Origin of the sequence: Streptomyces sp. NPDC057854, assembly GCF_042797055.1 — a bacterium.
Lineage (GTDB): Bacteria > Actinomycetota > Actinomycetes > Streptomycetales > Streptomycetaceae > Streptomyces.
Genome location: NZ_JBHVMF010000015.1, coordinates 111,876 through 165,961 on the forward strand (window position 1 = coordinate 111,876; position 54,086 = coordinate 165,961).

55 protein-coding genes, 1 tRNA gene and 1 pseudogene (2 of these 57 cut by a window edge) are annotated in these 54,086 nt (G+C 73.6%); 24 read left to right on the forward strand and 33 right to left on the reverse strand.

The window, feature by feature from the left end:
- On the forward strand, nucleotides 1–83 hold the 3' portion of the coding sequence (locus tag ACFVQZ_RS22055) for a DEAD/DEAH box helicase (RefSeq protein ID WP_383625109.1). Its footprint begins 2,467 nt before the window's first position; 83 of the gene's 2,550 nt are visible here — the last part of the coding sequence; its start codon lies beyond the left edge, outside the window; the stop codon is at nucleotides 81–83.
- A 40-nt stretch (nucleotides 84–123) separates the two neighbouring features.
- On the opposite strand, the pseudogene ACFVQZ_RS22060 reads toward ACFVQZ_RS22055, so the two are convergent.
- From ACFVQZ_RS22060 to ssd, 7 genes and pseudogenes are all read right to left on the reverse strand, one after another.
- Nucleotides 124–561: pseudogene (locus tag ACFVQZ_RS22060) on the reverse strand (Rv3654c family TadE-like protein); the annotation flags it as partial.
- Nucleotides 447–839, reverse strand: coding sequence for a TadE family type IV pilus minor pilin (locus ACFVQZ_RS22065; RefSeq protein WP_383625112.1), 393 nt, complete (start codon nucleotides 837–839; stop codon nucleotides 447–449). The gene ACFVQZ_RS22065 and the pseudogene ACFVQZ_RS22060, both read right to left, overlap by 115 nt.
- Complete coding sequence (locus ACFVQZ_RS22070) at nucleotides 826–1,050, reverse strand: DUF4244 domain-containing protein (RefSeq protein WP_030495821.1); 225 nt, start codon at nucleotides 1,048–1,050, stop codon at nucleotides 826–828. The genes ACFVQZ_RS22065 and ACFVQZ_RS22070 overlap by 14 nt, the downstream gene beginning before the upstream one ends.
- 54 nt (nucleotides 1,051–1,104) lie before the next feature.
- Nucleotides 1,105–1,923 carry a type II secretion system F family protein gene (locus ACFVQZ_RS22075; RefSeq protein WP_383625117.1) on the reverse strand — a complete coding sequence of 273 codons (819 nt, stop codon included), beginning with the start codon at nucleotides 1,921–1,923 and terminating at the stop codon, nucleotides 1,105–1,107.
- A complete protein-coding gene (locus ACFVQZ_RS22080; RefSeq protein ID WP_383625120.1) occupies nucleotides 1,913–2,782 on the reverse strand; it encodes a type II secretion system F family protein in 870 nt (289 codons plus the stop codon). The genes ACFVQZ_RS22075 and ACFVQZ_RS22080 overlap by 11 nt, the downstream gene beginning before the upstream one ends.
- Nucleotides 2,779–3,999 (reverse strand): TadA family conjugal transfer-associated ATPase, encoded by a 1,221-nt coding sequence (locus tag ACFVQZ_RS22085; RefSeq protein ID WP_321192982.1) that lies wholly within the window; start codon nucleotides 3,997–3,999, stop codon nucleotides 2,779–2,781. The genes ACFVQZ_RS22080 and ACFVQZ_RS22085 overlap by 4 nt, the downstream gene beginning before the upstream one ends.
- A complete protein-coding gene (ssd, locus tag ACFVQZ_RS22090) occupies nucleotides 3,996–5,129 on the reverse strand; it encodes a septum site-determining protein Ssd (RefSeq protein ID WP_051788007.1) in 1,134 nt (377 codons plus the stop codon). Before ssd ends, ACFVQZ_RS22085 begins: the two co-directional genes overlap by 4 nt.
- Nucleotides 5,130–5,591: 462 nt before the next feature.
- Here ssd and ACFVQZ_RS22095 point away from each other — a divergent pair, with 462 nt between their 5' ends.
- Nucleotides 5,592–6,449 (forward strand): HAD-IB family hydrolase, encoded by an 858-nt coding sequence (locus ACFVQZ_RS22095; protein WP_030495816.1) that lies wholly within the window; start codon nucleotides 5,592–5,594, stop codon nucleotides 6,447–6,449.
- A 333-nt stretch (nucleotides 6,450–6,782) separates the two neighbouring features.
- Here the strand turns inward: ACFVQZ_RS22095 and ACFVQZ_RS22100 are convergent, their stop codons facing one another.
- Nucleotides 6,783–7,601: a Fic family protein gene (locus ACFVQZ_RS22100; protein ID WP_030495815.1), complete on the reverse strand. Its 819-nt coding sequence runs from the start codon at nucleotides 7,599–7,601 to the stop codon at nucleotides 6,783–6,785.
- Between the two features lie 102 nt (nucleotides 7,602–7,703).
- Here ACFVQZ_RS22100 and ACFVQZ_RS22105 point away from each other — a divergent pair, with 102 nt between their 5' ends.
- Nucleotides 7,704–8,687, forward strand: a complete 984-nt coding sequence (locus tag ACFVQZ_RS22105; RefSeq protein ID WP_030495814.1) for an ATP-binding protein — start codon at nucleotides 7,704–7,706, stop codon at nucleotides 8,685–8,687.
- Nucleotides 8,688–8,803: 116 nt separating this feature from the next.
- On the opposite strand, the gene ACFVQZ_RS22110 is transcribed toward ACFVQZ_RS22105, so the two are convergent.
- A complete protein-coding gene (locus ACFVQZ_RS22110) occupies nucleotides 8,804–10,123 on the reverse strand; it encodes a lipoprotein (RefSeq protein ID WP_036415371.1) in 1,320 nt (439 codons plus the stop codon).
- A gap of 250 nt (nucleotides 10,124–10,373) precedes the next feature.
- Here ACFVQZ_RS22110 and ACFVQZ_RS22115 point away from each other — a divergent pair, with 250 nt between their 5' ends.
- The 6 genes from ACFVQZ_RS22115 to ACFVQZ_RS22140 all read left to right on the forward strand — a co-directional run bounded on the left by ACFVQZ_RS22115 (nucleotide 10,374) and on the right by ACFVQZ_RS22140 (nucleotide 18,496).
- Nucleotides 10,374–12,902 (forward strand): SulP family inorganic anion transporter, encoded by a 2,529-nt coding sequence (locus ACFVQZ_RS22115; RefSeq protein ID WP_383625128.1) that lies wholly within the window; start codon nucleotides 10,374–10,376, stop codon nucleotides 12,900–12,902.
- A gap of 136 nt (nucleotides 12,903–13,038) precedes the next feature.
- Nucleotides 13,039–15,051, forward strand: coding sequence for an acetate--CoA ligase (gene acs, locus ACFVQZ_RS22120; protein ID WP_383625131.1), 2,013 nt, complete (start codon nucleotides 13,039–13,041; stop codon nucleotides 15,049–15,051).
- 245 nt (nucleotides 15,052–15,296) lie between these two features.
- A complete protein-coding gene (nhaA, locus tag ACFVQZ_RS22125) occupies nucleotides 15,297–16,679 on the forward strand; it encodes a Na+/H+ antiporter NhaA (protein ID WP_383625134.1) in 1,383 nt (460 codons plus the stop codon).
- A gap of 54 nt (nucleotides 16,680–16,733) precedes the next feature.
- Nucleotides 16,734–17,231 (forward strand): phage holin family protein, encoded by a 498-nt coding sequence (locus tag ACFVQZ_RS22130; RefSeq protein ID WP_030495809.1) that lies wholly within the window; start codon nucleotides 16,734–16,736, stop codon nucleotides 17,229–17,231.
- Nucleotides 17,228–18,163 carry an alpha/beta fold hydrolase gene (locus ACFVQZ_RS22135; protein WP_030495808.1) on the forward strand — a complete coding sequence of 312 codons (936 nt, stop codon included), beginning with the start codon at nucleotides 17,228–17,230 and terminating at the stop codon, nucleotides 18,161–18,163. The genes ACFVQZ_RS22130 and ACFVQZ_RS22135 overlap by 4 nt, the downstream gene beginning before the upstream one ends.
- 141 nt (nucleotides 18,164–18,304) lie before the next feature.
- The gene (locus ACFVQZ_RS22140; protein ID WP_030495807.1) at nucleotides 18,305–18,496 is read left to right on the forward strand and encodes a hypothetical protein; all 192 of its coding nucleotides are present in this window, start codon (nucleotides 18,305–18,307) and stop codon (nucleotides 18,494–18,496) included.
- Nucleotides 18,497–18,526: 30 nt separating this feature from the next.
- Here the strand turns inward: ACFVQZ_RS22140 and ACFVQZ_RS22145 are convergent, their stop codons facing one another.
- The 3 genes from ACFVQZ_RS22145 to nth form a co-directional block, all read right to left on the reverse strand.
- Nucleotides 18,527–19,726 carry a MarP family serine protease gene (locus ACFVQZ_RS22145; RefSeq protein ID WP_383625138.1) on the reverse strand — a complete coding sequence of 400 codons (1,200 nt, stop codon included), beginning with the start codon at nucleotides 19,724–19,726 and terminating at the stop codon, nucleotides 18,527–18,529.
- A gap of 67 nt (nucleotides 19,727–19,793) precedes the next feature.
- The gene (locus ACFVQZ_RS22150; protein WP_383625141.1) at nucleotides 19,794–20,498 is read right to left on the reverse strand and encodes an NUDIX hydrolase; all 705 of its coding nucleotides are present in this window, start codon (nucleotides 20,496–20,498) and stop codon (nucleotides 19,794–19,796) included.
- 73 nt (nucleotides 20,499–20,571) lie between these two features.
- Entirely contained in the window at nucleotides 20,572–21,711 is a 1,140-nt protein-coding gene (gene nth, locus ACFVQZ_RS22155) for an endonuclease III (protein ID WP_383625144.1), read from the reverse strand.
- 186 nt (nucleotides 21,712–21,897) lie between these two features.
- Here nth and ACFVQZ_RS22160 point away from each other — a divergent pair, with 186 nt between their 5' ends.
- Nucleotides 21,898–22,572, forward strand: coding sequence for a Crp/Fnr family transcriptional regulator (locus tag ACFVQZ_RS22160; protein ID WP_030495802.1), 675 nt, complete (start codon nucleotides 21,898–21,900; stop codon nucleotides 22,570–22,572).
- 98 nt (nucleotides 22,573–22,670) lie between these two features.
- Here the strand turns inward: ACFVQZ_RS22160 and ACFVQZ_RS22165 are convergent, their stop codons facing one another.
- The 5 genes from ACFVQZ_RS22165 to ACFVQZ_RS22185 all read right to left on the reverse strand — a co-directional run bounded on the left by ACFVQZ_RS22165 (nucleotide 22,671) and on the right by ACFVQZ_RS22185 (nucleotide 26,082).
- The gene (locus ACFVQZ_RS22165) at nucleotides 22,671–23,558 is read right to left on the reverse strand and encodes a prohibitin family protein (protein WP_030495801.1); all 888 of its coding nucleotides are present in this window, start codon (nucleotides 23,556–23,558) and stop codon (nucleotides 22,671–22,673) included.
- Between the two features lie 83 nt (nucleotides 23,559–23,641).
- On the reverse strand, nucleotides 23,642–24,472 hold the full coding sequence (locus tag ACFVQZ_RS22170) for an MBL fold metallo-hydrolase (RefSeq protein ID WP_030495800.1): 831 nt from the start codon (nucleotides 24,470–24,472) through the stop codon (nucleotides 23,642–23,644).
- Nucleotides 24,469–25,332 (reverse strand): NUDIX domain-containing protein, encoded by an 864-nt coding sequence (locus ACFVQZ_RS22175; RefSeq protein WP_030495799.1) that lies wholly within the window; start codon nucleotides 25,330–25,332, stop codon nucleotides 24,469–24,471. Before ACFVQZ_RS22175 ends, ACFVQZ_RS22170 begins: the two co-directional genes overlap by 4 nt.
- 127 nt (nucleotides 25,333–25,459) lie before the next feature.
- Nucleotides 25,460–25,930: a RidA family protein gene (locus ACFVQZ_RS22180; protein ID WP_030495798.1), complete on the reverse strand. Its 471-nt coding sequence runs from the start codon at nucleotides 25,928–25,930 to the stop codon at nucleotides 25,460–25,462.
- The gene (locus ACFVQZ_RS22185; RefSeq protein ID WP_321192973.1) at nucleotides 25,927–26,082 is read right to left on the reverse strand and encodes a DUF4177 domain-containing protein; all 156 of its coding nucleotides are present in this window, start codon (nucleotides 26,080–26,082) and stop codon (nucleotides 25,927–25,929) included. The genes ACFVQZ_RS22180 and ACFVQZ_RS22185 overlap by 4 nt, the downstream gene beginning before the upstream one ends.
- Nucleotides 26,083–26,205: 123 nt before the next feature.
- On the opposite strand from ACFVQZ_RS22185, the gene ACFVQZ_RS22190 reads away from it, so the two are divergent.
- A complete protein-coding gene (locus ACFVQZ_RS22190) occupies nucleotides 26,206–27,171 on the forward strand; it encodes an ArsA family ATPase (RefSeq protein WP_030495797.1) in 966 nt (321 codons plus the stop codon).
- Nucleotides 27,168–28,529, forward strand: a complete 1,362-nt coding sequence (locus tag ACFVQZ_RS22195) for an ArsA family ATPase (RefSeq protein ID WP_383625152.1) — start codon at nucleotides 27,168–27,170, stop codon at nucleotides 28,527–28,529. The genes ACFVQZ_RS22190 and ACFVQZ_RS22195 overlap by 4 nt, the downstream gene beginning before the upstream one ends.
- A gap of 24 nt (nucleotides 28,530–28,553) precedes the next feature.
- Here ACFVQZ_RS22195 and ACFVQZ_RS22200 read toward each other — a convergent pair whose 3' ends face one another.
- Nucleotides 28,554–28,898, reverse strand: a complete 345-nt coding sequence (locus ACFVQZ_RS22200) for a WhiB family transcriptional regulator (protein ID WP_030495795.1) — start codon at nucleotides 28,896–28,898, stop codon at nucleotides 28,554–28,556.
- 385 nt (nucleotides 28,899–29,283) lie between these two features.
- Between ACFVQZ_RS22200 and ACFVQZ_RS22205 the strand changes: the two genes are divergently transcribed.
- Entirely contained in the window at nucleotides 29,284–31,521 is a 2,238-nt protein-coding gene (locus tag ACFVQZ_RS22205) for a transglycosylase domain-containing protein (RefSeq protein WP_030495794.1), read from the forward strand.
- A gap of 106 nt (nucleotides 31,522–31,627) precedes the next feature.
- Here ACFVQZ_RS22205 and ACFVQZ_RS22210 read toward each other — a convergent pair whose 3' ends face one another.
- Nucleotides 31,628–32,092: a GatB/YqeY domain-containing protein gene (locus tag ACFVQZ_RS22210; protein ID WP_030495793.1), complete on the reverse strand. Its 465-nt coding sequence runs from the start codon at nucleotides 32,090–32,092 to the stop codon at nucleotides 31,628–31,630.
- Between the two features lie 74 nt (nucleotides 32,093–32,166).
- On the opposite strand from ACFVQZ_RS22210, the gene ACFVQZ_RS22215 reads away from it, so the two are divergent.
- From ACFVQZ_RS22215 to ACFVQZ_RS22235, 5 genes are all read left to right on the forward strand, one after another.
- Entirely contained in the window at nucleotides 32,167–33,105 is a 939-nt protein-coding gene (locus ACFVQZ_RS22215; RefSeq protein WP_030495792.1) for a metallophosphoesterase, read from the forward strand.
- Between the two features lie 40 nt (nucleotides 33,106–33,145).
- A complete protein-coding gene (locus tag ACFVQZ_RS22220) occupies nucleotides 33,146–33,829 on the forward strand; it encodes a Pr6Pr family membrane protein (protein WP_383625158.1) in 684 nt (227 codons plus the stop codon).
- A 38-nt stretch (nucleotides 33,830–33,867) separates the two neighbouring features.
- A tRNA-Pro gene (locus ACFVQZ_RS22225) sits at nucleotides 33,868–33,941 on the forward strand.
- A 105-nt stretch (nucleotides 33,942–34,046) separates the two neighbouring features.
- Nucleotides 34,047–34,253, forward strand: a complete 207-nt coding sequence (locus ACFVQZ_RS22230; protein WP_383625161.1) for a hypothetical protein — start codon at nucleotides 34,047–34,049, stop codon at nucleotides 34,251–34,253.
- Nucleotides 34,254–34,387: 134 nt separating this feature from the next.
- Entirely contained in the window at nucleotides 34,388–35,086 is a 699-nt protein-coding gene (locus tag ACFVQZ_RS22235) for an alpha/beta fold hydrolase (RefSeq protein ID WP_383625274.1), read from the forward strand.
- On the opposite strand, the gene ACFVQZ_RS22240 is transcribed toward ACFVQZ_RS22235, so the two are convergent.
- Nucleotides 35,079–35,957, reverse strand: a complete 879-nt coding sequence (locus ACFVQZ_RS22240) for a glycosyltransferase family 2 protein (protein WP_383625164.1) — start codon at nucleotides 35,955–35,957, stop codon at nucleotides 35,079–35,081. The genes ACFVQZ_RS22235 and ACFVQZ_RS22240 overlap by 8 nt on opposite strands.
- A 577-nt stretch (nucleotides 35,958–36,534) precedes the next feature.
- Here ACFVQZ_RS22240 and ACFVQZ_RS22245 point away from each other — a divergent pair.
- Nucleotides 36,535–37,767, forward strand: coding sequence for a serine/threonine-protein kinase (locus ACFVQZ_RS22245; protein WP_383625167.1), 1,233 nt, complete (start codon nucleotides 36,535–36,537; stop codon nucleotides 37,765–37,767).
- A gap of 23 nt (nucleotides 37,768–37,790) precedes the next feature.
- On the opposite strand, the gene ACFVQZ_RS22250 is transcribed toward ACFVQZ_RS22245, so the two are convergent.
- The 3 genes from ACFVQZ_RS22250 to ACFVQZ_RS22260 form a co-directional block, all read right to left on the reverse strand.
- A complete protein-coding gene (locus ACFVQZ_RS22250) occupies nucleotides 37,791–38,072 on the reverse strand; it encodes a hypothetical protein (protein ID WP_383625170.1) in 282 nt (93 codons plus the stop codon).
- A gap of 113 nt (nucleotides 38,073–38,185) precedes the next feature.
- Nucleotides 38,186–39,199 carry a YdcF family protein gene (locus ACFVQZ_RS22255; protein WP_383625173.1) on the reverse strand — a complete coding sequence of 338 codons (1,014 nt, stop codon included), beginning with the start codon at nucleotides 39,197–39,199 and terminating at the stop codon, nucleotides 38,186–38,188.
- 123 nt (nucleotides 39,200–39,322) lie between these two features.
- Nucleotides 39,323–40,708 (reverse strand): tetratricopeptide repeat protein, encoded by a 1,386-nt coding sequence (locus ACFVQZ_RS22260; protein ID WP_383625176.1) that lies wholly within the window; start codon nucleotides 40,706–40,708, stop codon nucleotides 39,323–39,325.
- A 199-nt stretch (nucleotides 40,709–40,907) separates the two neighbouring features.
- Here ACFVQZ_RS22260 and ACFVQZ_RS22265 point away from each other — a divergent pair, with 199 nt between their 5' ends.
- Entirely contained in the window at nucleotides 40,908–41,936 is a 1,029-nt protein-coding gene (locus ACFVQZ_RS22265; RefSeq protein ID WP_030497304.1) for an AsnC family transcriptional regulator, read from the forward strand.
- 119 nt (nucleotides 41,937–42,055) lie between these two features.
- Entirely contained in the window at nucleotides 42,056–42,355 is a 300-nt protein-coding gene (locus ACFVQZ_RS22270; protein ID WP_030497305.1) for a DUF6191 domain-containing protein, read from the forward strand.
- Here the strand turns inward: ACFVQZ_RS22270 and ACFVQZ_RS22275 are convergent.
- On the reverse strand, nucleotides 42,333–43,163 hold the full coding sequence (locus ACFVQZ_RS22275) for a class I SAM-dependent methyltransferase (RefSeq protein WP_030497306.1): 831 nt from the start codon (nucleotides 43,161–43,163) through the stop codon (nucleotides 42,333–42,335). The two genes, ACFVQZ_RS22270 and ACFVQZ_RS22275, sit on opposite strands and share 23 nt — an antisense overlap.
- Nucleotides 43,164–43,255: 92 nt before the next feature.
- Between ACFVQZ_RS22275 and ACFVQZ_RS22280 the strand changes: the two genes are divergently transcribed.
- A complete protein-coding gene (locus ACFVQZ_RS22280) occupies nucleotides 43,256–44,005 on the forward strand; it encodes an SURF1 family protein (RefSeq protein WP_030497307.1) in 750 nt (249 codons plus the stop codon).
- Nucleotides 44,006–44,111: 106 nt separating this feature from the next.
- On the opposite strand, the gene ACFVQZ_RS22285 is transcribed toward ACFVQZ_RS22280, so the two are convergent.
- The 6 genes from ACFVQZ_RS22285 to ACFVQZ_RS22310 all read right to left on the reverse strand — a co-directional run bounded on the left by ACFVQZ_RS22285 (nucleotide 44,112) and on the right by ACFVQZ_RS22310 (nucleotide 49,543).
- The gene (locus tag ACFVQZ_RS22285) at nucleotides 44,112–45,365 is read right to left on the reverse strand and encodes a hypothetical protein (RefSeq protein WP_383625181.1); all 1,254 of its coding nucleotides are present in this window, start codon (nucleotides 45,363–45,365) and stop codon (nucleotides 44,112–44,114) included.
- The gene (locus ACFVQZ_RS22290) at nucleotides 45,362–46,090 is read right to left on the reverse strand and encodes a SigE family RNA polymerase sigma factor (RefSeq protein WP_081959551.1); all 729 of its coding nucleotides are present in this window, start codon (nucleotides 46,088–46,090) and stop codon (nucleotides 45,362–45,364) included. Before ACFVQZ_RS22290 ends, ACFVQZ_RS22285 begins: the two co-directional genes overlap by 4 nt.
- Before the next feature lie 347 nt (nucleotides 46,091–46,437).
- A complete protein-coding gene (locus ACFVQZ_RS22295; RefSeq protein ID WP_030497310.1) occupies nucleotides 46,438–47,706 on the reverse strand; it encodes an aspartate kinase in 1,269 nt (422 codons plus the stop codon).
- A gap of 127 nt (nucleotides 47,707–47,833) precedes the next feature.
- Nucleotides 47,834–48,490: a DUF5063 domain-containing protein gene (locus ACFVQZ_RS22300; protein WP_030497311.1), complete on the reverse strand. Its 657-nt coding sequence runs from the start codon at nucleotides 48,488–48,490 to the stop codon at nucleotides 47,834–47,836.
- A gap of 56 nt (nucleotides 48,491–48,546) precedes the next feature.
- On the reverse strand, nucleotides 48,547–49,146 hold the full coding sequence (gene recR, locus ACFVQZ_RS22305; RefSeq protein WP_030497312.1) for a recombination mediator RecR: 600 nt from the start codon (nucleotides 49,144–49,146) through the stop codon (nucleotides 48,547–48,549).
- A 61-nt stretch (nucleotides 49,147–49,207) separates the two neighbouring features.
- Complete coding sequence (locus ACFVQZ_RS22310) at nucleotides 49,208–49,543, reverse strand: YbaB/EbfC family nucleoid-associated protein (protein ID WP_030497313.1); 336 nt, start codon at nucleotides 49,541–49,543, stop codon at nucleotides 49,208–49,210.
- Between the two features lie 289 nt (nucleotides 49,544–49,832).
- Between ACFVQZ_RS22310 and ACFVQZ_RS22315 the strand changes: the two genes are divergently transcribed.
- The gene (locus ACFVQZ_RS22315) at nucleotides 49,833–50,537 is read left to right on the forward strand and encodes an SLATT domain-containing protein (protein ID WP_383625277.1); all 705 of its coding nucleotides are present in this window, start codon (nucleotides 49,833–49,835) and stop codon (nucleotides 50,535–50,537) included.
- A 26-nt stretch (nucleotides 50,538–50,563) separates the two neighbouring features.
- Here ACFVQZ_RS22315 and ACFVQZ_RS22320 read toward each other — a convergent pair whose 3' ends face one another.
- The 3 genes from ACFVQZ_RS22320 to ACFVQZ_RS22330 form a co-directional block, all read right to left on the reverse strand.
- Nucleotides 50,564–51,214, reverse strand: coding sequence for a hypothetical protein (locus tag ACFVQZ_RS22320; RefSeq protein ID WP_030497315.1), 651 nt, complete (start codon nucleotides 51,212–51,214; stop codon nucleotides 50,564–50,566).
- Nucleotides 51,215–51,326: 112 nt separating this feature from the next.
- Entirely contained in the window at nucleotides 51,327–52,040 is a 714-nt protein-coding gene (locus tag ACFVQZ_RS22325; protein ID WP_383625187.1) for a GntR family transcriptional regulator, read from the reverse strand.
- An 83-nt stretch (nucleotides 52,041–52,123) separates the two neighbouring features.
- On the reverse strand, nucleotides 52,124–53,485 hold the full coding sequence (locus ACFVQZ_RS22330) for an aspartate aminotransferase family protein (RefSeq protein WP_030497317.1): 1,362 nt from the start codon (nucleotides 53,483–53,485) through the stop codon (nucleotides 52,124–52,126).
- A gap of 146 nt (nucleotides 53,486–53,631) precedes the next feature.
- Between ACFVQZ_RS22330 and ACFVQZ_RS22335 the strand changes: the two genes are divergently transcribed.
- On the forward strand, nucleotides 53,632–54,086 hold the 5' portion of the coding sequence (locus ACFVQZ_RS22335; protein ID WP_030497318.1) for a DJ-1/PfpI family protein. The gene runs 139 nt beyond the window's last position; the window shows 455 of its 594 coding nt (coding positions 1–455); it begins with the start codon at nucleotides 53,632–53,634; its stop codon lies beyond the right edge, outside the window.

Here is a 54,086-nt window from a genome sequence, read left to right on the forward strand (position 1 = left end):
CTGAGGCGTCGGCGGATGTGCCTCCGGGGGCTGTGGCGCCGGAGGGTGCGGCGCCGGCGCGGCGGGACCCGCACGGGCCCTGACCGCGGGGGCCCAGAGGCCCCGGACGACCCGCGTCGTCACCTCCGCCTCCGCGCCGGCCAGCCCGCACTCGACCAGCTCGGCCCCCTGCGCGGCGGCGACCCGTCCGGCCGCCGCGCACGCCACCTGCTCGCCCCACAGCACCCGGTCGGCGGCGGCGAGGGCGGCGAGATCGGCGGCGCCGCCCGCCCGGTGCCGGACGGCCACCGCCTGCCCGAGCGCCAGCACGGCCCCGAAGACCACGCACAGCGCGCAGACGGCGAAGGCCGTCCAGACGGTCGCGGCCCCCCGGTCCCCGTCCCGGCGCCTCCCGCCGGCCGCCGCGCCCCGCACCCCCTCTCCGCGTCCCCCTCCGCGTCCCCGGCTCACGCCGCTCCACCTCCTCCCACCGTGTCCTCGGCGAGCGCCGCCGCCCCGGCCCGCAGGGTCATGCCCAGACCACCGGGACCGGGCGCCGCCGCCTCCACCGTCACCCGCCACAGATCCCCCTCACGCGCCACCGCCACCCGGGCACCTTCCGGCGCGGCGGCCCGGGCGGCGGCGGTCACAGCCGCCACCGGCTCCGAACGGGCCGCCGCCCGCGCCCCGGCCCTCGCCGCGTCCACGCACCGGATCTGCGCGGCGGACGCGGCCAGCGCCCACAGCAGCGCCATCGCGAAGAGCGCGAGCGCCGGCAGCACGATCGCCGCCTCCACGGTCACCGACCCCCGGTCCCGGGCCCGCCGCGCCCCGGCCCCGGACCGGTCAGAACGGCGCATCGAGCGCCTTCGTGACCATCGACTCCAGGGCGCCCGCGACACTGCCGCCGGTCATGACCTTGTAGAACATCACCGCCACACCGGCGGCCGTGAGCAGCCCCAGCGCGTACTCGACGGTGCTCATCCCGCTGTCGGTCCGCAGTGCCGCCCGCCGGGTGGCCCAGAACGCCCCCAGCGCCTTCCGCGCCCGCTCGTACGTCGTCTTTCCCATGACATCGCTCCCCTTCATTCCGCTCGTTCCGTTGGTTCGTTCGTGTGTCGTCCGTCAGCCGCCGAGCAGGCCCGAGGCCAGGCCGATCACCACGGGGGCCACCCCGACCGCGAGGAACGCGGGCAGGAAGCACAGCCCCACGGGTGCGCTGATCAGCACCTGGGCCCTGCGGGCCCGCGCGGCGGCGGTGCGGGCGCTCGCCGCCCGCAGCCCGGCCGCGTGCCGGGCGACCGCGTCCGCGGCGGGCGCCCCGGAGGCGCCGGCCCGCTCCATGCAGCGGGCGAGGCCCTCGGCGCCCGGTATCGCGCCGAACCTCCCCCACACCTCGGCCGGATCGCCGCCGAGCCGCAGTTCGGCGGCGGTCCGCAGCAGCCGTTCACCGAGCGGCCCGCCCATCGACCGGCCCACGGCCTCCGCCGCCTCCGCCGGACCGGCACCGGCCGAGGCGCAGGCGGCCAGCAGGTCCGCCGCCTCGGGCAGCCGCCGTACCGCCTCCCGTTCCCCGGGCGGCACCCGGGAGGCCGCGGTCCGCCGCATCCACCACCGGGCACCGAGCACTCCGCCCGCGCCCGCCGCGAGCGCCGCCGGCCATCCGAGAAACAGCCCCGAGCCGAGCACGCCTCCGGTGACCGCGGCCCGCACCGGCCCCGGCACCTCCCGCACCGCGCCCGCCAGGCGCGCCCAGGCCCGGGTCACCCGCCGCGCGGCGGACGCTCTCCCGAACCGCCCGTCCCGCCCGGCCGGCGTCAGGCCGTCGAGCCGCCGCCGGGTGCCCCGCGCCCGCCGTACCCGCTCCAGCCGGAACCACAGCCGGACGGCCAGCCAGCAACCGAGCAGCAACAGCGGTGCGAGGTCCGTCAGTTCACTCCTCATCGCCGCCCCCTCCCCGTACGATCCGGCCGGCCCACCACAGACCTGCGGCCTCCAGTGCGCAGCCCAGGAGGAGGCAGATCGCCCCGGCGGGGGTGTGGAGCAGGATCCGCAGCGGTTCGGCGCCGAGGGCCGCTCCCATGCCGAGACCGGCCAGCGGGAGGGCGGCGAGCACGGCCACCGTCGCCCAGGCTCCGGCCAGTTCGGCCCGCAGCCCTTCGCGCCGCTCGTGCCGTTCGCGGAGGGCCGCCTCCAGCCGGTCGAGCCCGGCGGCGAGGCCGGCCCCGCTGTCGACGGCCACCTGCCAGCAGGCCGCCAGACCCGCGAGCCCCTCGGCCCCCTCCCTGCGAGCCGCCGCCCGCAGGGCCTCCGGCACGTCGCCGCCGAAGCCGACCGCGGCCAGCACCCGTGCCTCCTCCGGGCCGAGGGCGCCGGAGCGGCGGGCCGCGTAGGCGAGGGCGGGCCCCGGCTGCCGGCCGGCCCTCAGCTCGCCGCCGGCGGCCTCGCACAGCGCCACCACCCGTCCGGCCAGCGCCTCCCTCTCCTCGCGCCGGCGGGCGGCCCGCAGCCTGCGCCGCACCAGCGGAACGGCCACCGCCCCCGCCGCCAGCGGCAGCGGCGACTCCCCCAGCAGCGCGACGAGACCCGCCGCCGGCAGGCACAGCCATTCGGGCCGTCCCCGGGCCGCCGCCCACCACCGCGCCACCGCCCGCCGCGCCCTCCCCCGGCCCGCGTACGCCCCGCCTGGCCCGAGGAGCAGGGCCCCGGCCCGCCGCACGCCCCGCCGCCGCCAGGCGGCCTGCCGCACGGCGAGCAGACCGCCCGCCACCGCACACAGCACGGAGCCCCACGCGGCCGTCACGCGACACCTCCGACCAGCGCGCGCAGCCGGGGCCAGCCCCGCTCGTGCCGGAAGCCGTCCGCGCCCCACCGGAGCGCGGGCACCGTCCGCACCAGACCGGCCCGGTCCCGCTCGAGTACATGGATCTCGGCGATCCGGCGCCGCCCGTCCCGGTCCCGGACGAGGTGCAGCACGGCGGACAGTCCGGCGCCCAACTGGCTGTGCAGGGCGGCCCGGTCGAGTCCGGCGGCCGTGCCGAGCGCCTCCAGCCGGGCGGGCACGTCGGTCGCCGTGTTGGCGTGCAGCGTCCCCGAGCCGCCCTCGTGGCCGGTGTTGAGGGCCGCCAGCAGATCGACGGCCTCGCCGCCGCGCACCTCGCCGACCACCAGCCGGTCGGGCCGCATCCGCAGGGCCTGGCGGACCAGGTCCCGCAGGGTGACGAGCCCGGCGCCCTCCTGGTTCGGCGGCCTGGCCTCCAGGCGCACCACGTGCGGATGGTCCGGGCGCAGCTCGGCGGAGTCCTCGGCGAGGACGATCCGCTCCCGCTCACCGACCAGGCCGAGCAGGGCCGCGAGGAGCGTCGTCTTGCCGGTGCCGGTGCCCCCGCTCACCAGGTACGACACCCGGGCGTCGATCAGGGCGCGCAGCACCCGGTCGCCGCCGGGCGGCACGGTCCCGGCCGCGGTCAGCTCCTCCAGGGTGAAGGCACGGGGGCGCATCACGCGCAGCGACAGGCAGGTGGAACCGACGGCGACGGGCGGGAGGACGGCGTGCATGCGGGTCCCGTCGGGCAGCCGCGCGTCCACCCAGGGCCGGGCGTCGTCGAGACGGCGCCCGGCGACCGCCGCCAGCCGCTGGGCGAGCCTGCGTACGGCCGCGGCGTCGGCGAACACGACCGGCGCCCGCTCCAGGCCGGCACCCCGGTCGACCCACACCCGGTCGGGTGCCGAGACGAGCACGTCGGTGACGTCGGGGTCGGCCAGCAGGGGCTCCAGCGGTCCCGCGCCGGTCAGTTCGGAGCGCAGCTCCTCGGCGGCGCCCAGCACCTCGGCGTCCCCCAGCAGCCGGCCCTGGGCCCGCAGGGCCGCCGCGACCCGGGCCGGGGTCGGTTCGGCGCCGCTGGCCGCGAGCCGCTGTCGCACGGCGTCGAGCAGCCCGGTGCCGCCCGCCCGCGCGACCGGCCCGGCACCGTGCGGGGCGGCCGCCGTCCCCGTCTCCAGCGCGCCCGTCCCCGTCATGCCGCACCCCCGGCGGGCAGCGCGCGCTCCCAGAACGCGGCGCAGAAGCGGCCGAGCGGTCCGCGGGGCTCGGCGCCCGGCGGGGCGCCGGCGTCCTGGTCCGCGACGATGCCGGGGTCGTAGGGGAGTTCGCCGGCGAGCGGCAGCCGCAGCGCGTCGGCGACCCAGCGCTCGTCGAGGCCCGCCGCGTACGGCCCCCGGACCACGGCGCGGAGATCGCGCACGAGCAGGGAGAGGGTGTCGGTGATCCGGTGGGCCGCGGCGACCGCCCGCAGCTCGCCGGGGACGACGAGGAGGCCGAGGTCGAGCTGGGCCAGCACCTCGGCTCCGGCCTCGTCGACGGCGCGCGGCAGGTCGGCCACGACGACCCCGCCGCGGCGGCGGGCCGCCGCGAGCACGGACCGGACCGCGTCGGGCGGCACGGCGGCGGTGGGCTCCCGGCCCCAGCTGAGCACCCGCACGCCCCGGGCGGCGGGCAGCGACTCGTCCAGGGCGCCGCCCGCGAGCCGCCCCTTCGATGCCGCGAAGTCGCCCCACCGGCGCCCCTCCTCCCGTTCCGCGCCGAGCAGCACGTCGAGCCCTCCGCCGAGCGGGTCGCCGTCGACGAGCAGGGTCCGCCGGCCGGTGCGGGCGGCGGCGAGCGCGAGCCCGCAGGCGAGGGTGGAGGCACCGGCTCCGCCCCGCCCGCCGACGACGCCGACGGTCAGCGCCGTCCGGCCGACGCCCTCGGCGGCGTCGGCGATCCGGTCGACGAGCAGCGCCTCCGCGCCCGGCAGCCGCAGGACGCTGTCGGCGCCGATCTCGACGGCGAGCCGCCACACCGCCGGATCGTCCTGGGCCCGCCCGACGAGGACGACGCCGGGCCGCCGTGTGGCGCCCCGGCAGCGGGCCGCCACGTCCTCCCCGACCAGGACGAGCGGCGGGTCGCTCCAGCTCGCCCGCCGCTCGGGCACCCGGTGGTGCACGTCGGGCTCGACGCCGGCCGCGGCGCACAGCCGCAGCAGATCGTCGAGGAGGACGACGTCCTCGGTGACGATCAGCGGGCCGGGCCCGCGCAGTCCTTCCCCGTCCCGCGCCGCGCCCTCGCGCGCCCCGCCGTCGTGTTCGGCTCCGCCCGTGCGGGAAACCATCGGCTCCTGCATCGCGCACACCCCTCTCGTGATTCCGGTCGGCCGCGAACTTCGCGACGGGAATCACGGTGAGGCCGCCGGGGAAATCGTGCGGAGGCCCACCAAAAACTGTGGACAAACCACCGCCTGTGAATAACTCGACCACCCGTCCGAGGACTGCCCGGAACGCGATCCGCCGGTTACGGTGAGTGACAAGCGAAGTGCTCGGCGGTCCGGGGGCGGCCGGCCGCACGACGACACGAGAGAGAGGAGCGAGCGATGGCTCAGCGCGGAAAAACGGGTCCGGACATGCGACGACCCCCGCCGGGGGGGAGAGCGGGGGTCGTCTCTCCGGCCGACTCGGGGGGGGAGGAGCCGGTCCGGGTTAGCACGGTCGCGAACGATCCGTGACTTCCATGGTGTACCCGAGAGCCTTCTCAGGCAAACCCACGCGCCCCAGCGTACGCCGAATGGCGGGCACCTATGCTCAGCGTTGTGGAAAACCACTCCTTGCCGCGCGCAGCCGCGTTCTTCGACCTGGACAAGACGGTCATTGCGAAGTCTTCGACGCTGACCTTCAGCAAGTCCTTCTACCGGGGCGGACTGATCAGCCGCCGCGCCGCCCTGCGGACGGCCTACATCCAGTTCGTGTTCCTCGTCGGCGGAGCCGATCACGACCAGATGGAGCGGATGCGCGAATACCTTTCCGCGCTCTGCAAAGGCTGGAACGTGGCCCAGGTCAGGGAACTCGTCGCCGAGACCCTGCACGACCTGATCGACCCGATCATCTACGACGAGGCGGCCTCCCTCATCGAGGAGCACCACGCCGCCGGCCGTGACGTCGTGATCGTGTCCACCTCCGGTGCCGAGGTGGTCGAGCCGATCGGGGAGATGCTCGGGGCCGACCGGGTCGTCGCCACCCGGATGGTGGTCGGCGAGGACGGGTGCTTCACCGGCGAGGTGGAGTACTACGCCTACGGCCCGACGAAGGCCGAGGCCGTGCGCGAGCTGGCGGAGTCGGAGGGGTACGACCTGTCCCGCTGCTACGCCTACAGCGACTCGGCGACCGACATCCCGATGCTGGAGGCGGTCGGGCACCCGTACGCGGTCAACCCGGACCGGACGCTGCGCCGCGAGGCGACCGCCCGGGAGTGGCCGGTGCTGGTGTTCAACCGTCCCGTGCGGCTCAAGCAGCGGCTGCCCGCGTTCCGGATGCCGCCCCGGCCGGCGCTCATGGCTGCGGCGGCCGTGGGTGCGGCGGCGGCCACCGCGGGGCTGGTCTGGTACGCCACCCGCCGGCGGCACCGGGCCGTGGCCGCGGCGGCTCTCGCGGGGCACTGACCGCTTGCCCGGGTTTCACCCGATCCGGAAAGCGGGCAAAGAAGCGGATCCACCACTTTCGCTTACCGGCGGACAGGAGTAGAAAGGAATCAGGCCCGCGAGACCTGGGACATCCGAGAGGATCACCTGTTGAGCATCAAGGCCCCACGGACCTGACGCACAAAAACCTGGCACCCACGCGACGTCGACCCGTCGATTACGGGCCAGCCGCACCAGGCGAAGGGCAAAGTACCCCGCCTGATGGGCACATATCGAGGACGCTTGGTAACTGGGTGGACGTGCCAGCGGCGGTACTGATTTCTCCGGTACCGCCGCAACCCATGTCGGGGGTTCTCAGGCCGCGCCGCGCTGGAGCGCCTCGCAGACGGCGGTCGACTCGCGGACACCGAGCTCGACCGAGCGCCCGCAGTGCGTGATCCACGCGCCGACGCCCTCCGGGGTGCCGGACAGGTACCCCTCGAAGGCGGCCAGGTAGGCGGCCCGGCCCTGTTCGGCGTGGCCGACCTCGGCGGGGCAGATGCCCTTCGGGTCGAGGCCGCTGCCCTCCAGCACGATCCGCTCCGCGGTGCGGGCGACCAGGCCGTTGTGCGAGGTGAAGGGGCGCAGGGCGAGGAGTTCGCCGTGGACGACGGCGGAGACGACCAGCGCGGGGGCCTCGCTGCCCGCGACGACGAGTTCCGCCAGGCCGTCGAGCCGGGCGGCGACCTCGTCGGGGCCGGGCAGGGGGGCCTCGATCAGCGGTTCGGTCACGGCTTCGCCGGCCTGCCGGGGGCGGCCCGTCGAGTCCTGGTGCTCGCCCGCGGCGACCAGATGGAGCCGGGCCAGGACGCGGAGCGGCGACTGGCGCCAGATGGAGAGCAGTTCGCCCGCCTCGGCGCTCAGCCGGAGGGCGGCGCCGACGGTGCGGGCCTCGGGGTCGGCACTGAAGTCGGTCCGGCGGCGGACCTCCTCCAGGGCCCAGTCGGCGCCGGCCAGCGCTGCCGAGCCGCGGGCGCCGCGGAGCGCAGCCTCGTGGGCGATCTCGTTGCTGCGGCGGCGCATCACACGGTGGCCGTAGACCCGGTCGACGGCCTTGCGTACGGAGTCCACCGCGTCGGCGACGCCCGGCAGGGAGCCGAGGGCGGCCAAGGGGTCAGAGGCGTGCGTACTCATAGGTAAGGAGGCTACGCGCCCCCGGGGCCCGCCCCACGATGGAGTGGTCTTCTTCATAGAGCTTGACCACTAAGCGCGTTCATGCCACTACGCTAGGTGAACATGAAGATCGCTTTCGTCGGGAAGGGCGGCAGCGGCAAGACGACGCTGTCCTCGCTCTTCGTCCGCCACCTCGCCGCCATCGAGTCTCCGGTCGTCGCCGTCGACGCGGACATCAACCAGCACCTGGGGGCCGCGCTCGGCCTCTCCGAGGCGGAGGCCGCCGCGCTGCCCGCGATGGGGGCGCACCTGCCGCTCATCAAGGAGTACCTGCGCGGCAGCAATCCGCGGATCGTCTCCGCCGAGACGATGATCAAGACGACACCGCCCGGGGAGGGTTCGCGGCTGCTGCGGGTCCGTGAGGACAACCCGGTGTACGAGGCGTGCGCCCGGCCGGTCCGGCTCGACCCCGGCGAGGTGCGGCTGATGGCGACCGGGCCGTTCACCGAGGCGGACCTCGGCGTGGCCTGCTACCACTCGAAGGTCGGCGCGGTGGAGCTGTGCCTCAACCACCTGGTGGACGGGGCCGGGGAGTACGTGGTCGTCGACATGACGGCGGGCTCGGACTCGTTCGCGTCGGGCATGTTCACCCGCTTCGACATGACCTTCCTGGTCGCCGAGCCCACCCGCAAGGGCGTCTCGGTGTACCGGCAGTACAAGGAGTACGCGCGGGACTTCGGCGTCGCGCTGAAGGTCGTCGGCAACAAGGTGCAGGGGCCGGACGACCTGGACTTCCTGCGCCAGGAGGTCGGCGACGACCTGCTCGTCACGGTCGGCCACTCGGACTGGGTGCGCGCGATGGAGAAGGGCCGGCCGCCGCGCTTCGAGGAGCTGGAGCCGGAGAACCACGAGGCCCTGCGGACCCTGCGGGAGGCGGCGGACGACACGTACGCGCGGCGCGACTGGCAGCGGTACACAAGCCAGATGGTCCACTTCCACCTGCGCAACGCGGAGAGCTGGGGCAACGCGAAGACCGGGGCCGACCTGGCGGCGCAGGTCGACCCCGACTTCGTCCTCGGCGAACCCACGACCGCCGGCGTCCACTGACCCACCGGGCCGGCCGGACCCACTCGGCCGCAGGCCCGCCCGGCCTCGGCCCCGCCGCCGCAGGCCCGCCCAGCCGCGGGCCCGGCGGCTGCGGGCCCGCTCGACCGCCGACCCGGTCAGCCGCGGGTCGGCTGCTTCGGGGCCTGGGGGGCGGCGGGGGCGGCCGGCTGGGGGGCGAGGAAGGCGGGCCAGCCGCCGGCGGGGGCCTCGCCGACCTTCAGGGTGCGCATCTTGGCGATGACGGCGGGATCCTGGGCGTCGAGCCAGTCCGCGAGCTGGCGGAAGGAGACGCACTTGACGTCCTTCTGGACGCAGACGGTGGCGATGGTCTCCTCGATGGCGCGCATGTAGGTGCCGCCGTTCCAGGACTCGAAGTGGTTGCCGATGATGACCGGCGCCCGGTTGCCCCGGTACGAGCGCTCGAACGCCTGGACGAGGCCGTCCCGCATCTGGTCGCCCCAGTAGCGGTGCATGCCGGGGTCGCCCTGGGTCGTGCCGGGCGACTGGTTGACCAGGAAGTTGTAGTCCATGGCGAGGGTCTGGAAGGCGCGGCCGGGCACCGGGACGAGGTGCATGGACAGGTCCCAGAGGCCGTGGTCCTTCTCCGGCCAGATCTGGTCGTTGACGCCGCTGGTGTCGTAGCGGAAGCCGAGCTCGGAGGCGGCCTTCACGAAGTTCTTCCGGCCCTCCAGGCAGGGCGTGCGGGCGCCGACGAGCTCCTTGTCGTAGTCGAAGGGCAGCGGCTGCTCGGCGCGCAGGCCGGCGTTGGTCTTCCAGTTCTTGACGAAGGACTTGGCCTGCTGGATCTCGCTCTTCCACTCCTCCACGGACCAGGTGCCGACGCCGCCCTCGGCGCCGCAGAAGTGCCCGTTGAAGTGGGTGCCGATCTCGTTGCCCTCCAGCCACGCGCCGCGCAGTTCGCGGACGGTGTCACGGATGCCCTCGGTGTCGTTGAAGCCGATGTCGGAGCGGCCCGCGGAGTGCTTCGGCGGGTCGTACATCGCCCGCTTCTCCTCGGGCAGGAGGTAGACGCCGCTGAGGAAGTACGTCATGGTCGCGCCGTACTTCTTGCCGACCTTCCGGAAGTGCGAGAAGAGCTTCTGGCTGTCCTCGCCGGCGCCGTCCCAGGAGAAGACGACGAACTGCGGCGGGGTCTCGCCGGGCTTCAGCTTCTTCCACACCGGCTGGTGCGGCTGGGCGCCGGTGTAGGCGGTGGAGCCGTCGCCGATCAGGCGGACCTGGTTCTGCGGCGCGGCGGCGGGGCCCTTCTTCGCCCCGGCGCCGGCGCCGGCTCCCGCGCCGGGGGCGCCCTCGGTGCCGGCGGCGGGGGAGGACGGCTCCGAGCAGCCGGCCAGCCCGCCGATCAGGGCGACGGTGAGGGCGCCGGCGGCCAGCGTCCTCCTCCGGAACGTACTTCCTCGCACAGCGGCTGACATCCGCCACCTCTCTTCTCCGACGGGCTTCGGCGGGGGGATCGGCGGGGTTCTCCGCCGGACGACCGAGCGGCGTCAACCTCGCACCGGAGCGGCCGGAACGATGAAACGACAAGCGGCGGGGCGCCGTCCGTTCACCGGAATCGGTGAACCATTGCCCTGTTTGCCCCGAAAATAATGCCGGAGTCTTTACTCTCCATTACGATTCGTTTACTCAGAGTTGAGGTACCCGTTCGGCCCCGGAGGAGACCGGATGACCCTCTGCACCCCTGCCCGCACCACCAACCGGCCCCGCGTCCAGCGGCCCCACAGCCCGCCCGGCGGTCGCCGCTTCCGTCCCGCCGGCGCGGACGTCTCCGCGTCGATCGCCGTCTTCCTGATCGCGCTGCCGCTCTCGCTCGGCATCGCCCTCGCCACCGGAGCCCCGCTCCAGGCCGGCCTGGTCGCCGCCGCCGTCGGCGGTCTGGTCGCCGGCCGCTTCGGCGGTTCCCCGCTCCAGGTGAGCGGACCCGCCGCCGGCCTCACCGTCGTCACCGCCGAGCTGATCCAGCGGTACGGCTGGCGCACCACCTGCGCCATCACGGTCCTCGCCGGACTCTCCCAACTGGCCCTGTCCGCGCTGAGAGTGGCCCGCTCGGCACTCATGGTGTCGCCCGCGATCGTGCACGGCATGGTGGCCGGCATCGGCGTCACCATCGCCCTGGCGCAGCTGCACATCGTCCTCGGCGGCACCCCGCAGAGTTCCCCGGTGGCCAACGCCCTCGGGCTGCCCGCCCAGTTGGCGGACGTCGGCCCGGCCTCGCTCGCCATCAGCGGGTTCACCATCGTCGTCCTGCTCGGCTGGCCCCGGCTGCCGGGCCGCGTGGGCGCGCTGGCCCGGAAGGCGCCGGCCGCGCTGATCGCCGTCGGCGGCGCGACCGTGCTCGCGGTGGCCGCCGGGCTCTCCGTGCCCCGCGTCGACCTGCCGTCCTGGAGCAGCCACGCGCTGCCCGGACTGCCGGAGGGGCCGGTCCTCGGCATCGCCGCCGGCGTCCTGACCATCACCCTGGTCACCAGCGTCCAGTCGCTGCTCTCCGCCGTCGCCGTCGACCGGCTCGTCGCCGCCCGCCCGGACCGCGGCGCGGGCGTCCCCCGCTCCGACCTCGACCGCGAACTGGCCGGCCAGGGCGCGGCCAACGTGGTCTCCGGGGCGCTCGGCGGCCTCCCGGTCGCCGGGGTCGCGGTCCGCAGTGTCGCCAACGTGTCGGCGGGTGCGGTCAGCCGGGCCTCCACCATGCTGCACGGCCTGTGGATCGTGCTGGCCGCGCTGCTGCTGGTGCCCGCCATCGACCTGATCCCGCTGGCCGCGCTGGCCGCGCTGGTCATGGTGGTCGGCATCCAGATGGTGAGCATCACCCACATCCGTACGGTCACCCGGCACCGCGAGGTCGTCGTGTACGCGGTGACGCTGACCGGCGTCGTCCTGGTGGGCCTGCTGGAGGGCGTCGCCCTCGGCATCGCCGTCGCGGTCGCGGTCGCGCTGCACCGGCTGACCCGCACCCGGATCACCCGGGAGGACCGGGACGAGCGCCCGCTGCTGCGGGTGCGCGGCCAGCTGACCTTCCTCGCGGTGCCGCGGCTGAGCCGGGCACTGCACCAGATCCCCCGGGGCACGGACGTGACCGTGGAGCTGGACGGCTCCTTCATGGACCACGCCGCGTACGAGACGCTGAACGACTGGGCCTCCGGCCATCTGGCGCACGGCGGCACGGTCGAGCTGACCGGCCCCACCGGCGGCCATATCACCGGCTCCTCCGGCTCCTCCGGCTCCTCCGCCCCTTCCGCCCCCGAGCCGGACGCCGACCCCGACTCGGATCACCCGTCGGACCGCGACTCCGCCCCCGCCACGGAGTCCGGCGGCCCCGGTACGGGCCATGCCGCGAAGGCGCGCGCCGCGGCCCACCCGGGTCCGGAGGACGCCTGCTGCCGGCCCTGGACGCCGTGGCACAACCACCGGTGCGCCGAGCTGCCCGCGCCGCAGCCCACCCCGGCCGCCGCGGACCCCGCGGCCGGCGAACCCGCCGCCCCGGCGGCGGAGGAGCCGCAGCGCCCGACGGGGCATCAGCTGGCTCACGGCATCGGCAAGTTCCAGCGGAACACCGCGCCGCTGGTCCGGGACGAGCTGGCCCGGCTGGCCCGGGAGGGCCAGAGCCCGTCGCAGCTCTTCCTCACCTGCGCCGACTCCCGGCTGGTCACCAGCATGATCACGTCGAGCGGCCCCGGCGACCTCTTCACCGTGCGCAACGTGGGCAATCTGGTGCCCCTGCCCGGCGAGGAGAGCGGGGACGACTCGGTGGCGGCGGCGATCGAGTACGCCGTGGACGTGCTCCGGGTGCAGTCGATCACCGTCTGCGGCCACTCCGGCTGCGGCGCCATGCAGGCGCTGCTCGGCGCCGCCCCCGACGCGCCGGCGACCCCGCTGCACCGCTGGCTGCGGCACGGCAGACCGAGCCTGGAGCGGATGGCGAGCCGCCGGCACGCGTGGGCGCGGATCTCCGGACGGCTCCCGGCGGACGCGGTGGAGCAGCTGTGCCTCACCAACGTCGTCCAGCAGCTGGAGCACCTGCGGGCGTACGAGTCGGTGGCGCGGCGGCTCGCCGACGGCAGCCTCACCCTGCAGGGGATGTACTTCCACGTGGGAGAGGCGCAGGCGTACCTGCTGTCCGACGCGGACGAGGGGCGCGGGTACGACGCCGTCTTCCACGGCGTCCCGCCGGCTGCCCTGGCCGCCCGCGCGTCCTGAACCTTTCCCGGACCGCCTCCGTGAGAGTGTGTGGCCCCTTCTCCCTCCGCTCGGGACGAAGGGGCCACCGCCGTCAAGACGCTCACAGGTCTAAACCAATTGCCCGGAGGCTCTTGTCACCCGGGGCATCGGGCTGATGAGCTATGACGCGGGACACATACGCACAGAGGACGCCCTGGGAAAGGGAGATGTCGTGAGCAACGAGAGCCTGGCCAATCTGCTCCGGGAAGAGCGCCGTTTCGCGCCGCCCGCCGAGCTGGCCGCGCACGCCAACGTGACGGCGGAGGCGTACGAGCAGGCCGAGGCGGACAGGCTGGGCTTCTGGGCCGAGCAGGCCAAGCGCCTGACCTGGGCCACCGAGCCGACCGAGACCCTCGACTGGTCGAACCCGCCGTTCGCCAAGTGGTTCGCCGACGGCGAGCTCAACGTGGCGTACAACTGCGTCGACCGGCACGTCGAGGCCGGGCACGGCGACCGGGTCGCCATCCACTTCGAGGGCGAGCCGGGCGACAGCCGCGCGATCACCTACGCCGAGCTCAAGGACGAGGTCTCCAAGGCCGCCAACGCCCTGACCGAGCTGGGCGTCCGCAAGGGCGACCGGGTCGCCGTCTACCTGCCGATGATCCCCGAGGCCGCGATCACCATGCTGGCCTGCGCCCGCGTCGGCGCCGCCCACTCGGTCGTCTTCGGCGGCTTCTCCGCCGACGCCGTCGCCTCCCGCATCCAGGACGCCGACGCCAAGCTGGTCGTCACCGCCGACGGCGGCTACCGCCGCGGCAAGCCGTCCGCGCTCAAGCCGGCCATCGACGAGGCCGTCGCCAGGTGCCCGCAGGTCGAGCACGTCCTCGTGGTCCGCCGCACCGGCCAGGACACCGCCTTCACCGAGGGCCGGGACGTCTGGTGGGACGACATCGTCGGCCGCCAGTCCACCGAGCACACCCCCGAGGCGTTCCCGGCCGAGCACCCGCTCTTCATCCTGTACACCTCGGGCACGACGGGTAAGCCGAAGGGCATCCTGCACACCTCCGGCGGCTACCTCACCCAGGCCGCGTACACCCACCACGCCGTCTTCGACCTCAAGCCGGAGACCGACGTCTACTGGTGCACCGCCGACATCGGCTGGGTCACCGGCCACTCGTACATCGTCTACGGCCCGCTCGCCAACGGCGCCACGCAGGTCATGTACGAGGGCACCCCGGACACCCCGCACCAGGGCCGGTTCTGGGAGATCGTGCAGAAGTACGGCGTCACCATCCTGTACACGGCGCCGACCGCGATCCGCACGTTCATGAAGTGGGGCGACGACATCCCCGCCAAGTTCGACCTGTCCAGCCTGCGCGTGCTGGGCTCGGTCGGCGAGCCGATCAACCCCGAGGCGTGGATCTGGTACCGCAAGCACATCGGCGCCGACCGCTGCCCGATCGTGGACACCTGGTGGCAGACCGAGACGGGCGCGATGATGATCAGCCCGCTCCCCGGCGTCACCGAGACCAAGCCGGGCTCCGCCCAGCGCCCGCTCCCCGGCATCTCCGCCACCGTCGTCGACGACGAGGCGAACGAGGTGCCGAACGGCGGCGGCGGCTACCTGGTGCTCACCGAGCCGTGGCCGTCGATGCTCCGCACCATCTGGGGCGACGACCAGCGTTTCATCGACACCTACTGGTCCCGCTTCGAGGGCAAGTACTTCGCCGGCGACGGCGCCAAGAAGGACGACGACGGCGACATCTGGCTGCTCGGCCGCGTCGACGACGTCATGCTCGTCTCCGGCCACAACATCTCGACCACCGAGGTCGAGTCGGCGCTCGTCTCCCACCCGGCGGTGGCCGAGGCGGCCGTCGTCGGCGCCGCCGACGAGACCACCGGCCAGGCGATCGTCGCCTTCGTCATCCTGCGCGGCACCGCCAGCGAGGACGACGCCCTCGTCGCCGAGCTGCGCAACCACGTCGGCGCCACCCTCGGCCCGATCGCCAAGCCCAAGCGGATCCTCCCGGTGGCCGAGCTGCCGAAGACCCGCTCCGGAAAGATCATGCGCCGGCTGCTGCGCGACGTGGCGGAGAACAGGGAGCTGGGCGACGTCACCACGCTGACCGATTCGTCGGTTATGTCGCTCATTCAGACCAAGCTGCCGGCCGCGCCCAGCGAGGACTGACGACACCACGACCGCACGGAAAGGCCCGCCCCGACACCCCGGGGCGGGCCTTTCCGCGTCCACCCCCCGCCCCCCTGCCGCCGCGCCGAAAGCCGCATATCTTCCTAAAGTGATCCTCGCCGGACACACCTCGGGCTCGTTAGGTAAAGTAAAGAACGCGTCAGGAACGCGACAGAAAGACCTAGGTGCGCCGGGAAGTCTGGTCGGCATGTGCTCAGTGCTGCCCACCCGACCGGAGGCTCCTCGTGTCCACCGACCGCTCGTTCCTCGGCAGGCTCTCGCTCCCCGAGCGCCGCCACGTCACCGACGCCCTGCGCACCGAGACCGTCGGCGGCGTCCTGCTGCTCGTCGCCGCCGTCACCGCGCTCATCTGGGCGAACGTGCTGCCCGGCAGCTACGACGCGGTCTCCGGCTTCCACCTCGGACCCGCCTCCCTCGGCCTCGACCTGTCGATAGCGCACTGGGCGGCCGACGGCCTGCTGGCGGTCTTCTTCTTCGTCGCCGGCATCGAGCTCAAGCGCGAGCTGGTCGCCGGCGAGCTGCGCGACCCGAAGGCCGCCGCGCTCCCCGTCATCGCGGCGATCTGCGGCATGGCCACCCCGGCCCTCGTGTACGTCGCGGTCAACGCCGTCGGCGGCGGCACCATGGACGGCTGGGCCGTGCCCACCGCCACCGACATCGCCTTCGCGCTCGCCGTCCTCGCCGTCATCGGCACCTCGCTCCCGTCCGCCCTGCGCGCCTTCCTCCTCACCCTCGCCGTCGTCGACGACCTCTTCGCGATCCTGATCATCGCGGTCTTCTTCACCAGCGACCTGAACTTCGCCGCCCTCGGCGGCGCCCTCACCGGCCTCGCCCTCTTCTGGTTCCTGCTCCGCAAGGAGGTCCGCGGCTGGTACGTGTACGTGCCGCTGGCGCTGGTGATCTGGGCCCTGATGTACAACAGCGGCGTCCACGCCACGATCGCCGGCGTCGCCATGGGCCTGATGCTCCGCTGCACCACCCGCGACGGCGAGGAGCACTCCCCCGGCGAGCACATCGAGCACCTGGTCCGGCCGCTCTCCGCCGGCCTCGCCGTCCCCCTCTTCGCGCTCTTCTCCGCCGGCGTCACCCTGTCCGGCGAAGCGCTCCGCGACGTCTTCACCCAGCCCGTCACCCTCGGTGTCGTCCTCGGCCTGGTCGTCGGCAAGGCCGTCGGCATCTTCGGCGGCACCTGGCTCGCCGCCCGTTTCACCAGGGCGGCGCTCAACCCCCAGCTGTCCTGGCCGGACGTGTTCGCCGTCGCCACCCTCGCGGGCATCGGCTTCACCGTCTCGCTCCTCATCGGCGAACTCGCCTTCGAGGGCGACGCGGCCCTCACCGACGAGGTGAAGGCGGCGGTCCTCATGGGCTCGCTGATCGCCGCCGCCTGCGCCTCGCTCCTGCTCAAGCTGCGCGTCCGGAAGTACCTGCTGCTGGTCGCCGACGAGGAGCGGGACGAGGACGAGGACGGCATCCCGGACGTGTACGAGGAGGGCACCGAGGCGTACCACCTGCGGATGGCCGAGATCCTGGAGCGGAAGGCCGCAGAGCACCGGGAGCGCGCCCGACTGGCGGGGGCACCGCGCGACGGGGCCGACCGTCCGGCATGATCTGAGGCGGACCGTACAAAGAGTCTCGGACCGTACAAGAGGAGAGGGAGAGCGATGAGCGACCCGTTCGACGGAACCGAGCGCAGCCTCGGCCAGCTGGTCGCCTCGGCGACCGCCGAGATGTCCGCACTGGTGCACGACGAGATCGCCCTGGCCAAGGCCGAGCTCCGGCAGGACGTGAAGCGCGGCGCGATCGGCAGCGGCGCGGCGATCGCCGCCGCCGTCGTGCTGCTGTTCTCGCTGCCGATGCTGAGCTTCGCGCTCGCGTACGCCATCAACACGTGGACCGGCGGGCACAACGGCAACGGCGGCTGGAACCTCGTCTGGTGCTTCCTGCTGTCCTTCGCGTTCAACGTGATCGTCGCCGGTCTCCTGGGCCTGATCGCGATGCGGAAGTTCAAGAAGGTGAAGCCGCCGCGGAGGACCATCGCGTCGGCCAAGCAGACCGCCGCGATCATGCAGAACGTGAAGCCGCACCCGCGCCCCGAGGGTGTCCCCGCCGCCGAGGTGACGATGGCCAAGGCCCAGTCTGTGGCACGCTCGTCCGTATGACCCTCCCCGAGAGCAGCACCCCCGGCGGCGGGCCCGTACGCCTCGACGGTCCGTGGACCCACCGTGACGTCGCGGCCAACGGCGCCCGCTTCCACATCGCCGAGATGGGCGACGGCCCCCTCGTGCTGCTGCTGCACGGCTTCCCGCAGTTCTGGTGGACCTGGCGCCACCAGCTGCCGGCGCTCGCCGAGGCCGGCTTCCGGGCGGTCGCGATGGACCTGCGCGGGGTCGGCGGCAGCGACCGCACCCCCCGCGGTTACGACCCCGCCAACCTGGCCCTCGACATCACCGGGGTGGTCCGCTCGCTCGGCGAGCCGGACGCCGCGCTCGTCGGCCACGACCTGGGCGGCTACCTCGCCTGGACGGCCGCCGTGATGCGGCCCAAGCTGGTCCGCCGGCTGGCCGTCTCCTCGATGCCGCACCCGCGCCGCTGGCGTTCGGCGATGCTCTCCGACTTCGCGCAGTCCCGGGCCGGCTCCCACATCTGGGGGTTCCAGCGGCCGTGGCTGCCGGAGCGTCAGCTGGTCGCCGACGACGCCGAACTGGTGGGGCGTCTGATCCAGGACTGGTCGGGGCCGCGCCCGGCCGACGACGACGCGGTAGAGGCGTACCGGCGGGCGATGCTCGTCCCGTCGACGGCGCACTGCTCGATCGAGCCGTACCGCTGGCTGGTCCGCTCGCTGGCCCGCCCCGACGGCATCCAGTTCAACCGGCGCATGAAGCGGCCGGTCCGGGTGCCGACGCTGCACCTGCACGGCTCGCTGGACCCCGTCATGCGCACCCGCAGCGCGGCCGGTTCGGGCGAGTACGTGGAAGCCCCGTACCGCTGGCGGCTCTTCGACGGCCTCGGGCACTTCCCGCACGAGGAGGACCCGGTCGCCTTCACCACGGAACTGGTGAACTGGCTGAAGGACCCCGAGCCCGACCGCTGACGGGTCCGGTACGGCCTCCGGCCCGCACCGCCCCGCACGCCCCCGTACGGGCGTGCGTCGAACGTCCCTTGCCCCGCGCATACTCCGATTGGCGGGCCCAGGAGCGGTTACCGGGCCCGGCCCCCGGGCAGACGTCCCGGTATGGGCTGGACGCACGACTACGGTGACACGGCACGCGACCGCCGCTCCGCCTCCGGGCCGGGCTCCCGCGAGCGGGGAGGCCCGCCGGACGAGGGCCGCGCTCCCGGCGGGCAGGTCGGGATCTCACGCATCCTCAGGCGGCGCGCCCGCTGGGTGTCGGCCCGGCTCCGCCATCCCCGCGACACCGCCTAGGCAGGGCGGGGACGGGCCCGCGCGGCGGGCTCAGAGGGCGCAGCCCTGGGTGTCCACCTGCTGCCCGGCGGTCCGGCCGAGCTCGATGTCCTCGCGGATCTCCTCGACCGTCAGCGCGTAGCCGGTCTGCGCGTCGTCGCGGGAGCGGGCGAAGATGACGCCCGAGACGGTGCCGTCCTCGGTGAGGAGCGGGCCGCCGGAGTTGCCCTGGCGGACCGTCGTGTACAGCGAGTACACCTCCCTGCGCACGTCGCCCCGGTGGTAGATGTCGGGGCCGTCGGCGGTGATCCGGCCGCGGACGCGGGCGGAGCGGACGTCGTACGAACCGTTCTCGGGGAAGCCGGCGACGATGGCGTCGTCGCCGCTGCGGGCCTCCTCCCCGGTGAAGCGCAGCGGGGTGGCCTTGAGGTCCGGCACGTCGAGGACGGCGATGTCGCGCTGCCAGTCGTAGAGGACGACCTTGGCGTCGTACAGCCGGCCCTCGCCGCCGATCTGCACGGTGGGCTCGTCGACGCCGCCGACCACGTGCGCGTTGGTCATCACGCGGCGCTCGGCGAAGACGAAGCCGGTGCCCTCCAGGACCTTGCCGCAGCTCGGGGCGGTGCCGACGACCTTGACGATGGAGCGCTGCACGAGGGTGGCGACGGGGCTGCCGGCGAGCGCGGGATCCGGGGGCAGCACCTCGGTGATGGGCTCGTTGGCGAACGGGCTGAAGACCTGCGGGAAGCCGCTGCGGGCCAGGGTGGCGGTGAAGTTGCCGAACCACTCGTCGGCCCAGTCGGGCATCGCCTCGGTGACGCCCTGGAGCACCTTGGAGCCGCGCACCTCCTTGCCGAGGGTCGGCAGCGAGGTGCCGGCCAGCGCCGAGCCGATCAGCCAGGCCACGAGGAGCATGGCGACGACGTTGACCAGCGCGCCGCCGGTGGCGTCGAGGGCGCGGGCCGGCGACCAGGTGATGTGGCGGCGGAGCTTGTTGCCGAGGTGGGTGGTGAGCGCCTGGCCGACGGAGGCGGAGACGATGACCGCCATCACGAAGATCACCGTGACGGTGGTGGTGATCTCGCTTTGGTCGGTGAGCCGGTCCCAGAGGATCGGCAGCAGCCACATGGCGGCGAGTCCGCCGCCGAGGAATCCGATCACCGAGAGGATGCCGACGACGAAGCCCTGGCGGTAGCCGATGATCGCGAACCACACGGCCGCGAGCAGCAGCAGGATGTCCAGCACGTTCACGGTCGTCAGCCTCGCAGTGTCGTTTCCGGTCGCCGCTTCGTCTCCGGTCGCCCGGGGGCCCAGCCTGTCACGAGCGCCAGTCGAGCGGGACCTCGCGGGAGGCGTCCCAGGGCCGCTCCCAGCCGGCGAAGTGCAGCAGCCGGTCGATCACTCCGGCGGTGAAACCCCAGACCAGGGCCGACGCGACGAGGAACGCGGGGCCCGCGTGGCCGGCCGGGTGGACGGCGGTGGCGCGGTTGGCGGGGTCCGTGAGATCCGCCACGGGGACCGTGAAGACCCGGGCGGTCTCGGCCGGGTCGACGACGCCGACCGGGCTCGGTTCGCGCCACCAGCCGAGGACGGGCGTGACGACGAAGCCGCTGACCGGGATGTAGAGCCGGGGCAGGACTCCGAAGAGCTGGACGCCCGCCGGGTCGAGGCCGGTCTCCTCCCGCGCCTCGCGCAGGGCCGCCCGCAGCAGCCCGCCGTCGGCCGGGTCGCCGTCCTCGGGGTCGAGGGCGCCGCCGGGGAAGGAGGGCTGTCCGGCGTGCGAGCGGAGGCTGCCGGCGCGCTCCATCAGCAACAGCTCGGGGCCGCGGGCGCCGTGGCCGAAGAGGACCAGGACGGCGGACTGGCGGCCGGAGCCGTTCGCGGGCGGCAGGAAGCGGCTCAGCTGCTCGGGCGCGACGGTGCGCGCGGCCCGGTCGACCGGCGCGAGCCAGTCGGGCAGGCCGTCCCGGTCCAGCAGGCCGCCGGTGCCGGGGCCGTGGGTCTCTTCGTCCGTACGCGTCATGGGCACCCCCGAGTCGTCCAACGCCGTCGCCGTGTCTCTTCGTTCCCGCGGGTCCGTCCCGGTCCGCCGCGGCTCACTCGGCGCCGGAGGGGGTCTGGGCGGCGCCCGGGGCCACGCCGGGCGCGGGCGGGGCCGGGCGGCCGGGGTAGTCGGCGGGCGGGTTGAGCCGCTGGCCGGGGAAGCCGCCCTTCTCGTACTTGAGCAGCTTGGCGGCCTTCTCCGGGTCGGTCTCGCCCTCGCCGTACGCCGGGCAGAGGTGGGTGATCGGGCAGGCGCCGCAGGCGGGCTTGCGGGCGTGGCAGATGCGGCGGCCGTGGAAGATCACCCGGTGGGACAGCATCGTCCACTCGCTCTTCGGGAAGATCTCGGCGACCTCGGCCTCGATCTTGACCGGGTCGTCGGACGCGGTCCACCGCCAGCGGCGGGCGAGCCGCATGAAGTGGGTGTCGACGGTGATCCCGGGGACGCCGAAGGCGTTGCCGAGGACGACGAACGCGGTCTTCCGGCCGACGCCGGGCAGCGTGACGAGGTCCTCCAGGCGGCCGGGGACCTCGCCGCCGAAGTCGTCCCGGAGCGCGGCGGCCAGGCCCATGATCGACTTCGTCTTGGCGCGGAAGAAGCCGGTGGGCCGGATCAGCTCCTCGACCTCCTCCGGGACGGCGGCGGCCAGGTCCTCGGGGGTCGGGTACTGGGCGAACAGCGCGGGCGTCGTCTGGTTCACCCGCAGGTCGGTGGTCTGCGCGGAGAGCACGGTGGCGACCAGCAGCTCGAAGGGGTTGCGGAAGTCGAGCTCGGGGTGCGCGTACGGGAACACCTCCGCGAGCTCCCGGTTGATCTTCCGCGCCCGCCGCACCATGGCCAGCCGCGACTCGGGCTTGGGCGTGGCCTTCCGGGCGGGGGCGGCGGCAGGCTCGGCCTCGGCCTTGGCGGCCGGGGCCTTGGTCTTACGGGCGGAGGCCTTGGCCTCGGCGGCGGGGGCGGCGGCCTTAGCGGCCGGTGCCTTGGCGGCCTTGGCGGGCTTTGCGGGCTTCGCGCGCTTCGCCGGGGTGGCCGGGTCCGCGGGGTTCTCCGGGGTTCGGCTCCTTGGGGGCGAATCATCCCGATTCACGGCTTTCGACCGCTTCGACACGCCGTGTTCGCCCACAGCGGAATTCCCTTCGGCCGACACTCTTTCAGCCCCCTTGGCCTGCGTTCTCACCGGCGAGTTGGACACCCGGCCAGCCTAGGGGCCACGGGCCTCTTCCGCCCCGCCCGCCGCCGATCGGACCCCGATCGGGCCCCTGACGTTCGGCAATGGCGTCCGGTGCGTCAAACTTGTTGTGATTGATCGCACTGTTTGGCACGTCCGGCATCATGGGAGCTCAGGTCCCGTGAGCAGGTCGACAGGAGGAGTGAACTCGTGGACGACGTTCTGCGGCGCGCCCCGCTCTTCGCGGCGCTCGATGACGAGCAGGCCGCCGAGCTGCGCGCCTCGATGAGTGAGGTGACGCTCGCCCGTGGCGACGCGCTCTTCCACGAGGGCGACCCCGGCGACCGCCTGTACGTGGTCACCGAGGGCAAGGTGAAGCTGCACCGCACCTCCCCCGACGGGCGCGAGAACATGCTGGCGGTCCTCGGCCCCGGCGAGCTCATCGGCGAGCTGTCCCTCTTCGACCCGGGCCCGCGCACCGCGACCGCGACGGCGCTGACCGAGGTCAAGCTGCTCGGCCTCGGCCACGGCGACCTCCAGCCCTGGCTGAACGCCCGCCCCGAGGTCGCCGGCGCCCTGCTGCGGGCCGTCGCCCGCCGCCTGCGCAAGACCAACGACCAGATGTCCGACCTGGTCTTCTCCGACGTGCCGGGCCGTGTCGCCCGCGCGCTCCTCGACCTGTCGCGCCGCTTCGGCGTGCAGTCGGAGGAGGGCATCCACGTCGTCCACGACCTCACCCAGGAGGAGCTGGCCCAGCTGGTCGGCGCCTCCCGCGAGACCGTGAACAAGGCGCTCGCCGACTTCGCGCAGCGCGGCTGGCTGCGCCTGGAGGCCCGCGCCGTGATCCTGCTGGACGTGGAGCGCCTCGCGAAGCGCTCCCGCTAGGGATCCCCGTACGCACGGGAAGGGGGCCGCCCGGTCGACCGGGCGGCCCCCTTCCGTACAGCTCGTGCACGTCGTGCGGGTCGTACGCGTCCCTCGACTCAGCGCTTCGAGCCGTCCACGATCACCGGGGCGGACGCGCCGGCGGAGCCGCAGGGCACCGCGTAGACCGGGTTCTTCGCCGCCGCCTCCTTGAAGGCGTCGATGCACTGGTTCGCCAGGACCTTGTCCGTCAGCGAGTCGTTGAGGATCTTGTTGGCGCGGGCGATGCCCTCCGCCTCGATCCGGCGCCGGTCCGACTCGGCCTTGGCGGTACGGGCCGCCTCCAGCGCCCGCTCGGTGGCCTGCTGCTGCTGGATCTTGCGGTCGATCTGGCCCTGGAGCGCGTCCGACGGCTTCACGTTGCGCAGGTTGACGGTGGTGACGACGATGCCGCGCGGCTCCAGGCGCTCCGTGATGAGCTTCGCGATCTCGGCGTTGATCTTCTCGCGGTCGGAGGCGTACCCCTGCTCGCTGGTGTAGCGGGCGAACACGTTGCGGACGATCTCGCGGCTGTCCGGGTAGACCAGGCGCTGCTGGATGGCGTCCTCGCTGCCCGCGAGCTTGTACAGCTCGACGGCCTTCGACGGGACGACCGCCCACTTCACCGTGACCTCCGCGTACATGACGCCACCCTGCGAGGAGCGGACCTCGACCACGTCCTTGTCGGACAGGTTGAGGTCGACCGGGCGGGTGGAGAAGGTGGTGACGTCGGTGAACGGCGACTTCACGTGCATGCCGGACGTCATCGGCGAACCGACCTTGCCGAACGCGACCGGCACGCCGACCTCGTACGCGCTGATCACGTACGTCATGCTCACGATCACCGAGAAGACGCCGGCGACCAGCGCGCCCGCGGCACCCAGCTTCCAGCCGGTCGAGTCCTGCGACCGGCCGACGAACCAGAGCACCACCGCGGCGATCACCAGCAGGATGGCTATGACGAACATGGGCATTCCCCCCGAGGGCTACGGCCTGATGTAAGCGGAGCGTAAGACACTCGGGGAGCCCGGAGGGTTCCCGGGGGTACGTCTCAGAGCAGCCCGCGCTCCCGCAGGTACGTCAGCTGCGCCCGTACGGAGAGCTCCGCCGCCGGCCACAGCGACCGGTGCACGTCCGCGTAGACGTGCGCCACGACCTCCGGCGCCGTCCGGTGGCCCGCCTCGACCGCCGTCTCCACCTGCGCGAGCCGGGCCGCCCGGTGGGCCAGGTAGTACTCCACGACGCCCTGGGCGTCGTCCAGGACCGGCCCGTGCCCCGGCAGGACCGTGTGCACGCCGTCGTCCACGGCCAGCGAGCGCAGCCGGCGCAGCGAGTCCAGGTAGTCGCCGAGGCGCCCGTCCGGGTGCGCGACCATCGTCGTGCCGCGCCCGAGGATCGTGTCGCCGGTCAGCACCGCGCGGTCGGCGGGCAGGTGGAAGGAGAGCGAGTCGGAGGTGTGGCCGGGCGTCGGCACCACCCTCAGCTCCAGGCCGCCGACCTCGACCACGTCGCCCGCGCCCAGTCCCTCGTCGCCGAGGCGGAGCGCCGGGTCGAGCGCCCGGACGGCGGTGCCGGTCAGCTCGGCGAAGCGGCCCGCGCCCTCGGCGTGGTCCGGATGGCCGTGCGTCAGCAGCGTCAGCGCGATCCGCTTGCCCAGCCGCTCGGCGGTGGCGATCACGTGCCGGAGGTGGCCCTCGTCGAGCGGCCCCGGGTCCACGGCGACGGCCAGCGGGGAGTCCGGCTCGGAGAGCAGCCAGGTGTTGGTGCCGTCCAGGGTCATCGCGGACGGGTTGGGCGCGAGCACGTTCACGGCCCGCTCGGTCGCCGGACCGGAGGTGACGAGCCCGCGCGGCTGGCCCGGCAGGGCGGCGGCGTCGGTCACGGCGCCCCTCCCCCGACCGTCCTGGTGAACTCGTCGTGGCCGGGCCACGACAGCACCACCTGGCCGCCCTCCACGCGCGCGCGTGCCAGCACCGGCGTCATGGACTGCTTCCCGGCCGCCGCCAGCGCCTCCGCGGCCGTGCCGCACGGCTGCAGGGACCGCAGGGTGGCGATCGTCGGCGGCATCATCGTCAGCTCACCCCGGTCGTAGCCGGCGGCGGCGTCCTCCGGCCGGATCCAGACCGTGCGGTCGGCCTCCCCGGAGACGTCCCGGGTCCGCTGCCCGGCCGGGAGGACGGCCACGAAGAACCAGGTGTCGTACCGGCGCTGCTCGAACTCGGGGGTGATCCAGCGGGCCCACGCGCCCAGCAGGTCCGAGCGGAGCGCGAGGCCGCGCCGGTCGAGGAAGTCCGCGAACGACAGCTCGCGGGCGACCAGCGCCGCCCGGTCGCGCTCCCAGTCCTCGCCGGTGGTGTCGCCGACGACGGTGTCCGGGGTCTCGCCGGCGAGCAGCACGCCCGCCTCCTCGAAGGTCTCCCGGACGGCCGCGCAGACCACGGCCTGCGCCTGCGCCGGGTCGTCGAGCCCCAGCCGCTCCGCCCACTCCTCCAGCGGCGGCCCGGCCCAGCGCACCGGCTGCTCGTCGCGCGGGTCGACCCCGCCGCCGGGATAGGCGTACGCGCCGCCGGCGAAGGCCATGGAGGCGCGGCGGCGCAGCATGTGGACCTCGGGCCCGCCGGCCGCGTCGCGCAGCAGGAGCACGGTGGCGGCGCGCCGCGGCGTCACCGGCACCAGCTCGCCGGCGGCGAGGGCGCGGATCCGGTCGGGCCATTCCGGCGGGTACCACTGACCATTCGACATGGGGCGGATGCTATGCGCATCGAACCGAATGCACGAGGGCCGGCCGCCCCGGGGAGGGGCGGCCGGCCGGGGTGCGTACGGCCCGGGGCCGGCGGGCTCGCGTCCGGCCTCGTCCTGTCCGCGTGGGTCAGGCCTCGGTCAGCTCGACCTGGACCTCGACCTCGACGGGGGCGTCGAGGGGGAGGACGGTGACGCCGACGGCGCTGCGGGCGTGCACGCCCTTGTCGCCGAGGATCTCGCCGAGCAGTTCGCTGGCGCCGTTGATCACGCCGGGCTGGCCGGTGAAGTCCGCGGCGGAGGCGACGAAGCCGACGACCTTGACGACCCGCTTGATCCGGTCGAGGTCACCGGCGACCGACTTCACGGCCGCGAGCGCGTTCAGCGCGCAGGTCGCGGCAAGCGCCTTGGCCTCCTCGGGGGTCACCTCGGCGCCGACCTTGCCGGTCACCGGAAGCTTGCCCTCCACCATCGGGAGCTGGCCCGAGGTGTAGACGTACACGCCGGACTGGACGGCCGGCTGGTAGGCGGCGATCGGCGGGACGACCTCGGGCAGCTTCAGGCCCAGCTCGGCGATCCGCGCCTCGACGGCCCCGCTCACGGCTTGGGCCGCTTCATGTAGGCCACCAGCTGCTCCGGGTTGGGCCCGGGCACGACCTGGACGAGCTCCCAGCCGTCCTGGCCCCAGTTGTCGAGAATCTGCTTGGTCGCGTGCACCAGAAGCGGCACCGTGACGTACTCCCACTTGGTCATGGGCCCGACTGTAGCCGCTGCGGCGGGGTGCTCCGCCGAGGCTCCCCCCAGGGTCCGGACTCGGGGGCCTCTCCGGGGCGGTCCGCTGATTGCGGGGGCCCGCCAGTGGTTAGGCTCGACAGCGTGAGCAGGCTCCAGGTCGTCAGCGGCAAGGGCGGTACCGGTAAGACGACGGTCGCCGCCGCCCTCGCCCTCGCCCTCGCGACGGAGGGGAAGCGGACGCTCCTCGTCGAGGTCGAAGGCAGACAGGGCATCGCACAGCTCTTCGAGACGGAGGCGCTTCCCTACGAGGAGCGCAAGATCGCCGTGGCTCCGGGCGGCGGCGAGGTGTACGCGCTGGCGATCGACGCCGAGCGCGCGCTCCTCGACTACCTCCAGATGTTCTACAAACTGGGCGGCGCGGGCCGGGCGCTGAAGAAGCTCGGCGCGATCGACTTCGCGACGACGATCGCGCCGGGCGTCCGGGACGTGCTGCTGACCGGGAAGGCGTGCGAGGCGGTCCGCCGGCGGGAGCGGGACGGCCGACCGGTCTACGACCACGTGGTGATGGACGCGCCGCCGACCGGCCGCGTCACCCGCTTCCTGAACGTGAACGACGAGGTGGCCGGGCTGGCGAGGATCGGCCCGATACACCACCAGGCGCAGGCGGTGATGGGGGTCCTCAAGTCCCCGGAGACGGCGGTGCACCTGGTGACGCTCCTGGAGGAGATGCCGGTCCAGGAGACGGCGGACGGCATCGCCGAACTGCGCGCGGCGGGGCTGCCGGTGGGCCGGGTGGTGGTGAACATGGTCCGCCCGCAGGTCCTCGACGAGGCGGCGGTACGGGCCGCCTCCGGCGACCACCGCGAGGCGATCGCGCGAACGCTGGTGTCGGCCGGCGTCGCGGGCGGCGCGGGGCTGGTGGAGCCGCTGCTGGAGCAGGCGGCCGAGCACGCCCGGCGGGTGGAGCTGGAGCGGGCCCAGCGGGCCGTCCTGGACGGTGTCGGCGTGCCCGCGTACGAGCTGCCGTACCTGGGCGACGGGGCGGACATCGCGGGCCTCTACCGCCTGGCGAAGGAACTGCGGAGGCAAGGGGTGGGTGCGGCGTGACGAAGGGGGACCCCGTGGCCGAGGGCGTCACCGCGGGCGGGCTGGACGCCGTGCCCGCCCTGGACATCGACCCGATCCTGGACGACCGCGGCACCCGGATCATCGTCTGCTGCGGTTCCGGCGGCGTCGGCAAGACGACGACGGCGGCGGCGCTGGGCGTGCGGGCGGCGGAGCGGGGCCGGCGGGTGGTCGTCCTCACCATCGACCCGGCCCGCCGGCTGGCCCAGTCGATGGGCATCGACGCGCTGGACAACACGCCCCGCAAGGTGGACGGCGTGAAGGGCCCGGACGGCGGCGAACTGCACGCCATGATGCTGGACATGAAGCGGACCTTCGACGAGATCGTCGAGGCGCACGCGGATCCGGCACGGGCCAAGGCGATCCTGGAGAACCCCTTCTACCAGTCCCTGTCGGCCGGTTTCGCCGGTACGCAGGAGTACATGGCGATGGAGAAGCTGGGCCAGCTCCGGGCCCGGGACGAGTGGGACCTGATCGTCGTCGACACCCCGCCGTCCCGTTCGGCGCTCGACTTCCTGGACGCGCCGAAGCGGCTGGGGTCCTTCCTGGACGGGACGTTCATCAAGCTGCTGATGGCGCCGGCGAAGGTGGGCGGCCGGGCCGGGATGAAGTTCCTCAACGTCGGCATGTCGATGATGTCGGGGACGCTGGGGAAGCTGCTGGGGGGTCAGTTCCTGGGCGACGTGCAGACGTTCGTCGCGGCGATGGACACGATGTTCGGCGGCTTCCGGACCCGGGCGGACGCCACGTACCGGCTGCTCCAGGCGCCGGGCACGGCGTTCCTCGTGGTGGCGGCGCCCGAGCGGGACGCGCTGCGGGAGGCGGCGTACTTCGTGGAGCGGCTGGCCACCGAGGGCATGCCGCTGGCCGGTCTCGTCCTGAACCGGGTGCACGGCAGCGGCGCGGCGCGCCTCTCGGCCGAGCGGGCGCGGGCGGCGGCGGAAAATCTTGACGAGGGCCGCATGGCGGATCGGCCGGCCGGGAATGCTGGAGGGGGTGACGTTCCGGCTCCGTCGTCCGGGCCGTCGCGCCCCGCCACCGCCGCCGACTCCTCCGCACGTCCCTCCGACGCGCCCGAGGCCGCCCCCACGGCCGACGTGCCCGAAGACCACCCGAGCGACACCGATCCGGACATCGCGCGGCTCACCGCGGGCCTGCTGCGGCTGCACGCCGAGCGGATGCGGGTGCTCGCGCGCGAGCGGCGCACGTGGGACCGCTTCACGGCCCTCCACCCGGAGGTGCCGGTGACCGAGGTGGCCGCCCTGCCCGGCGATGTGCACGACCTCGCCGGGCTGCGGGCCGTCGGTGAGCGCCTCTCCTCCCCGCGCGACCGGTCCTGACCGGCCCTCACGGGGCGAGCGGGACTAGCCGACCGCGGCGTACTCCTCGTACGTCGCGTCGTCCTCCATGGCGACGGGCAGCAGGCCCGCGCCGCGCTCGTACTCGGTGCGGGCGGTCTCCAGGAGCCGCCGCCACGAGGTGACCGTGGGACGCCGGCGCAGCAGGGCACGGCGCTCGCGCTCCGTCATGCCGCCCCACACGCCGAACTCCACACGGTTGTCCAGGGCGTCGGCCAGGCACTCGGTGCGCACCGGGCAGCCGGTACACACCGCCTTCGCCCGGTTCTGTGCCGCTCCCTGCACGAAAAGTTCATCCGGATCGGTAGTGCGGCAGGCCGCCTGCGCACTCCAGTCAGCTACCCAGCCCATACCGGCGCCGTCCTCTCCCGAATCGAGGCTCCCCCACGGCGGCAGCGGCATATTCACCGCTGCCAGTTGGGACGTTACGGAAGGCGGGGACAGCGCAACACCCCCTTCGGGCCCAATCTTGAATGGTCCGAACGGACTATGCGTGCGCGTCAGATCACCCAGGGGAGTGACCGCAGGACATGCGTGTGTTATAGGACACCGCGCGACACACACACCGGAATCGGACACGCCTTTCCGCGGATTCGGGGACGCGGAAACTCATGCCGGATTTCAGGCGATTGTCACGCACGAGGGCCGATACGGGACCGCACTCCTGTGACAGTTGGGAGCAGCTTAGGCCAAGGCATATACGCGTGTCCGGCGATTGAGAACGTAGGCTGCCCCCATGGCAAAGAAGCGCTCGGGCGGTGGTCTGACCGGGACCCAGCAGGCCGCCAAGTTCCTCGGTGTCAGTGTGCTCTCCGGAGCCGTGCTGGCGGGCATCGCCCTGCCCGCGGCCGGCGCACTGGGTCTGGCGGCCAAGGGCACCGTCGAGGGATTCGACGAGATCCCCTCGAACCTGAAGACCCCGCCCCTCAGTCAGCGCACCACCATCCTGGACTCCGAGGGCGGCCTCATCGCCACGGTCTACTCGCGGGACCGCAAGGTGGTGCCGCTGGAGAAGATCTCCCCGTACATGCAGAAGGCGATCGTCGCCATCGAGGACTCGCGCTTCTACGAGCACGGGGCCATCGACCTCAAGGGCGTGCTCCGCGCGATCAACAAGAACGCTCAGTCGGGCGGCGTCTCCGAGGGCGCGTCGACGCTCACCCAGCAGTACGTGAAGAACGTGTTCGTCGAGGAGGCCGGCGACGACCCGGAGAAGGTCGCGCAGGCCACCCAGCAGACGATCGGCCGCAAGGTCCGCGAGCTGAAGTACGCGATCCAGGTCGAGGAGGAGCTGGGCAAGAAGAAGATCCTGGAGAACTACCTCAACATCACGTTCTTCGGGCAGCAGGCGTACGGCATCGAGGCCGCCTCGCAGCGCTACTTCTCCAAGCCCGCCGCGAACCTGGAACTGGGCGAGGCCGCCATGATGGCCGGCCTGGTGCAGTCGCCGAGCCGCTTCGACCCCATCAACGACCTCGAAGAGGCCACCAAGCGGCGCAACATCGTCCTCAAGCGCATGGCGGACGTCGGTGACATCAGCGAGGCCGAGTACGAGAAGGCCAAGGCCGCGCCGATCAAGCTGAAGGTGAAGGCGCCGAAGAACGGCTGCATCACCGCCGTCGACGGCGCCGGCTTCTTCTGCGACTACGTCCGCAAGACGATCCTCAACGACCCCGTCTTCGGCAAGACCGCCGAGGAGCGCCAGAAGCTGTGGAACCTGGGCGGCCTGACCATCCGGACCACGCTCGACCCGAAGGCGCAGGCGGCGGCGAACGAGGCCGCGGTGGCCAAGGTGAACAAGGACGACGGGGTCGCGACCGCCGTCGTCCAGGTGCAGCCCGGCACCGGCAAGATCCTGTCGATGAGCCAGTCCCGCCCGTACGGCCTGGACCAGAAGCAGCACCAGACCACGCTCAACCTCGCCGTCGGCAGCAAGATGGGCGGCACGACGTACGGCTTCCCGGTCGGCTCGACCTTCAAGCCGATCACGGCCGCCGCCGCCCTGGAGAAGGGCCTCTCCCCCGCGACGAGCTACGACACTCCGTGGAAGATCACCATGGAGAAGAGCGACTACAAGCGCTGCGACGGCAAGCCCGCCGACTACGGCGACTGGCCCGTGCAGAACGAGCTCAAGTCGGAGAAGGGGGCGTACGACATGACCAGCGCCCTCGGCAAGTCCATCAACACCTACTTCGCCAAGCTGGAGCAGGCCGCCGGCCTCTGCGAGACGCTGACGATGGCGAAGAAGGTCGGCTACGAGCGCGAGCTCGGCAAGCCGATCAAGCAGAGCCCGTCGGCGACCCTCGGCTCGCTGGAGAGCACCCCGCTCGACATGGCGAACGTCTACGCGACCTTCGCCAACCGCGGCATCTACTGCACCCCGGTGGTCATCGACTCCATCAAGGCCGCCAACGGCGACAAGCTGAACGTGCCGCAGACCAAGTGCACGCGCGCCATGTCCGACCGCACCGCCGACATGATCAACCAGATGCTCAAGGGCGTGGTCGAGGACGGCACCGGCACAAAGGCCGGTCTGAGCGACCGCGACAACGCCGGCAAGACCGGTACCACCGAGGGCCGCAAGGACGCCTGGTTCGTCGGCTACACCCCGGACCTCTCCACCGCCGTCTGGGTCGGCGACGACGTCGGCAAGCGCGAGGAGATGTTCGACATCACCATCGGCGGCGTCTACTACGACAAGGTCTGCGGTGGCTGCCTCCCCGGCCCGATCTGGCGGATCGCCATGACCGGCGCCCTCGGCGACGAGGCCCCGTCCTTCGTCGGCATCAAGGTGCCCCGCGCCGAGAAGCCGAAGGACCCGAAGAAGGACGACAAGCGGGACGACGCCAAGCCCGCCGACCGGGACGACGACAAGCCGGCCGACCGGCCGACCAACCCGTTCCCGGACATCACCCTCCCCGACCTGGGCGGCGGCGGTGACGGCCGGCCCGGCAACGGCCGCGGCAGGGACTGAGCCGCCGGCCAGTACACGCGAAGGGCGCCCCCACCGGATGCGGAATCCGGCGGGGGCGCCCTTCGCATACGCCGACGTACGCCGACGTACGTCCGCGCGCGTGCGGTCAGCCCGCGAGCAGCTTCTTCACCGCGGCGGCCACCCGGCCGCCCTCGGCCTGACCGGCCACCTTCGGGTTCACGATCTTCATGACGGCGCCCATGGCACGCGGACCCTCGGCACCGGCGGCCCGCGCCTCCTCGACGGCCTCGGCGACGATGCCCTCCAGCTCCTCGTCGGTGAGCTGCTTCGGCAGGTACGCGTCGAGGACGACGCCCTCCGCCCGCTCGCGCTCGGCCGACTCGTGGCGACCGCCCTGCTCGAAGGCGTCCGCGGCCTCGCGCCGCTTCTTCGCCTCCTTGGCGATCACCTTCTGCACCTCGTCGTCGGAGAGCTCGCGCTTGGTCTTGCCCGCGACCTCCTCCTTGGTGATGGCGGCGATGGTCAGCCGCAGGGTCGAGGAGCGCAGCTCGTCGCGCTCCTTGATCGCGGCGTTGAGGTCGTCCTGCAGTCGTGCCTTGAGCGTGGTCATGGCATCAAGTGTGGCAGGTGGTCCACGCGTACCGCCCGTGCATTTACGCCCCGCGGGTCTGGAACGATGGGGGGATGCGCGCACGGTACGGGATCCCCCTGAAGATCACGGCAGGCGTCGCGGCGACGGCCGCGGCCGGACTCGTCTACGCGGCGGGCTTCGAGGCCCGCTCCTTCCGGCTCCGCCGGATCACCGTCCCCGTCCTGCCGCCGGGCATGGCCGACCTGCGGGTCCTCCAGGTCTCCGACGTCCACATGGTGTGCGGCCAGAAGAAGAAGCGGCTCTGGCTGCAGAAGCTCGCCGGGCTCCGCCCCGACTTCGTCGTGAACACCGGCGACAACCTCTCCGACACCGAGGCCGTCCCGGAGCTCCTCGACGCCCTGGGCCCGCTCATGGACTTCCCCGGCGTGTACGTCTTCGGCTCCAACGACTACTACGGCCCCCGGCTGCGCAACCCCGCCCGCTACCTCGTGGAGAAGGCGCAGGGACGGCACGGCCTCAACGGCAACAAGCCCGTCGTCGGCGCCGTGCACAACCCGTGGGAGGGCATGAAGGACGCCTTCGACGCGGCCGGCTGGATCGACCTCACCAACACCCGCGGCCGGCTCAAGCTCCCCCAGGCCGACCTCGCCTTCACCGGCCTCGACGACCCCCACATCAAGCGGGACCGGTACGAGCGGGTGGCCGGTGGCCCCGACACCTCGGCGGACTTCTCCCTCGGCATCGTGCACGCGCCGTACCTGCGCACCCTCGACGCCTTCACCTCCGACGGCTACGAGCTGATCCTCGCCGGGCACACCCACGGCGGGCAGCTGTGCGTCCCCTTCTACGGCGCCCTCGTCACCAACTGCGACATCGACACCGACCGCGCCAAGGGCCTCTCCACCCACACCGCCGGCGGCCACACCTCCTACCTGCACGTCTCCGCGGGCTGCGGCACCAACCGCTTCACCCCGGTCCGCTTCGCCTGCCCGCCCGAGGCGACGCTGCTGACCCTGACGGCACGCGCCTGACGTCCGTACGGGGGCGGCCCCGCCCCCGTACCGTGACCGCATGCCGAACCGTTTCATCGCCGTCGTCCGCGGCCTGATCGCCCTCGCCGCGGCGACCGGCGTCACGATCGACTGCGTCGTCGGGAACCCGCTGGTCGCCTTCAGCTTCTTCACGATCTGGACCAACACCGCCGTCGCCGTCGTCCTCGGCCTCGGCGCCGTCCGCGCCTGGACCGGCCGGCCGCCGCTCCCGCCCGCCTGGACCGGCGGGACACTGCTCTGCATCACGATCGTCGGCCTCGTCTTCCACCTGGTCCTCGCCAACCCGTCGAGCCCCTTCAACCAGGCCGCCGCCGTCGACGCCCTCACCGGCGCCCGCGCCCTCTCCAACCAGCTCCTGCACACCGTCACCCCGATCGGCGTCGCCCTCGACTGGCTGCTCCTCACCCGCCCCGGCGCCTACCGCCCCCGGCACGCCGTCCTCTGGCTCGCCGCCCCCGGCACCTACCTGGCCTTCGCCCTCGTCCGCGGCGCGCTCCTCCCCGCGGACCACCCCACCCGCTACACGTACCCGTTCCTCGACGTCGCCGCCCACGGCTACGCCGGCGTCCTCCTCAACGCCGTCGTCCTCGGTCTCGCCTTCACCGCCCTCGGCCTCCTCCTCGTCCTGGCCGACCGCTTCCGACCTGCGGCGGCACGCTCCGAGAACCGGATTTCGTCTCTGGGCGCGGGTGGGCTAAAGTAATCGATGTCGCCGCGACGTGAAGAACAGAGCAGCGACATCGGGGTGTAGCGCAGCTTGGCAGCGCGCTTCGTTCGGGACGAAGAGGTCGTGGGTTCAAATCCCGCCACCCCGACAGCCGAAACAGCAGGTGAGGCCGGTACTGATCTCAGTACCGGCCTCACCTGTCTTTGTCCGCGGGTCCGGTCGTCCGCCCCGCGGCCCGCTGTAGCGTGACGCCATGGACGAACCCCGGATCACGGTCCACGGCTCGGCGACGGAGATCACGATCGCGGCCAACGCGGCAGGGCTCCGGAGCCTCGCCGAGCGGCTCCTCGGACTGGCCGACCCTGAACTCCGGAACGGCTATCACGAGCACCTCGACAGCGGCATCGATCTGGAAGACGGCTCGATCAGCCTGATCCTGGAGCGGGACGAGAACGTGTAGGGACCGCTCGGCGGGCTTCTCGGTCCGTGCCCCACCTCCACGCGTGAACACAGCCGTCAGGCAAGGGCGTTAGTGTCCTCGCGGTGGCCGACGGGGCACGGGCGTGAGGGGGCGCGGTGGGCGGGCTGGTGTGGGTGCACGGGGCCGGGGGGAGTGTCGAGGGGCACTTCGGGGGGCTGGCACGGCGGTTCGGGGAGCGGTTCCGGTGCGTGGCCGGGGAGTTGCCCCGGCGGACCGGGGGCGGGGTCGACGCGGCCGTGGACGGGATCGTGGCCGCCGCGGACGCCGCCGGACTGGAGACGTTCGCCGTGTGCGGGTACTCGCTGGGGGCGCCGCTGGCCGTACGGCTCGCGGTGCGGTGCCCGGAGCGGGTCACGCGCGTGGTGCTGACGGCGCCGTTCGCCCGCGCCGACCACCGGATGCGGCTCGGGATCTCGCTGTGGCGCGGCCTCCACGAGAGCGGGCGGACCCGGCTGCTCGCCCAGCACCTGGCGCTGACCGGACTCGGCGCCGGCTTCCTCGACCGGACCGACCCCGGACGGCTGCGGGCCATGCTCGCGCTCGCGCCCGCCCCGCCCGCCACGACCCCCGCCCACCTGGAGCTCGCCGAGCTCATCGACGTACGCGACGACCTGGCGCGGCTCGCGGTGCCCGCGCTCGTCGTCGTCACCACCGAGGACCCGCTCGTCTCCCCCGACCGGCAGCGGGAGCTCGCCGCGTCCGTCCCCGGCGCCCGCACCGCCGAACTCGGCACCGGGCACCTGCCGTTCTGGGAGGACCCGGACGGCTGGGCGGACCTCGTCGAGGACTTCCTGGCGGCCGGCGTCAGATGATCGGCGGACGGCCCAGCCGCGTCATCCGCAGCACCGTCGACCAGCGCATCGGACGGCGCGGCCCCGCCGGCGCCTTCAGGCCCTCCGCGAACCCCGCGAACCAGGCGCGCAGACCCCGCACCGAGCGGGTGCGGGCGACGGTCAGCAGGACCCAGACCACCAGATAGAGCGGGACCAGCGGGGCCGGCAGGTTCCGCTTCGCCAGCCACACGCGGTTCCGGGCGGTCATCCGGTAGTAGACGTCGTGCCGGGCCGGGCTCGTCTTCGGGTGCTGGAGCAGCAGCTCGGGCGCGTACTTGATCCGCCAGCCGTCGTCCAGCGCCCGCCAGGCCAGGTCCGTCTCCTCGTGCGCGAAGAAGAACTCCTCCGGCCACCCGCCGATCCGCTCCAGCATCGGCATCGACAGCCCGTGACCACCGCCCAGGAACGTGGTGACCTCACCGCCGCGCATCGGGTCCTTCGCCCCCAGCCGGGGGATGTGCCGGCGCTGCGTCTCACCCGTCTCGTCCGCGATCCGGAACGAGACCACGCCCAGCTCCGGCTCCCGCTCGTACAGGTCCACCAGGCGGCGGAACACGTCCGTGTCGACCAGCAGTCCGTCGTCGTCCAGGTCGACCAGGACGTCCACGTCACCGAACGAGCGGAGGGTGTCGATGGCCACGTTCCGGCCGCCGGTCACGCCGCGGTTCTCCGGCAGCTCCACGCCCGTCACGCCCTCGGGGAGCTCGGGCAGCGAACCGGTGCCGTTGCCGACCACGACGATCCGGGCGGCGGGCTCGTCCTGCTTCGCCACCGACTCGAGCAGCGCGCCCAGCTCCGCGGGGCGGGTGCCCATCGTCAGTACCGCCACGCCCACACGCGGTCGCGCCACGGTCCACTCCGTTCCAGCTCGGGGTCGGGTCTCGGCACCCATTGTTCACCCTTCGGGAACCCGGGCGGAACCCGGAAGGTACCCGGGCGGTGCCTGGGAGGGTAGCGGGGTGGTCGCCCTCGGGGGGCGCCGGTCCGTGGGGGCGGTCGGTGGGGGTGGTCTGTCGGGGCGGTCTGCAGGGGCGGTCTGCAGGGGCGGTCTGCAGGGGCGGTCTGCAGGGCGCGCCGGCGGGGCCGGGAATCGGGGGGCTCGCGGCGGAACCTGCAAGGGGTCTCGCTGCGTCCGTGCGTACGGCGGCGGTTCCACCGTGGTTCCGGGGTTCTCCGGTGCGGTTCCGGGTGCGTTCCGGTCCGGTTGCGCCTTCTCCAGCCCGGTTTCGGGTCCGGTTGCGGGCTTCTCCGGTCCGGTTCCGGGTCCGGGTCCGTCGTGGTTCCGCTTCGGGGGGAGCGCGGCGAGAGCGCGCGGTCAGCGGCTCTACTCTGGTCCTCTGCCGTCAAGTGATCGATTGTCGAAAGGGCGTCTCCTGGTGCTGGTCGCGGACCGATATCGGCTCCACGGGTGTATCGGCCGTGGCGGCATGGGCGAGGTGTGGCAGGCCACCGACGAGGTCCTGGGCCGGCCGGTCGCCGTGAAGCTGATGCTGGCCCAGTCCACCGACCCCTCCGGCGCCGACCGCTTCCGCCTGGAGGCGCAGACCGCCGCACGGCTCAGCCACCCGCACGTCGTCGGCGTCTTCGACTTCGGCACCTGGGACGGCAAGCTCTTCCTGGTGATGGAGCTCGTCGAGGGCGACAGCCTCGGCTCCTCCCCCGCCAACCCGCTGGTCCTGCCCGCGGAGCGGGTCGCCGTGGTCGCCGCGCACGCCGCCGCCGGCCTCGCCGCCGCCCACCGGCAGGGCGTCGTCCACCGCGACATCAAGCCCGGCAACCTGCTCATGGACGCCGAGGGCACGGTCAAGCTGGCCGACTTCGGCATCGCCCGCTTCGTCGACGACCCGTCCGCCGGGCTCACCACCACCGGCCAGATCGTCGGCACCGGCCTCTACCTGGCCCCGGAGCGCGCCCTCGGCAAGCCCGCCTCGCCCGCCTCGGACGTGTACTCGCTCGGCTGCGTCCTCTACCAGCTGCTCACCGGCCACCCACCGTTCCGCGCGGACACCGCGACCGCCCTGCTCTACCAGCACATCGACAGCGCCCCGACCCCGCCGAGCCGGCTCGGCGTCGTCCTCACGCCCGCCTTCGAGGCGTACCTGCTGAGCCTGCTGGCCAAGCAGCCCGAGCAGCGACCGCCCGCCCAGGCCATCGCCGACTGGTTCGGGTCCGGCGCCTGGCGGGAGTACGCGCCCCGCCCCGCCGCCGCGGCCATGCCGGGAGCCGTCCCCGCCGGCCCGCCGGTCCAGGCAGCGCCCGCGCCGGGGGGCGCGCACCGCGGGGCGGGGGCTCCTTCGGCGGCCATGCCCGCGCCTCGTGGCCCGGGGGGCTCCCCCTCCCCCCTCCCCCCCGCCCCCTCCCACCCCACCCGCCCCTCCCGCTCCTCCTCGCCCCTGCCCCCTTCTCCGATCCCCGGGCCCCGGTCCGGGCACGGTCCCGGGGGTGGGGCGCCGGTCACCTCCGTGTCCGGCTCCATGGCCGTCACCACGTCCGGCTCCGGGGGTGCCCGGCGGCGTGGTGGCGAGCGGGGTGGTTCCGGTGCTTCGGCCGGTGGGGCGCTCGCCGAGCTGTCGCGGCGGCGGCCCCGTAAGACGGCCGCTGTCGCGGGGATCGTCGCCTTCGTCGTGTTCCTCTTCATCGGGATGGCCTGGATGTCCTGAGCCGCCGCGCCGGCCGCGTCCGGTCAGTACAGCCGGGGCGCCATCACGTGGGCGTCCGGGTCTCCCTCGGCGAGGAGGAGACAGCGGGGCACTCCGGGGCCGAGGGTGGCGCGGACGGTCGCCGGGGTCGGCGGGTCCGTCGGCAGCTCGATCGGGACGGCCACCGGACGGTCGCCGCCGCCCTTCGCGTACCCGGTCTCCTTGCCGTCGACGAGCACCTCGACGACGGGCCGCAGGCCGGTCTCCACGGTCGCCGAGACCGAATGGCCCCGGTAGTCGATGTGGAAGTGGTGGCGTCGCCTCATGGGTCACCTCCGCGGCGGGCACCGGGCGCCGCTTCCGGCGCCCGCGGACACCTCCGTCCCTCCAGCCTAGGGACGCGGGGCCCGGGCCGCCCCTCCTGTAGCGGGGCGGACCGTCACGGGGCCGCCAGGAGGCCCAGGCAGCCGACGGCGACGAGTATGGCGCAGACCGCCAGGTTGACCTTCCGGTACTCCACGAAGACCGCGGCGAACTCGCGGAGGGTGGCGCTGGGCCAGAAGTACGCGGCGGTCGGCGAGCCCACCACCTGGCCGTCCACCCCGGCCTTCCGGGCCATGAGCGCCGCCCGGAACGCGTGGAAGTTGTTGGTGACGATCACGCAGCCGGCGCCCGGCCGCTCGGCGTCCATCAGCTCCTTGCTGAACAGCAGGTTCTCCTCGGTGGTGCGGGAGCGGTCCTCGCGGCGGATCCGGTCCTCGGGGAAGCCCCGCTCCACGAGGTACCCGGCCATGGCGTGGGACTCCGGCAGCTGCTCGTCGGGGCCCTGGCCGCCGGAGGTGACGAGGAGCGGCGGGGCGTCGCCGCCGCGCGCGGCCAGCCGCTCGTACACCTCGCGGCCCCGGTCGAGGCGGCTGGCGAGGAGCGGCGGGACCCGTCTGCCGCCGATCAGGCCGGAGCCGAGGACCACCACGAAGCCGGCGTCGCGGCGCAGCCGCATCCGGCCGTACAGGAACGCGTAGCCGACGAAGCAGAGGAAGAGGAAGGAGACGTAGCCGAGGACGAGGAGCAGGGTGAGGGCGATGACGCCGAGGACGCGGGAGCGGAGGAGGACCGCCACCGCCATCAGCGCGAGCACCCCGAAGATGCCGAGGCCGGCGAGGAGCGGCAGCAGGTTGGCCAGGCGTCTGCCCTCCTTGCGGATCATCTCGACGCCGTTGGCGCAGAGCAGCCCGGCGAGGACCACCGGGCCGAGGCCGAGGACCAGCAGGAGCAGGACGAGGACCGTCTCCGTCAGGCCGTGCGGCAGGTCGTCGACGGCCGAGAGGAGTCCGAGGCCGAGGAAGGTGACGGCGAGACCGAGGTACACCGCGTTCCCGAAGCGGCGGCGGTCGCGCAGTACACCGACCCCGAAGCAGAGGAGGAACAGGGCGGACACCGCGAAAGCGATCATGGCGTCATCGTAGGCATCGGGTCCGGTGGCGGAGCGGACCGCGGGCGAAGCTGTGGACAACTTCGCGGGGGCTGCGCCGTCCCCACCCCGGGAGGGTGAGTCCGCTGCGGTCGGGCGGGGCCGTCAGCGTTCGCGGGAGAGGGCGAACAGGCCCTTGCGGGCGCCTTCTTCGTACGCCTCCCGCAGCCGCGGGTCGTCCAGGAGCGCGTTCAGCGCCGCGTCGCTGCGGGCCCGGGCGGCCGTGCAGTACCGCGCCGGGCGGTAGGACGGGTCGAAGACGGCGGTGCGCAACAGGTCGACGGCGCCGAGGAGATGGGCGGCGCGGTCGGGGCGGCCGTCCAGCAGCCGGATGCGGGCGAGGAGTTCGGCCGCGCAGGCGGCGCCGACCGGCGAGCCGAGCCGCAGGTGTTCACGCAGCGCCCGGCGGGCGTGCTCGGCGGCGCGGGCCCGTTCTCCGTCCCAGGCGAGGAGTTCGGCGCGGGCGTGGTCGGCCCAGGCGTCGGCGAACAGGTCGCGGCCCGCCCAGGTCCGCCGGCCCGCCCCGTCGAGTTCCAGCTGGTCGAGCGCCTCCTGCGCGGCCTCCGGGTCGGTGCGGCTGAAGCAGAGCGCCAGGGCCGCCCAGCACGCCTCCCGGGTCGGCCCGAAGTCGGGCACGTCGCCGATCTGCGCCAGCGCCTCCCGGAACTCGTCCGCGGCGGCCCTGGTCCGCCCCTGGTAGAGGGCGATGGAGCCGCGCAGGTGGGCGAGCAGGCCCAGGCACTTCACGTCGCCGTCCCGTACCGCGCTCGCCCACGCCTGGACGAGCAGCGGATCGGCGTCCTCGGGGCGGCCCGACTCCAGTTCCAGGAAGGCGGCGAGCCACAGCGCCCGGGCGGGCGGCGGTTCCGGGTGGAGGGCGAGGGCGTGCCGCAGCCGGGTCCGCCCTTCGGGGACCCGGCCGCAGGCCACCCACAGGAACCACAGGGAGACGGCGATCTCCAGGGCCGCGCCGGCCTCGTCGCCGGGCGTGTCGGCCGTCGTCGGGTCCATGGCGGCGGCCAGGTCGGGGAGTTCGCGCAGGGTCAGGTCGCGGGCGTCGAGCTGGCGGCCCCGCTGCCACCATTCGGCGGCGCGCCGGGCGACCTTCACGTACCAGGTGCGGTGGTGCAGGACGACGTGCCGGCGGTCGCCGCGGGCGGTGAGCCGCCGGGCGCCGACCGCGCGCATCGCGTGCGGCATCCAGTGGCGCGGTCCGCCGTCCTCGCCGTCGAACAGGTCGTCCACCGGCAGCAGTGCCCGGGGTGCCAGCCGGTCCAGGACGGCGCCGACGTCGACGGCGGCGAGCGCGCCGTATCCGCAGACCTCCGTCACGGCGCGCCGGTCGAAGGCGCCCTCGAAGACGGACAGCCGCTCCCACAGCAGGCGTTCCGCCGGGCCGGAGGCCAGGTATCCCTCCTCGGCGGCGGCGAGCTGGCCGGTTCCGACCTGCTCGCCCCACAGCACCTCGTACTCGGGTGGCTCCCCCGCCACTCGCCCCATGGTCGTCATCCCCCGTGCGTCCCTGTTTCCGCCGATATGGCCGGGGCCGCTGGACGCCGCCGCTGTGACGTATGGCCGAATTCATGGCCATCGGGCGCCGAGGCGGCTTGAATGCATAGGCCCCGGTCCACATCCTGGGGTGCTCTCGGGGCCATCACCAAGGTTTTCCGGGGATCGGCCAAGGAGGAAAATGCGCACCGGGGAATCCGTCCTGGGAGAGGCGGATATGTCGCTGATCCACGCGCTCCAGATACGGCCGCGGGCGAGCTGGACGCAGCTGTCCGCCGTCCTCGGCAGCGGTCCGGACACCCTCGCCCGCCGCTGGGAGCACCTCACCTCCGGGGGGTACGCCTGGACGTCGATGCTCATCGCGCGGCGCGGCACGGAGGCGGCGCTGTACGCGTGGGTCGAGCTGGAGTGCACCGCCGGCACCACGGAGGCGACGGCGCTCGACCTGTCCGGCGACCCCGGCACCCTCGGCGTCCACGCGGTGACGGGCGGCGCCGACCTGGTGCTGCTGCTGATCGCGCCCGACCTGCCCGCCCTCGACGCCTACGTCACCGGCCGGGTCCGCCGGCTGCCCGGGGTGCTCCGGGCCCGCACCCAGGTCGTCACCCGCATGCACAACCGCCCGTACCGCTCCCGCGTCGAGCAGCTCTCCCCGGGGCAGGCGCGGCTGCTGACGGAGGTGACGGCGCTGGAGCGGCGGGAGGGGGCACGCGCGCGCGTGGCGCCCCAGGTGACCGAGCTGGACCGGCGGCTGGTGGCGGAGCTGGCCGGGGACGCGCGCCGCAGCGCCGCCGAGCTGGCCCGGCAGTGCGGGACCAGCGAGTCGACGGTGCGGCGCAGGCTGGACGTGCTGTCGGCGGGCGGCGCGCTGCACCACCACTGCCAGCCGGCGCCGCGCTTCTCCGGGCGGCCGGTGTGGGCGATGGTGACGGCGCAGGTGGCGCCGCTGGACGAGGCGGCGACGGTGGCGGCGCTGACCCGGGTGCGGCGCACCCAGGTGATCACCTCGGTGACCGGGCCGCACAACCTGGCGGTGGCGATGTGGCTGGGTTCGGTCGAGGAGCTGCACGAGATCACGGCGGGGCTGGTGCGGGCGGCGCCGGCGCTGCGGATCACGGGGACGGCGGTGAGTCTGCGCACGTACAAGATCGGGGCGCAGGTGCTGGGCGACGACGGGCGCCGGACGCACCACGTGAAGCCCGACGCGTGACCTCGCCCGCGTGACCCCGCCCGTACGAGGCCATCCCCGCGTGCGGCGGCGCCCCGTACGACGACGCCCGCGGCCCCCGGGCCTTTCGGGGCGCCCCGCGCGCGTGGTCTCCTGGGGGCATGGAGTTCGCCGTGTTCGTGACGCTGCCGGGGCTGGTGATCCTGCTGACGGTGGTCGCCTTCGCCGATCAGTTCCTCCGCATGACCGGCCGCGGGAAGCGGCGCGGCACGGTCTCGTCGACCGGTTTCGAGCAGCTGCACGCCACCTTCTCGCCGGGCAAGCAGAGCGAGCTGAAGGAGCGGCAGAGCGCCCTGCTGATGCGGGACGACGAGGAGGACGGCGCGCCGCCGCGCCGGACCACGGTGGATCTGGCGGGCGGCCGTGCGGTGATCCGGATCAGGCCGGGCGGGACGCCTTGAGCGAGTACATCAGCGGGACGCGGGGGCGGCCGGCGGGGAAGCGGTAGTAGCCGTCCTCGTGGCGCTCCAGGGTCGCGTAGCGGGGGACGAGCGTGACGTGGTGCTCGTGCAGGAACTCGATGCGCAGTCCGGCTTTGGCGAGCGCGGTGACGACCTCGCCGACCGGGTGCACCCACTCGACGCTGCGGTTGTGGACCGTGGGCACGTCCGCGTCGGTGTAGGTGCCGGGGGTGGTGTCGACCCAGGGGTCACGGACGAAGTAGTCGTGGACGAGGGTGCTGCCGGTCTCGTCGTCGAAGGAGTCCGCGACGGGGTGGAACTCGGAGACGTACAGGAAGCCGCCGGGGGCGACGAGGGAGGCGGCGGTCTCGGCCCAGCGGTCGAGGTCGGGCAGCCAGCAGAGCGCGCCGACGCCGGTGTAGACGATGTCGTACGCCCGGTCGGGCACGGCCTCGGCGGCGTCGTACACGTCGGCGGCGACGAACGCGGCGCGGTCGGGGCCGAGGCCGATCTCGGCGGCGAGGGCGCGGGCGGTCTCGACGGCCGGTTCGGAGAAGTCGAGGCCGACGACCTGCGCGGCGCCGTGCCGGGCCCAGGAGAGGGTGTCGAGGCCGATGTGGCACTGGAGGTGCAGCAGGGTGCGGCCGGTGACGTCGCCGACCTCGGCGAGCTCGAAGTCGCGCAGGGCGTCCTTGCCGGCGCGGAAGGCGTCGAGGCCGTAGAACTCGCTGGCGGCGTGGATCGGCACGCGCTCGTCCCAGCGGGCACGGTTGGCCTCGTACCAGTCGTCGGGGGTCGGTGAGTACATGCGGCGAGGTTAGCCACCGGGTCACCCGGGCGCGAACGGGTATTCGGCGCCCTCCCGGCGGGGCGCCGGGAGGGTCCCCGTACCGTGGAGGCGTGTACCGGTTCCTGAGGACCCCCCGCTGGTGGGGGATCAATCTCTTCGTCGTGCTGGCCGTCCCCGTGTGCGTCTTCATGGGGACCTGGCAGCTGGGCAAGTTCGAGGATCGCGTCGACTCCCATCAGGAGGCGGAGCGCAAGCCGGCCGCGAGCGCGCAGCGGGCCGAGCCGCTGGCGGAGCTGCTGCCGGTGGACAAGGAGACGTCGGGGCGCGCCGCGGAGGCGAGCGGGCGGTACGGGAAGCAGTTCCTGGTGCCGGACCGCGAGCTGGACGGCAGGGCGGGCTCGTACGTGCTGACGCTGCTGCGGACGGACGAGGGGCGCTCGCTGCCGGTGGTGCGGGGCTGGCTGCCGGAGGGCGCGGAGGCGCCGCCGGTGCCGTCGGGCGAGGTCACGGTGGTGGGCGCGCTGCAGGCGTCGGAGAACCAGGGGACGAAGGGCGTGCGGACGGCCGGCGGGCTGCCCGAGGGGCAGCTGGGCGTGATCAGCGCGGCGGCGCTGGTGAACGTGGTGCCGGACGACGTGTACGACGCGTGGATCACGCTGACCGAGTCGCCGAAGGGTCTGACGCCGGTGCCGGCGGCCGCGGCGGCGGGCACGGGTCTGGACGCGAAGGCGTTCCAGAACCTGGGTTACACGGCGGAGTGGTTCGTCTTCGGCGGTTTCGTGGTCTTCATGTGGTTCCGGCTGCTGCGCCGGGACAAGGAGGCGGCGCGGGACGAGGAGCTGGGCCTGGCCGGGTCCTGACGGCGCGGCGGAGGGGCCCCGGGACCCGGGGGCCCTCGGTGGGTCGGTGACGGACGGCGGAGGGGCCGGGAGAGTCGTTCTCCCGGCCCCTCCGTCGTGTGCGCGTTCAGTTCTTGAGCAGGCCGGTGCGGTAGACGGTGCCGGCGCAGGCGTCGGTGAGGACCGTGGTGACGGTCGGGTCGCCGGGCTCCGCGGTGTGGCTGACGGTGACGCTGCCCTTGCCGGGTTCGGCGCGCGTCAGCTGGGTGCTGACGCCGGAGTCGGTGCCGGTGCCGGTCTCGGTGCCGGTGCCGCCGCCTTCGCCGCCGCCGGGGTCGGTGCCGTCGCCGCCCTCGGTGGGCGTGGGCGTCGGCTCCGTCGGGGGCGGGAGGGTGGGCTCGGTGGGGGTGGGCGTGGGTTCGGTGGGCGTCGGGGTGGGCTCGGTCGGGGTGAGGGTGGGCGGCGGGGTGCTGCCGCCGCCGGTCGGGCAGGTCTCGCTGGGCACCCAGGCGAACTTCACCTGGTACGAGTCGCCGGGTTCGAGCAGCACGGACGCGGACTCCGCGGACGGGGACGGCAGGCCGGTCGCGGGGTCGCCGTCGGTGTGCCGGGCGACGGCGATCCGGTTGGGGTCGGCGCTGCCGAGGGTGGCGACGCCGACCAGGCCGTCGCCGCCGACGACGCAGGGGGCGTCGGAGGCGTTGACGACGGTGAAGCCGCCGTAGACGACGCCGGTGGCGTCGGGGCCGGTGTTGTAGGCGCCCGCCGACTGGAGGGTGCCGCGGGCGCAGCCGGGCGCCGTGCCGCCGCCGGCGGGGCGGCCGGTGGTGGCGGGGGTGCCGTGGGGGCCGGTGCGGTCGCCGTTCTTGCCGGGGGTGGCGCGGGTGGGCTCGGTGGTGGGCGAGACCTCGGCGGCGGGCGATTCGCCGGCGGCGGGGCCTTCGGTGGCGGTGCCGGTGCCGCCCTGGGCCTGCTGGCCGTGGCCGGCGAGGGCGGGGTCGGCGGCGGCGGTGACGCCGGGCGAGCCGGCGACGTGGACGAGGGCGGGGACGGCGGTGCCGATGAGGACCGCGGCGGCGGCGGCGCCGACGAGGGCCTGCCGCTTGCGGGCGCGGCGGGCGGGGACGGCGTGCCGCAGGTGGTCGAGGGCCTCGGCGGAGGGTTCGAGGCCGGCGACGGCGCCGTGGAGCAGGCGCCGCAGCGCGAGTTCGTCCTCCGCGTCGTCCTCGCCGGGTCCGGGCTCGAAGTCCATCATCAGTCGTCCACTCAGGTCGTCACGTCCGACGCGTCCCTGTTCGAAGGCGCGTCCGCTGCGTTCGTCGGGGTCGTGGCGCTCCTCGCCGGGGCCGTTCTCCTCCCGGTCGTCCGGTTCCCTGCTCATGCCTTGGCCTCCATGACGACGCGCAGGGCGGCGATGCCCCGCGAACCGTACGCCTTCACCGAGCCGAGGGAGATGCCGAGGGTCTCGGCGACCTGGGCCTCCGTCATGTCGGCGAAGTAGCGGAGGACGAGGACCTCGCGCTGGCGGCGCTGGAGGCCCTTCATGGCCTTGATGAGGGCGTCGCGCTCCAGCTGGTCGTACGCCCCCTCCTCGGCGCTGGCCATGTCGGGCATCGGCTTGGACAGCAGCTTGAGGCCGAGGATGCGGCGGCGCAGCGCGGACCGGGAGAGGTTGACGACGGTCTGGCGCAGGTAGGCGAGGGTCTTCTCGGGTTCGCGGACGCGCCGGCGGGCCGAGTGGACGCGGATGAACGCCTCCTGGACGACGTCCTCGCAGGAGGCGGTGTCGTCGAGGAGGAGCGCGGCGAGGCCGAGCAGCGACCGGTAGTGGGCGCGGTAGGTCTCGGTGAGGTGGTCGACGGTGGTGCCGGTGGCGGCGTCGGCCGCCGTGCGGGGCGCGGGGATGCCGCTGACCCCGCCCGCGCGGGATTCGGTGGGCACGACGGTGGTCACCGCGGGCCCGTCGAGAGGGCGTGGACGTACGGGCGGGCGGGCCGCGGGGCCGCGTGCGGGCGCGGAAACGCCACCGGGCGCCCGGAGCGGGAGCACGGCCGTGCGGACCCCGCGGAGCGGGGAGAGCGCGGGGATGTCGAGTACGTCTGCCACGCCTGTTGGACTCGTGTTCCCCCAGGATGGTTGTACGCGTGCGCCGCCGTTCTCGGCGACGGGCTGCTCATCCTCATGCGTTACCGTTCTCCCCCTTTGCCCCGATTCTTCGCGCGCTCCGCACCACGTCCATGGGTGAACGCGGAGACGCGACCCGCCCAACTACTAGTTGCAGCAAGGGGGAAGAGCATCGTCCGACACCACATCACCGCAGTTCAAGGGGGTTCCGCCGCCGAATTGCTCACAGGATGTTCACAGAACCTGCGAAGTCACCGCAATCGGAACGAGAACCGCGCCCCGCCGCGGGGAAGCGGCCGGGCGCGGCGGGTGGGACGGGGGCGGCGGGGTCAGCGCCCGGTGCCGCCGTAGACGACGGCCTCGTCCGAGTCGCTGTCCAGGCCGAAGGCGGTGTGGACGGCGCGCACGGCCTCGTTGACGTCGTCGGCGCGGGTGACGACCGAGATGCGGATCTCGGAGGTCGAGATGAGCTCGATGTTGACGCCCGCGTCGGACAGGGCGCGGAAGAAGTCCGCGGTGACGCCCGGGTTGGTCTTCATGCCGGCGCCGACGAGGGAGATCTTGCCGATCTGGTCGTCGTAGCGGAGCGAGTCGAAGCCGATGGCGCCCTTCGCCTTCTCCAGGGCGTCGATGGCCTTGCGGCCCTCGGCCTTGGGGAGGGTGAAGGAGATGTCGGTGAGACCGGTGGAGGCCGCCGACACGTTCTGCACGATCATGTCGATGTTGATCTCGGCGTCCGCGACGGCCCGGAAGATGGCCGCGGCCTCGCCCGGCTTGTCCGGCACGCCGACCACGGTGATCTTCGCCTCGGAGGTGTCGTGGGCGACACCGGAGATGATGGCCTGCTCCACCTTGTCCCCTGTCGGTTCGTTGCTGACCCACGTGCCCTGGAGTCCGGAGAAGGACGAGCGGACGTGGATCGGGATGTTGTAGCGGCGCGCGTACTCCACGCAGCGGTGCAGCAGCACCTTGGAGCCGGAGGCGGCGAGCTCCAGCATGTCCTCGAAGGAGATCCAGTCGATCTTCTTCGCCTTCTTCACCACGCGCGGGTCGGCGGTGAAGACGCCGTCGACGTCGGTGTAGATCTCGCAGACCTCGGCGTCGAGCGCGGCAGCAAGCGCCACGGCCGTGGTGTCGGAGCCGCCGCGGCCGAGGGTGGTGATGTCCTTCTTGTCCTGGGACACGCCCTGGAAGCCGGCGACGATGGCGATGTTGCCCTCGTCGAGGGCGGTGCGGATGCGGCCCGGCGTGACATCGATGATGCGCGCTTTGTTGTGGACCGAGTCGGTGATGACACCCGCCTGGCTGCCGGTGAACGACTGGGCCTCGTGGCCCAGGTTTTTGATCGCCATCGCCAGCAGGGCCATGGAGATCCGCTCTCCGGCGGTCAGCAGCATGTCGAACTCGCGTCCGGCAGGCATGGGAGAGACCTGCTCGGCGAGATCGATCAGCTCGTCCGTCGTGTCGCCCATCGCGGAGACCACGACGACCACCTGGTGGCCGTTCTTCTTGGCTTCCACGATCCGCTTGGCGACGCGCTTGATGCCCTCGGCATCGGCAACGGAGGAGCCTCCGTACTTCTGCACGACAAGGCCCACGTGCGCTCCTCGCTCGGTCGGTGCCACAGCCGGTGCTGCGGTCGGCTCAGTCTAACGAGCGACCGGAAAACGCCGATCCGCTATCACATCCTGAGACACGGTGCTCAGAACGTGATCACTCCGGGCGCTAGAGCCCCTTCAGCCCCAGCGGCCCCGCGATCTCCTGGATCATCACCCGGCCCGCCTCCTCGGCGAGGTCGTCGTCGGCCAGGTCCTCGTCGATGTCCAGGCCGTCGAGCGCCGCCAGCGGCTGGTCGAGGCGGACGTGCGCCACCAGGGACTGCAGGGCGCGGAGGGTGGCCGAGGCGGTCGGGCCCCAGTTGGAGAAGTACGAGAACTGCCACCACCACAGGGCCTCGGAGGTCCGGCCGGCCCGGTAGTGGGCGAGACCGTGCCGCAGGTCCGCGACGATGTCGGCGAGGTTGTCCGAGATGCGGGCCGGGACCGGCGCCTTGCGGGGCTCGTACGGGTCGAAGACCTCGGAGAAGACGTCCACCGGCTCCAGCATCACCGCGAACCGCTCCCGCAGCTCGTCCACGTCCGGCTCCGGGCCCGTGTCCGGCTCGTACCGCTCGTCCGGGACGATGTCCTCGTGCGCGCCCAGCCGGCCGCCCGCGAGCAGCAGCTGGGACACCTCCAGGAGCAGGAACGGCACCGCGCTGTCCGGTTCGTCGCCCTTGGCGACCTCGGTCGTGGCCACGATGAAGCTCTCGACGGAGTCCGCGATCTGCACCGCGAAGTCGTCGGGGCTCTGCGTGACGGAGTGGAGCGTGGGATCAGACATCGAGGAGCCTCCCTGAGACCTCACCGGCACCGGCCCGGTCCTCCCGCGCCCGGTCGTCATACATCTAGCAGCCTCCGTCCCTCGAAGGCACGGCCCAGCGTCACCTCGTCGGCGTACTCCAGGTCGCCGCCGACCGGCAGCCCGCTGGCCAGCCGGGTGACCTTCAGCCCCATCGGCTTGATCATCCGGGCCAGGTACGTGGCGGTGGCCTCGCCCTCCAGGTTCGGGTCGGTCGCCAGGATCAGCTCCGTGACCTCCCCGTCCGCGAGGCGGGCCAGCAGCTCCCGGATCCGCAGGTCGTCGGGGCCGACGCCCTCGATCGGGCTGATCGCGCCGCCGAGGACGTGGTACCGCCCCCGGAACTCGCGGGTCCGCTCGATCGCGACGACATCCTTCGGCTCCTCGACCACGCAGATCACCGTCCGGTCCCGGCGCGGGTCGCGGCAGATGGTGCACTGCTCCTGCTGCGCCACGTTCCCGCAGACCGCGCAGAACCGGACCTTCTCCTTGACCTCCAGCAGCGCGTGCGCCAGCCGGCGCACGTCCACCGGTTCGGCCTGCAGGACGTGGAAGGCGATCCGCTGCGCGCTCTTGGGACCGACGCCGGGCAGCCTGCCCAGCTCGTCGATCAGGTCCTGGACCACGCCTTCGTACAACGGAACGCCCTTCCCGGGGTGTGCGGCCTTGCCCTCTTACGGTAGTGGCTGGACGTGCTCCCTAGAAGCCCAGGCCCGGCATCCCGCCGAGGCCCTGCGCCAGCGGGCCCAGCTTGGTCTGCTGGAGCTGCTGCGCGTTGTCGTTCGCGGCCTGGACGGCGGCCACGACCAGGTCGGCCAGGGTCTCGGTGTCCTCCGGGTCGACCGCCTTCGGGTCGATCACCAGGGCGCGCAGCTCGCCGGAGCCGGTCACCGTCGCCTTGACCAGGCCGCCGCCCGCCTGGCCCTCGACCTCGGTCGCGGCGAGCTCCTGCTGGGCGCGGGCGAGGTCCTGCTGCATCTTCTGCGCCTGCTGGAAGATCTGCTGCATGTTGGGCTGGCCGCCACCGGGGATCACGGTCACTCCTCGTGGTTGAGACGTCGGCCGGTCCCGTCGGGAACCGGTGTTCCGAGCCTACGCGGTCGGGGACCGCGCCGCCGCGACAACTCTTTCGGGTGAGAAACTGCGGGCTCCTCTACCTGATCAACACCCTCTTGCGGGCGGAAATCCCGGGATTCCGGGCCCACCGCCCACCATTCGGCGGTAGGAAGGGCAGGCACCACGTGCACCGCACGTCACAGAAGGTCACGAGCGCCACGAACGCTGGGCTGAGCAGAGGAGTCCCCCGGTGAGCCACCAGCCGGAGATGCAGCCGCCGGGGCAGCCCGGGGAAGCCGTCGACAGAGATCTGACCGGGAAGCCGTTCCCCCTGGGCGACTGGGGCGAGCCCGCCGAACGCCTCGACGAGCTCTACCGCTGGGTGGAGGCCAACGCCCTGCGCACCGCCGAGTGGTACCTCTCGGACCGGGTCTGGAAGCGCCGCTGCGCCCGCGCGCTGCGGGTCGGCACCGCGCTCGGCGTGATCGCCGGGGCCGCGCTGCCGCTGCTCGACCTGACCGGGGCCGCCGAGGGCACGGCCGGCTGGGGCTATCTGTCGCTGCTGCTCGGCGCCGCCTGCCTGGCCTGCGACCGGTACTTCGGGCTGACGTCCGGCTGGATGAGGGACGTGGCGACCGCGCAGGCGGTGCAGCGGCGGCTCCAGGCGCTCCAGTTCGACTGGGCGTCGGAGAGCGTGCGGGAGGTGCTGGGCCCGACCGAGGGGACGGCGAGCGAGGCCGCCGAGCGGTGCCTCGGGGTGCTGCGGCGGTTCTCGGATGACGTCACGGAGCTGGTGCGGGCGGAGACCGCGGACTGGATGGTCGAGTTCCGCTCGGGACCGGCGCCGCTGGCGCTCCAGTCGGTCGGGGTCGTACCGGCCCGGCCGGAGACGGCGCACCCCTCGGGGCGCTTCCCGCTGCCGCCGGGCACCCGGCCGAACATGCCGCGGCAGCGGCCCCCGGAGACCCGCTGAGGGCCTCCGGGCCGGCCGTCGCGCCGTCAGCTCAGCATGATCATCGAGCCCTGGGCGAGGCTGCGGGTGGCCGCCGCGTGCAGCCCCAGCCAGACGTGCCGCTCCCGGGCGAAGGGTCCGCCGTCGTACGGGACCGGGGCGGCCGGCTCCTCCAGCTCGGTGGGCCGGGCGGGCGGGGCCGGGGCGGCCGGCGGGTTCGCCGGGTCGATGCCGAGCGCCGGGGCGACGAACTCCAGTTCCCGCAGCAGGCCGTACGAGGAGCCGAGCGGGCCGCCGCCGGCGAGCAGTTCGTCGCTGGAGAGCGGGACCGGGAAGTCGACGGGCACGTAGGCGCCGGCGTGGTCGTAGTGCCAGACCAGGTGGGACTGCTGGGCGGTCGCCTCGAACATCTCCAGCAGCTGTTCGTAGTCCCCGCCGAGCTCACCGACGGGCTCGACCGGGAGCCCGCAGACCGCCAGCAGGTAGGCGCGGCGCAGGTAGTGCAGGGCCTCGTAGTCGAAGCCCGCGACCGGGGCGACGTCACCGGAGAGCCCGGGCATGTACGCGTACACGGGCACGGTCGGCAGGCCCGAGGCGCTGAGCACGGCGTCGTACGCCGCGAGGTCCTCGGCGAAGGGGTTGTCGGGGCTGTGGCACAGCACGTCGACGAGGGGGACCAGCCACAGGTCACAGGCCAAGGGAGGCTCGCTCTCCGTCAGTTCCGGGGAGGGCCAGGGTAGTCGGCGGCACCGACGACGCCCACCCGAGGGAGGCCTGCCCCGGGAAGGGGCGGCTCAACCGGCCCGGGGGTCACCGGCCGGTCCGGGCCTCCAGGCGGTCGGCCCACTCCAGGGAGTGCGCGTGGTAGGCGCGGAAGACGCCGACGGCGGCCTCGGCGTCGCCGCGGGTGACGGCGTCGATCAGCTCCACGTGCCCGGACCACAGCCATCCGTGGAGGTCGCGCTCGGCCCGCAGGTACGGCACCGAGAAGGCCCACGCCTGGACGCGGAGGCGGTGCAGGAAGTCGGCCAGGGGCTCGTTGCGGGCGACGAGCCGGCCCAGCTCGTGCCAGAAGCGCAGGTCGTAGCCGATGAGGACGTCCAGGTCGCCGGCCCGGGCGGCGCGGGCGGCGGCCTCGCCCCGGCGGCGTATCGACACCAGGACCACGCCGACGCCGGGGTCCGGCTCGGGCAGCGGGGCCCGCGCGTACGGGGCGTGGCGGCGGAAGATGCCGTCGACGACGAGCATCCGGGCCTCGGCCATGGCGCGGTAGTCGGCCACGGAGAAGCGGTGGACGCGGAAGCCGCGGTGCTGGTCGGAGTCGAGCAGGCCCGCCGCGCAGAGCTCGACCAGCGCCTCGCGGACGGGCGTGGCGGAGACGCCGTACTGCTCCGCGATCTGCTTGACGGTGAACTCCTGGCCGGGCTGGAGACGCCCCGCGAGGACCTCGTCACGGAGCGCGTCCGCGATCTGCCGGCTGAGGGTGCTGCGGGTGACGGCGCTGTTCGCGGACGTACCGGGCATGCGGGCGGGGCCCCCTCCGTGAGGTTCCGGAAGACTCTAGTCCAGTCCCGGTCCCTCGGGAGGGGGCCCCAGGGGCCGCCGGGTCAGGCGGTGTGCTCGTCGGCGACGGTGAGGGCCGCGTCGAGGGCGGCCAGGCCCTCCTTGACCTCGTCCTCGGTGACGTTGCAGGCGGGGACGGCGTGGGTGCGGTTCATGTTGACGAAGGGCCACAGGCCGTTCTTCTTCGCCGCGGCGCCGAAGGCGGCCATCGGGGCGTTGGCCTCGCCGGCCGCGTTGTACGGGACGAGCGGCTCGCGGGTCTCCTTGTTCTTCACCAGGTCGAGCGCCCAGAAGACGCCCATGCCGCGGACCTCGCCGACGGACGGGTGGCGCTCGGCGAGCTCGCGCAGGCCGGGGCCGAGGACGGTCTCGCCGATGCGGGCGGCGTGCTCGACGACGCCCTCCTCCTCCATCACCCGGATGGTGGCGACGGCGGCGGCGCAGGCCAGCGGGTGGCCGGAGTAGGTGAGGCCGCCGGGGTAGGGGCGGGTCTCGAAGGTGGCGGCGATCTCCTCGCTGAGGGCGACGCCGCCGAGCGGCACGTAGCCGGAGTTGACGCCCTTGGCGAAGGTCATCAGGTCGGGGACGACGTCGAAGTGCTCGGCGGCGAACCACTTCCCGGTGCGGCCGAAGCCGGCCATGACCTCGTCGAGGACGAGGACGATGCCGTACTTGTCGCAGATCGCGCGGACGCCGGGGAGGTAGCCGGGCGGCGGGACCATGATGCCGGCGGTGCCGGGCACGGTCTCCAGGATGATCGCGGCGATGGTGCCGGGACCCTCGAACGCGATGGTGTCCTCCAGGTGCGCGAGGGCGCGCTCGCACTCCTGCTGCTCGGTCTCGGCGTAGAACGGCGAGCGGTAGAGGAACGGCGCCCAGAAGCGCACCACGCCCGCCGAGCCCGTGTCGGAGGCCCAGCGGCGCGGGTCGCCGGTGAGGTTGATCGCGGTGGAGGTGGCGCCGTGGTACGAGCGGAAGGCGGAGAGCACCTTGTGGCGGCCGGTGTGCAGCCGGGCCATCCGGACGGCGTTCTCGACGGCCTCGGCGCCGCCGTTGGTGAAGAAGATCTTGTTCAGGTCGCCGGGGGTGCGCTCGGCGATGAGGCGCGCGGCCTCGGAGCGGACGTCGACGGCGAAGGCGGGCGCGAAGGTCGCGAGCTTCCCGGCCTGCTCCTGGATCGCGGCGACCACCTTGGGGTGCTGGTAGCCGATGTTCGTGTAGACGAGGCCGCTGGTGAAGTCGAGGTAGCGGTTGCCGTCGTAGTCCCAGAAGTACGACCCCTCGGCGCCGGCCACGGCGAGCGGGTCGATCAGGCCCTGGGCGGACCAGCTGTGGAAGACGTGCGCGCGGTCCGCGGCCTTGACGGCGGCGCCGGCCTGGGGGTCGGGTACGACATGAGGGGTCATGCCTCCGCACTGTAAGGAACCGCAGGTGGGACGGCCATCACCATCTTGTCCACCGAGAACGCGCCGGACGCGACACTGTGCTCTGCGGGACGGCGGCCGCGGATTCCCGGTGGACAGGGCGCGGTCGGGCGCGACAGCCTGCCGTCATGACCTCCAGGACCGTTCACCTCGCCGTGTACGACACCCTCGCCGACTGGGAGACGGGGCACGCCACCGCGTGGCTCGCCCGGGACGGCTTCACCGTGCGGACCGTCGGCGCCGAGGCCGGGAAGCCCGTCACCACCATCGCCGGGATGCGGATCGTCCCCGACCTCGCCCTGGCCGACCTGCGGCCCGAGGACAGCGCGCTGCTGATCCTACCGGGGGCCGAGAAGTACGACGAGGGCGACGAGCTCGCCCCCTTCACCGCCGCCGCCCGCGCGTTCCTGGACGCCGGGGTGCCGGTCGCCGCCATCTGCGGCGCCACCGCCGGGCTCGCCCGGGAGGGCCTGCTCGACGACCGGGCGCACACCAGCGCCGCGTCCTTCTACCTCGCCGCCACGGGGTACGCGGGCGGGGAGCGGTACGTGGAGGCCGACGCGGTCACCGACGGGGACCTGAT

Excerpts from the sequence above, each read along its gene's own strand:
- ACFVQZ_RS22065 (WP_383625112.1), bottom strand. The coding sequence starts at position 839 with ATGCGCCGTTCTGACCGGTCCGGGGCCGGGGCGCGGCGGGCCCGGGAC.
- ACFVQZ_RS22070 (WP_030495821.1), bottom strand. The coding sequence starts at position 1,050 with ATGGGAAAGACGACGTACGAGCGGGCGCGGAAGGCGCTGGGGGCGTTC.
- ACFVQZ_RS22075 (WP_383625117.1), bottom strand. The coding sequence starts at position 1,923 with ATGAGGAGTGAACTGACGGACCTCGCACCGCTGTTGCTGCTCGGTTGC.
- ACFVQZ_RS22085 (WP_321192982.1), bottom strand. The coding sequence starts at position 3,999 with ATGACGGGGACGGGCGCGCTGGAGACGGGGACGGCGGCCGCCCCGCAC.
- ssd (WP_051788007.1), bottom strand. The coding sequence starts at position 5,129 with ATGGTTTCCCGCACGGGCGGAGCCGAACACGACGGCGGGGCGCGCGAG.
- ACFVQZ_RS22095 (WP_030495816.1), top strand. The coding sequence starts at position 5,592 with ATGCTCAGCGTTGTGGAAAACCACTCCTTGCCGCGCGCAGCCGCGTTC.
- ACFVQZ_RS22100 (WP_030495815.1), bottom strand. The coding sequence starts at position 7,601 with ATGAGTACGCACGCCTCTGACCCCTTGGCCGCCCTCGGCTCCCTGCCG.
- ACFVQZ_RS22105 (WP_030495814.1), top strand. The coding sequence starts at position 7,704 with ATGAAGATCGCTTTCGTCGGGAAGGGCGGCAGCGGCAAGACGACGCTG.
- ACFVQZ_RS22110 (WP_036415371.1), bottom strand. The coding sequence starts at position 10,123 with ATGTCAGCCGCTGTGCGAGGAAGTACGTTCCGGAGGAGGACGCTGGCC.
- ACFVQZ_RS22115 (WP_383625128.1), top strand. The coding sequence starts at position 10,374 with ATGACCCTCTGCACCCCTGCCCGCACCACCAACCGGCCCCGCGTCCAG.
- acs (WP_383625131.1), top strand. The coding sequence starts at position 13,039 with ATGAGCTATGACGCGGGACACATACGCACAGAGGACGCCCTGGGAAAG.
- ACFVQZ_RS22130 (WP_030495809.1), top strand. The coding sequence starts at position 16,734 with ATGAGCGACCCGTTCGACGGAACCGAGCGCAGCCTCGGCCAGCTGGTC.
- ACFVQZ_RS22135 (WP_030495808.1), top strand. The coding sequence starts at position 17,228 with ATGACCCTCCCCGAGAGCAGCACCCCCGGCGGCGGGCCCGTACGCCTC.
- ACFVQZ_RS22140 (WP_030495807.1), top strand. The coding sequence starts at position 18,305 with ATGGGCTGGACGCACGACTACGGTGACACGGCACGCGACCGCCGCTCC.
- ACFVQZ_RS22150 (WP_383625141.1), bottom strand. The coding sequence starts at position 20,498 with ATGACGCGTACGGACGAAGAGACCCACGGCCCCGGCACCGGCGGCCTG.
- ACFVQZ_RS22165 (WP_030495801.1), bottom strand. The coding sequence starts at position 23,558 with ATGTTCGTCATAGCCATCCTGCTGGTGATCGCCGCGGTGGTGCTCTGG.
- ACFVQZ_RS22175 (WP_030495799.1), bottom strand. The coding sequence starts at position 25,332 with ATGTCGAATGGTCAGTGGTACCCGCCGGAATGGCCCGACCGGATCCGC.
- ACFVQZ_RS22185 (WP_321192973.1), bottom strand. The coding sequence starts at position 26,082 with ATGACCAAGTGGGAGTACGTCACGGTGCCGCTTCTGGTGCACGCGACC.
- ACFVQZ_RS22200 (WP_030495795.1), bottom strand. The coding sequence starts at position 28,898 with ATGGGCTGGGTAGCTGACTGGAGTGCGCAGGCGGCCTGCCGCACTACC.
- ACFVQZ_RS22205 (WP_030495794.1), top strand. The coding sequence starts at position 29,284 with ATGGCAAAGAAGCGCTCGGGCGGTGGTCTGACCGGGACCCAGCAGGCC.
- ACFVQZ_RS22210 (WP_030495793.1), bottom strand. The coding sequence starts at position 32,092 with ATGACCACGCTCAAGGCACGACTGCAGGACGACCTCAACGCCGCGATC.
- ACFVQZ_RS22215 (WP_030495792.1), top strand. The coding sequence starts at position 32,167 with ATGCGCGCACGGTACGGGATCCCCCTGAAGATCACGGCAGGCGTCGCG.
- ACFVQZ_RS22220 (WP_383625158.1), top strand. The coding sequence starts at position 33,146 with ATGCCGAACCGTTTCATCGCCGTCGTCCGCGGCCTGATCGCCCTCGCC.
- ACFVQZ_RS22230 (WP_383625161.1), top strand. The coding sequence starts at position 34,047 with ATGGACGAACCCCGGATCACGGTCCACGGCTCGGCGACGGAGATCACG.
- ACFVQZ_RS22245 (WP_383625167.1), top strand. The coding sequence starts at position 36,535 with ATGGGCGAGGTGTGGCAGGCCACCGACGAGGTCCTGGGCCGGCCGGTC.
- ACFVQZ_RS22250 (WP_383625170.1), bottom strand. The coding sequence starts at position 38,072 with ATGAGGCGACGCCACCACTTCCACATCGACTACCGGGGCCATTCGGTC.
- ACFVQZ_RS22255 (WP_383625173.1), bottom strand. The coding sequence starts at position 39,199 with ATGATCGCTTTCGCGGTGTCCGCCCTGTTCCTCCTCTGCTTCGGGGTC.
- ACFVQZ_RS22265 (WP_030497304.1), top strand. The coding sequence starts at position 40,908 with ATGCGCACCGGGGAATCCGTCCTGGGAGAGGCGGATATGTCGCTGATC.
- ACFVQZ_RS22270 (WP_030497305.1), top strand. The coding sequence starts at position 42,056 with ATGGAGTTCGCCGTGTTCGTGACGCTGCCGGGGCTGGTGATCCTGCTG.
- ACFVQZ_RS22275 (WP_030497306.1), bottom strand. The coding sequence starts at position 43,163 with ATGTACTCACCGACCCCCGACGACTGGTACGAGGCCAACCGTGCCCGC.
- ACFVQZ_RS22285 (WP_383625181.1), bottom strand. The coding sequence starts at position 45,365 with ATGAGCAGGGAACCGGACGACCGGGAGGAGAACGGCCCCGGCGAGGAG.
- ACFVQZ_RS22300 (WP_030497311.1), bottom strand. The coding sequence starts at position 48,490 with ATGTCTGATCCCACGCTCCACTCCGTCACGCAGAGCCCCGACGACTTC.
- ACFVQZ_RS22315 (WP_383625277.1), top strand. The coding sequence starts at position 49,833 with ATGCAGCCGCCGGGGCAGCCCGGGGAAGCCGTCGACAGAGATCTGACC.
- ACFVQZ_RS22325 (WP_383625187.1), bottom strand. The coding sequence starts at position 52,040 with ATGCCCGGTACGTCCGCGAACAGCGCCGTCACCCGCAGCACCCTCAGC.
- ACFVQZ_RS22330 (WP_030497317.1), bottom strand. The coding sequence starts at position 53,485 with ATGACCCCTCATGTCGTACCCGACCCCCAGGCCGGCGCCGCCGTCAAG.